56 protein-coding genes and 1 tRNA gene (2 of these 57 running past the window's edge) are annotated in these 56,630 nt (G+C 75.3%); 38 read left to right on the forward strand and 19 right to left on the reverse strand.

Annotation, left to right across the window (positions count from 1 at the left end):
- A protein-coding gene (locus RDI86_RS06640) for a hypothetical protein (protein ID WP_308820992.1) crosses the window boundary here: on the forward strand, positions 1–288 show its 3' portion. Its footprint begins 183 nt before the window's first position; the window shows 288 of its 471 coding nt (coding positions 184–471); its start codon lies off the left edge, out of view; its stop codon occupies positions 286–288.
- 77 nt (positions 289–365) lie between these two features.
- Here RDI86_RS06640 and RDI86_RS06645 read toward each other — a convergent pair whose 3' ends face one another.
- From RDI86_RS06645 to RDI86_RS06660, 4 genes are all read right to left on the reverse strand, one after another.
- Entirely contained in the window at positions 366–1,517 is a 1,152-nt protein-coding gene (locus RDI86_RS06645) for a PLP-dependent aspartate aminotransferase family protein (protein WP_168944347.1), read from the reverse strand.
- 154 nt (positions 1,518–1,671) lie between these two features.
- On the reverse strand, positions 1,672–2,856 hold the full coding sequence (locus RDI86_RS06650; RefSeq protein ID WP_051028164.1) for an acyl-CoA dehydrogenase family protein: 1,185 nt from the start codon (positions 2,854–2,856) through the stop codon (positions 1,672–1,674).
- Between the two features lie 106 nt (positions 2,857–2,962).
- On the reverse strand, positions 2,963–3,994 hold the full coding sequence (locus RDI86_RS06655) for a hemolysin family protein (RefSeq protein ID WP_308820993.1): 1,032 nt from the start codon (positions 3,992–3,994) through the stop codon (positions 2,963–2,965).
- Positions 3,991–5,421, reverse strand: a complete 1,431-nt coding sequence (locus RDI86_RS06660) for a hemolysin family protein (protein ID WP_082774222.1) — start codon at positions 5,419–5,421, stop codon at positions 3,991–3,993. Before RDI86_RS06660 ends, RDI86_RS06655 begins: the two co-directional genes overlap by 4 nt.
- A 230-nt stretch (positions 5,422–5,651) precedes the next feature.
- On the opposite strand from RDI86_RS06660, the gene RDI86_RS06665 reads away from it, so the two are divergent.
- Positions 5,652–6,821: a D-alanine--D-alanine ligase family protein gene (locus tag RDI86_RS06665; RefSeq protein ID WP_061266811.1), complete on the forward strand. Its 1,170-nt coding sequence runs from the start codon at positions 5,652–5,654 to the stop codon at positions 6,819–6,821.
- A gap of 45 nt (positions 6,822–6,866) precedes the next feature.
- Here the strand turns inward: RDI86_RS06665 and RDI86_RS06670 are convergent, their stop codons facing one another.
- Positions 6,867–7,418: a DUF3515 family protein gene (locus RDI86_RS06670; protein ID WP_232322537.1), complete on the reverse strand. Its 552-nt coding sequence runs from the start codon at positions 7,416–7,418 to the stop codon at positions 6,867–6,869.
- Between the two features lie 64 nt (positions 7,419–7,482).
- Here RDI86_RS06670 and RDI86_RS06675 point away from each other — a divergent pair, with 64 nt between their 5' ends.
- Positions 7,483–8,475: a thiamine-phosphate kinase gene (locus tag RDI86_RS06675; RefSeq protein WP_308820994.1), complete on the forward strand. Its 993-nt coding sequence runs from the start codon at positions 7,483–7,485 to the stop codon at positions 8,473–8,475.
- A gap of 8 nt (positions 8,476–8,483) precedes the next feature.
- Here the strand turns inward: RDI86_RS06675 and RDI86_RS06680 are convergent, their stop codons facing one another.
- Both RDI86_RS06680 and rpmB read right to left on the reverse strand, forming a co-directional pair.
- Positions 8,484–8,999: a GNAT family N-acetyltransferase gene (locus RDI86_RS06680; protein WP_021483587.1), complete on the reverse strand. Its 516-nt coding sequence runs from the start codon at positions 8,997–8,999 to the stop codon at positions 8,484–8,486.
- Positions 9,000–9,146: 147 nt separating this feature from the next.
- Positions 9,147–9,338: a 50S ribosomal protein L28 gene (gene rpmB, locus RDI86_RS06685; protein WP_024840757.1), complete on the reverse strand. Its 192-nt coding sequence runs from the start codon at positions 9,336–9,338 to the stop codon at positions 9,147–9,149.
- Positions 9,339–9,657: 319 nt separating this feature from the next.
- Between rpmB and RDI86_RS06690 the strand changes: the two genes are divergently transcribed.
- Genes RDI86_RS06690 through rsmD form a run of 3 tightly spaced genes read left to right on the forward strand, consistent with a single transcriptional unit; the run spans position 9,658 to position 14,429 of the window.
- Positions 9,658–11,493: a DAK2 domain-containing protein gene (locus RDI86_RS06690; RefSeq protein ID WP_308820995.1), complete on the forward strand. Its 1,836-nt coding sequence runs from the start codon at positions 9,658–9,660 to the stop codon at positions 11,491–11,493.
- The gene (recG, locus tag RDI86_RS06695; protein WP_061266808.1) at positions 11,490–13,748 is read left to right on the forward strand and encodes an ATP-dependent DNA helicase RecG; all 2,259 of its coding nucleotides are present in this window, start codon (positions 11,490–11,492) and stop codon (positions 13,746–13,748) included. The genes RDI86_RS06690 and recG overlap by 4 nt, the downstream gene beginning before the upstream one ends.
- Positions 13,749–13,784: 36 nt before the next feature.
- A complete protein-coding gene (rsmD, locus tag RDI86_RS06700; RefSeq protein WP_168944351.1) occupies positions 13,785–14,429 on the forward strand; it encodes a 16S rRNA (guanine(966)-N(2))-methyltransferase RsmD in 645 nt (214 codons plus the stop codon).
- A gap of 140 nt (positions 14,430–14,569) precedes the next feature.
- On the opposite strand, the gene RDI86_RS06705 is transcribed toward rsmD, so the two are convergent.
- Positions 14,570–15,307 (reverse strand): GNAT family N-acetyltransferase, encoded by a 738-nt coding sequence (locus RDI86_RS06705; protein WP_308820996.1) that lies wholly within the window; start codon positions 15,305–15,307, stop codon positions 14,570–14,572.
- Between the two features lie 87 nt (positions 15,308–15,394).
- Between RDI86_RS06705 and coaD the strand changes: the two genes are divergently transcribed.
- From coaD to mutM, 6 genes are all read left to right on the forward strand, one after another.
- Positions 15,395–15,895, forward strand: a complete 501-nt coding sequence (coaD, locus tag RDI86_RS06710; RefSeq protein ID WP_031315746.1) for a pantetheine-phosphate adenylyltransferase — start codon at positions 15,395–15,397, stop codon at positions 15,893–15,895.
- 23 nt (positions 15,896–15,918) lie between these two features.
- Complete coding sequence (locus tag RDI86_RS06715; protein ID WP_241005736.1) at positions 15,919–16,503, forward strand: hypothetical protein; 585 nt, start codon at positions 15,919–15,921, stop codon at positions 16,501–16,503.
- 280 nt (positions 16,504–16,783) lie between these two features.
- The gene (locus RDI86_RS06720; RefSeq protein WP_163187270.1) at positions 16,784–17,302 is read left to right on the forward strand and encodes a DUF177 domain-containing protein; all 519 of its coding nucleotides are present in this window, start codon (positions 16,784–16,786) and stop codon (positions 17,300–17,302) included.
- Positions 17,303–17,304: 2 nt separating this feature from the next.
- Positions 17,305–17,499, forward strand: a complete 195-nt coding sequence (rpmF, locus tag RDI86_RS06725) for a 50S ribosomal protein L32 (RefSeq protein WP_021482203.1) — start codon at positions 17,305–17,307, stop codon at positions 17,497–17,499.
- A 5-nt stretch (positions 17,500–17,504) separates the two neighbouring features.
- Positions 17,505–18,254, forward strand: a complete 750-nt coding sequence (gene rnc / locus RDI86_RS06730; protein ID WP_051028283.1) for a ribonuclease III — start codon at positions 17,505–17,507, stop codon at positions 18,252–18,254.
- Positions 18,247–19,191: a bifunctional DNA-formamidopyrimidine glycosylase/DNA-(apurinic or apyrimidinic site) lyase gene (gene mutM, locus RDI86_RS06735; RefSeq protein WP_308820997.1), complete on the forward strand. Its 945-nt coding sequence runs from the start codon at positions 18,247–18,249 to the stop codon at positions 19,189–19,191. Before rnc ends, mutM begins: the two co-directional genes overlap by 8 nt.
- A 73-nt stretch (positions 19,192–19,264) precedes the next feature.
- Here mutM and RDI86_RS06740 read toward each other — a convergent pair whose 3' ends face one another.
- Positions 19,265–20,206, reverse strand: a complete 942-nt coding sequence (locus tag RDI86_RS06740) for an NAD(P)-dependent oxidoreductase (protein WP_163187125.1) — start codon at positions 20,204–20,206, stop codon at positions 19,265–19,267.
- A gap of 263 nt (positions 20,207–20,469) precedes the next feature.
- On the opposite strand from RDI86_RS06740, the gene RDI86_RS06745 reads away from it, so the two are divergent.
- Genes RDI86_RS06745 through RDI86_RS06755 form a run of 3 tightly spaced genes read left to right on the forward strand, consistent with a single transcriptional unit; the run spans position 20,470 to position 23,887 of the window.
- Positions 20,470–21,957, forward strand: a complete 1,488-nt coding sequence (locus RDI86_RS06745; protein WP_082774226.1) for an APC family permease — start codon at positions 20,470–20,472, stop codon at positions 21,955–21,957.
- Positions 21,954–22,487, forward strand: a complete 534-nt coding sequence (locus RDI86_RS06750; RefSeq protein WP_061266802.1) for a hypothetical protein — start codon at positions 21,954–21,956, stop codon at positions 22,485–22,487. The genes RDI86_RS06745 and RDI86_RS06750 overlap by 4 nt, the downstream gene beginning before the upstream one ends.
- Positions 22,484–23,887, forward strand: a complete 1,404-nt coding sequence (locus RDI86_RS06755; protein ID WP_086151155.1) for a dipeptidase — start codon at positions 22,484–22,486, stop codon at positions 23,885–23,887. The genes RDI86_RS06750 and RDI86_RS06755 overlap by 4 nt, the downstream gene beginning before the upstream one ends.
- A gap of 10 nt (positions 23,888–23,897) precedes the next feature.
- On the opposite strand, the gene cydC is transcribed toward RDI86_RS06755, so the two are convergent.
- From cydC to RDI86_RS06775, 4 genes are read right to left on the reverse strand one after another with little or no spacing between them, the layout of a single operon-like run.
- Positions 23,898–25,712, reverse strand: a complete 1,815-nt coding sequence (gene cydC, locus RDI86_RS06760) for a thiol reductant ABC exporter subunit CydC (RefSeq protein ID WP_168944355.1) — start codon at positions 25,710–25,712, stop codon at positions 23,898–23,900.
- Positions 25,709–27,493, reverse strand: a complete 1,785-nt coding sequence (gene cydD / locus RDI86_RS06765) for a thiol reductant ABC exporter subunit CydD (RefSeq protein ID WP_308820998.1) — start codon at positions 27,491–27,493, stop codon at positions 25,709–25,711. The genes cydC and cydD overlap by 4 nt, the downstream gene beginning before the upstream one ends.
- The gene (gene cydB, locus RDI86_RS06770) at positions 27,490–28,602 is read right to left on the reverse strand and encodes a cytochrome d ubiquinol oxidase subunit II (RefSeq protein ID WP_211933226.1); all 1,113 of its coding nucleotides are present in this window, start codon (positions 28,600–28,602) and stop codon (positions 27,490–27,492) included. The genes cydD and cydB overlap by 4 nt, the downstream gene beginning before the upstream one ends.
- Positions 28,603–28,643: 41 nt before the next feature.
- On the reverse strand, positions 28,644–30,158 hold the full coding sequence (locus RDI86_RS06775) for a cytochrome ubiquinol oxidase subunit I (RefSeq protein ID WP_061266797.1): 1,515 nt from the start codon (positions 30,156–30,158) through the stop codon (positions 28,644–28,646).
- 409 nt (positions 30,159–30,567) lie between these two features.
- Here RDI86_RS06775 and RDI86_RS06780 point away from each other — a divergent pair, with 409 nt between their 5' ends.
- Genes RDI86_RS06780 through RDI86_RS06800 form a run of 5 tightly spaced genes read left to right on the forward strand, consistent with a single transcriptional unit; the run spans position 30,568 to position 37,255 of the window.
- Positions 30,568–30,690 carry a hypothetical protein gene (locus tag RDI86_RS06780; RefSeq protein WP_255181389.1) on the forward strand — a complete coding sequence of 41 codons (123 nt, stop codon included), beginning with the start codon at positions 30,568–30,570 and terminating at the stop codon, positions 30,688–30,690.
- A complete protein-coding gene (locus tag RDI86_RS06785; protein WP_308820999.1) occupies positions 30,687–34,352 on the forward strand; it encodes an Rne/Rng family ribonuclease in 3,666 nt (1,221 codons plus the stop codon). The genes RDI86_RS06780 and RDI86_RS06785 overlap by 4 nt, the downstream gene beginning before the upstream one ends.
- A complete protein-coding gene (locus RDI86_RS06790; RefSeq protein WP_244550474.1) occupies positions 34,349–34,960 on the forward strand; it encodes a GNAT family N-acetyltransferase in 612 nt (203 codons plus the stop codon). Before RDI86_RS06785 ends, RDI86_RS06790 begins: the two co-directional genes overlap by 4 nt.
- A 52-nt stretch (positions 34,961–35,012) precedes the next feature.
- Positions 35,013–36,509: a 5'-nucleotidase gene (locus RDI86_RS06795; RefSeq protein ID WP_308821000.1), complete on the forward strand. Its 1,497-nt coding sequence runs from the start codon at positions 35,013–35,015 to the stop codon at positions 36,507–36,509.
- Positions 36,510–36,529: 20 nt separating this feature from the next.
- Positions 36,530–37,255: a thymidine kinase gene (locus RDI86_RS06800; RefSeq protein WP_308821001.1), complete on the forward strand. Its 726-nt coding sequence runs from the start codon at positions 36,530–36,532 to the stop codon at positions 37,253–37,255.
- On the opposite strand, the gene RDI86_RS06805 is transcribed toward RDI86_RS06800, so the two are convergent.
- Positions 37,198–37,830, reverse strand: a complete 633-nt coding sequence (locus RDI86_RS06805) for a protein-L-isoaspartate O-methyltransferase (protein WP_308821002.1) — start codon at positions 37,828–37,830, stop codon at positions 37,198–37,200. The two genes, RDI86_RS06800 and RDI86_RS06805, sit on opposite strands and share 58 nt — an antisense overlap.
- Before the next feature lie 165 nt (positions 37,831–37,995).
- Here RDI86_RS06805 and RDI86_RS06810 point away from each other — a divergent pair, with 165 nt between their 5' ends.
- From RDI86_RS06810 to RDI86_RS06875, 14 genes are all read left to right on the forward strand, one after another.
- Positions 37,996–38,202 (forward strand): dodecin family protein, encoded by a 207-nt coding sequence (locus RDI86_RS06810; protein WP_021482381.1) that lies wholly within the window; start codon positions 37,996–37,998, stop codon positions 38,200–38,202.
- Between the two features lie 276 nt (positions 38,203–38,478).
- Positions 38,479–38,787 (forward strand): 50S ribosomal protein L21, encoded by a 309-nt coding sequence (rplU, locus tag RDI86_RS06815; protein WP_198163222.1) that lies wholly within the window; start codon positions 38,479–38,481, stop codon positions 38,785–38,787.
- An 86-nt stretch (positions 38,788–38,873) separates the two neighbouring features.
- Positions 38,874–39,131, forward strand: a complete 258-nt coding sequence (rpmA, locus tag RDI86_RS06820; RefSeq protein ID WP_021482383.1) for a 50S ribosomal protein L27 — start codon at positions 38,874–38,876, stop codon at positions 39,129–39,131.
- 141 nt (positions 39,132–39,272) lie between these two features.
- On the forward strand, positions 39,273–40,793 hold the full coding sequence (gene obgE / locus RDI86_RS06825; protein WP_308821003.1) for a GTPase ObgE: 1,521 nt from the start codon (positions 39,273–39,275) through the stop codon (positions 40,791–40,793).
- A 194-nt stretch (positions 40,794–40,987) separates the two neighbouring features.
- Positions 40,988–42,115: a glutamate 5-kinase gene (gene proB / locus RDI86_RS06830; RefSeq protein ID WP_144722659.1), complete on the forward strand. Its 1,128-nt coding sequence runs from the start codon at positions 40,988–40,990 to the stop codon at positions 42,113–42,115.
- Positions 42,116–42,168: 53 nt separating this feature from the next.
- Positions 42,169–43,521: a glutamate-5-semialdehyde dehydrogenase gene (locus RDI86_RS06835; protein ID WP_163187104.1), complete on the forward strand. Its 1,353-nt coding sequence runs from the start codon at positions 42,169–42,171 to the stop codon at positions 43,519–43,521.
- A gap of 190 nt (positions 43,522–43,711) precedes the next feature.
- Positions 43,712–43,867: a hypothetical protein gene (locus tag RDI86_RS06840; RefSeq protein WP_021483496.1), complete on the forward strand. Its 156-nt coding sequence runs from the start codon at positions 43,712–43,714 to the stop codon at positions 43,865–43,867.
- 43 nt (positions 43,868–43,910) lie between these two features.
- Positions 43,911–44,516, forward strand: a complete 606-nt coding sequence (gene nadD, locus RDI86_RS06845; protein WP_031316993.1) for a nicotinate-nucleotide adenylyltransferase — start codon at positions 43,911–43,913, stop codon at positions 44,514–44,516.
- On the forward strand, positions 44,509–45,558 hold the full coding sequence (locus RDI86_RS06850; protein WP_308821005.1) for a hypothetical protein: 1,050 nt from the start codon (positions 44,509–44,511) through the stop codon (positions 45,556–45,558). The genes nadD and RDI86_RS06850 overlap by 8 nt, the downstream gene beginning before the upstream one ends.
- Before the next feature lie 25 nt (positions 45,559–45,583).
- Positions 45,584–46,030: a ribosome silencing factor gene (gene rsfS, locus RDI86_RS06855; protein ID WP_021482244.1), complete on the forward strand. Its 447-nt coding sequence runs from the start codon at positions 45,584–45,586 to the stop codon at positions 46,028–46,030.
- Entirely contained in the window at positions 46,027–46,707 is a 681-nt protein-coding gene (locus RDI86_RS06860) for a histidine phosphatase family protein (protein WP_061266781.1), read from the forward strand. The genes rsfS and RDI86_RS06860 overlap by 4 nt, the downstream gene beginning before the upstream one ends.
- 68 nt (positions 46,708–46,775) lie before the next feature.
- Positions 46,776–46,848: transfer RNA gene (locus RDI86_RS06865), tRNA-Ala, on the forward strand.
- 185 nt (positions 46,849–47,033) lie between these two features.
- Positions 47,034–47,489, forward strand: a complete 456-nt coding sequence (locus RDI86_RS06870; protein ID WP_308821007.1) for a GNAT family N-acetyltransferase — start codon at positions 47,034–47,036, stop codon at positions 47,487–47,489.
- A gap of 208 nt (positions 47,490–47,697) precedes the next feature.
- Complete coding sequence (locus RDI86_RS06875) at positions 47,698–48,267, forward strand: dihydrofolate reductase family protein (protein ID WP_308821008.1); 570 nt, start codon at positions 47,698–47,700, stop codon at positions 48,265–48,267.
- A gap of 63 nt (positions 48,268–48,330) precedes the next feature.
- Here RDI86_RS06875 and RDI86_RS06880 read toward each other — a convergent pair whose 3' ends face one another.
- Positions 48,331–49,299, reverse strand: coding sequence for an SH3 domain-containing protein (locus tag RDI86_RS06880; RefSeq protein ID WP_308821009.1), 969 nt, complete (start codon positions 49,297–49,299; stop codon positions 48,331–48,333).
- 171 nt (positions 49,300–49,470) lie between these two features.
- Between RDI86_RS06880 and RDI86_RS06885 the strand changes: the two genes are divergently transcribed.
- Positions 49,471–50,316, forward strand: coding sequence for an aldo/keto reductase (locus RDI86_RS06885; protein WP_308821010.1), 846 nt, complete (start codon positions 49,471–49,473; stop codon positions 50,314–50,316).
- A 96-nt stretch (positions 50,317–50,412) separates the two neighbouring features.
- On the opposite strand, the gene RDI86_RS06890 is transcribed toward RDI86_RS06885, so the two are convergent.
- On the reverse strand, positions 50,413–50,862 hold the full coding sequence (locus tag RDI86_RS06890; RefSeq protein WP_034651120.1) for a hypothetical protein: 450 nt from the start codon (positions 50,860–50,862) through the stop codon (positions 50,413–50,415).
- 91 nt (positions 50,863–50,953) lie between these two features.
- Complete coding sequence (locus RDI86_RS06895; protein ID WP_308821011.1) at positions 50,954–51,886, reverse strand: aldo/keto reductase; 933 nt, start codon at positions 51,884–51,886, stop codon at positions 50,954–50,956.
- 243 nt (positions 51,887–52,129) lie between these two features.
- Between RDI86_RS06895 and RDI86_RS06900 the strand changes: the two genes are divergently transcribed.
- A complete protein-coding gene (locus RDI86_RS06900) occupies positions 52,130–53,131 on the forward strand; it encodes a LysR family transcriptional regulator (RefSeq protein WP_083711899.1) in 1,002 nt (333 codons plus the stop codon).
- Positions 53,128–54,360: an MFS transporter gene (locus RDI86_RS06905; RefSeq protein WP_308821012.1), complete on the forward strand. Its 1,233-nt coding sequence runs from the start codon at positions 53,128–53,130 to the stop codon at positions 54,358–54,360. Before RDI86_RS06900 ends, RDI86_RS06905 begins: the two co-directional genes overlap by 4 nt.
- A 57-nt stretch (positions 54,361–54,417) precedes the next feature.
- Here the strand turns inward: RDI86_RS06905 and RDI86_RS06910 are convergent, their stop codons facing one another.
- Positions 54,418–54,636 carry an SCO4848 family membrane protein gene (locus RDI86_RS06910; protein ID WP_061266776.1) on the reverse strand — a complete coding sequence of 73 codons (219 nt, stop codon included), beginning with the start codon at positions 54,634–54,636 and terminating at the stop codon, positions 54,418–54,420.
- Between the two features lie 171 nt (positions 54,637–54,807).
- On the opposite strand from RDI86_RS06910, the gene RDI86_RS06915 reads away from it, so the two are divergent.
- Positions 54,808–55,635, forward strand: a complete 828-nt coding sequence (locus RDI86_RS06915; protein WP_061266775.1) for a siderophore-interacting protein — start codon at positions 54,808–54,810, stop codon at positions 55,633–55,635.
- Positions 55,636–55,705: 70 nt separating this feature from the next.
- Here the strand turns inward: RDI86_RS06915 and RDI86_RS06920 are convergent, their stop codons facing one another.
- On the reverse strand, positions 55,706–56,630 hold the 3' portion of the coding sequence (locus tag RDI86_RS06920) for an acyl-CoA desaturase (RefSeq protein WP_034651111.1). It continues 185 nt past the right edge of the window; the window shows 925 of its 1,110 coding nt (coding positions 186–1,110); its start codon lies beyond the right edge, outside the window; the stop codon is at positions 55,706–55,708.

Here is a 56,630-nt window from a genome sequence, read left to right on the forward strand (position 1 = left end):
CGCGCGGCGACCGAGGGGTTCCTGGAGGCGTTCGCGGAGTACCTGAGATCTGGGCAGCCTGCCCCCGGACCGACGACGATGACGGCCGAGCAGGCCGCGGAGCGTCTGCGTGCCTTCCGTGCGGGGGAGATCCGCCCGCCCTCCCGTCCGTCCGGGCGCAGGGCTCCCTCGCACCGGGCACGACTGCGGACGCTCCGCACGAGGCTGCGGGCCATCGACCGCGCCGCGACCGGGCCGGACTCCTGGTGGAGCGGTCCCCTCGAGGAGGCGGAGAACGACCTGCTCTGAGGGGTCGCAGCGTACGGTGCGGAGCCGGACCGACGCACCCGCCGCCGCGGCACCGCGCGGCCGGGCGGTGGCGCGCGTCAGCCGACCGCGCTGCGCAGCGCCCGGTCCAGGTCGCGCCAGAGGTCCTCGACGTCCTCGACGCCCACCGAGAGCCGCAGCAGGTCCTCCGGGACCGTGCGCGACTCGGTCGCGAACCGGCGTCGGCGCTCGAGGCTCGACTCGACGCCGCCGAGGCTCGTCGCGGGTACCCACAGCCGGACCGCCGCGACGACGGCGTCCGCGCCCGCGGCACCACCCCGCGGGCGCATCCCGAGGATCGAGCCGTACCCGGTCATGAGGCGCGTCGCGCGCTCGTGCCCCGGGTCGTCGGGCAGGCTCGGGTGCCGCACCTCGACGACGTCGGGGTGCTCGGCGAGCCGGCGCGCGAGCTCCGCCGCGTTCTGCTGGGACCGCTCGACGCGCAGGGCGAGCGTGCGCAGGCCGCGCAGCGCGAGCCACACCTCGAACGGCCCGGGGATCGAGCCGTGGAGCGTGCGGTAGGCACGCAGCGCGGCTGTGAGCTCCGGCGTGCGCGCGACGGCCGCCCCCAGCACGACGTCGGAGTGCCCGGCGAGGTACTTCGTCACCGAGTGCACGACGACGTCCGCGCCGTGCGCGAGGGGCTGCTGGCCGAGCGGGGTCGCGAACGTGTTGTCGACCGCGGACAGGACCCCGCGCTCGCGCGCCGCCGCGAGCAGGGCGGGCAGGTCGGCGACCTCGAGCATGGGGTTCGTCGGGGACTCGACGAGGAGGAGCGACGCGCCGTCGAGGGCCGCGACGACCTGGTCGGTGTCGGCGACGTCGACGCGCACGACCTCGACGCCGGCCCGTGCCGCGAGGTCGTCCGCGAAGCCGAGCGACACCTGATAGGCGTGGCGGGGCAGCACGACCTTCCCGCCCGCGGGCACGGCCGAGAACACCGCGGCGATCGCCGCCATCCCGGAGCCGAACACCACGCCGGGGTGCTCCGCGCCCTCGAGCGCGGCGAGCGCCTCCTCGAACGGGTGCCACGTCTCGGTGTCCATCCGCGTGTACAGGAGCTCGCCCGGCTGCTGGACGCCCTGCGACACGTACGTCGAGGACAGCACGATCGGGGGGTTCACGGGCGCGCCCTGCGACCGCTCGGGGCGTCCCGCGGCGACGGCGACGGTCGCGGGGGACAGGGCGTCGGAGGCGTGCGGGTCGGTCATGGCGGCAGCGTACGCCCGGCCGCCCGACGAGTGCCCCGGGCGACCACCCCCTGACCGAGCGACCAGGCGATCACGGTCGGCCGAGCAGGTCGTGCTGGTGCGTCGTGCGGCCGGGACGAGCCAGGACCACCTGCTCGGCGGCCGGTGGTCCGCGTCAGGGGAGGGGGCCCAGGAGCGACTGCGCGACGGTCGAGTGGGCGGACTCGTCGTCGGACGGGTGGAAGATCCCGGCGAGGACGTCGCGGTAGAGACGGCCGAGCTCGTTGCCGGCGAAGTAGCTCGAGCCGCCCGCGACCCGCACCATCTGGTCGACGACGGTCTTGGCCGTCTCCGTCGCGCGCACCTTGAGCCCTGCGGTCGCGCGGAACCAGCCCGCGCCGCGGTCGACGAGGGCGTCGAGCTCGGCCGCGACGGTGTCGATCTGCGGCCAGACGGCGTCGAGCGCGAGCGCGGCGTCGGCGAGGCGCCAGCGGACGTCCGGGTCCTCGGAGAGCGGCGCGCCGTCGTTCTTCATCGACGTCCGACGGCGGGCCGCGGCGACGCCGAGCTCGAGCGCACGGTCCGCGATGCCCGTGTACACCGACGCGAGCAGCGTCTCGAACGTCGTGAAGATCCCCACGACGAGGGGGTCCAGGGTCGGGCCTGGCGGCAGCCGCCGGACGACGTGCTCGACGGGGGCGAACGCGCCGTCGAGCACCGTGGAGCGCGACTGCGACGCGCGCATGCCCATCGTGTCCCAGTCGTCGAGCACCTGGACCCCGGCGTCGCGCGACACGAACGCGTGCACGAGGCGCGGGGCGTCGCGCGACTGGGTGTCGAGCCCCAGCACGCCGAGCCGCGTCCACGCGGGCGAGTTCGACGTGAAGATCTTGCGGCCGTGGAACGTGTACCCGCCCCGCTCGTCCGGGCGGGCCTCGGTGCGCGAGCCGAGCAGCACGAGGTCGTTGCCGCCCTCGGAGTACCCGAACCCGAAGACGCCCCCGCGGACGGCGTCCTCGAGCAGCCAGTCGAGCGACGCGTCGCCGCGCAGGTGGAGGTAGCGCGCGACGCCCGTCCACACGTGGTGCATGTTCACGGCGAGCGCCGTCGCGGGGGCGGCACCCGCGAGCCGCGCCTGCTCGTGCGCGACCTCGCGCAGGGTGAGGCCCGCGCCGCCGAACGACTCCGGCACGAGCGCGCGCAGGTACCCGGCCTCGGTGAGCGCCGCGAGGTCCTCGGTGAAGAACGCGTTGTCGCGGTCGTAGCCCGCGGCCCGGCCGCGGATCTGCTCCAGCAGCTCGTCGGAGAGCAGCGTGCGCGGCGTGGGGAACGGGGCGGGGGACGGGACGGGCGTGGGCATGGCCTGCCTTCGGTCTCGGGACGGACGGTGGAGGGGCGGACGGGGAAGGGCCCCGGCGACGTGCGTCGCCGGGGCCCCTCCACCGTACGGCGGCCGGCGGCCGCCGTCAGCCCACGAGGACGGGCACCGGATCCTCCGGGTGGGGGAGGATGCGGCGCAGGACGTCCGCGAGCGTCACGACGCCGACGAACCGCTCGCCGTCCATGACGACCGCGAGCTGCTCGCTCGACTCGCGCATGCGCGCGAGCGCGGCGTGCACCGTGGTGCCGGACTCCAGGACGAACCCGGGGCGCGCGAGCTCCTTGGCGAGCCGCTCGTCCGGCTCGAGGAGCGTGTCGCGCACGTGCACGACCTTCGGGACCACGCTCCCGTTCTGGACGAGGATGCGCAGGTGGCCCGAGCGGGCCGACGCGCGTCGCACGTCGGCCGCGGTCGCGTCGGCGGGGACCGACGTGGGCCGGCTCCCGGCCGGCACGAGCGCGTCGACCGTGAGGGTCTCGAGCTCGATCACGCCCGAGATCTGCGCCCGGTACGACGCCTCGAGCGCGCCGACGTTCGCCGAGTGCTCGACCAGGTGCCGCAGGGTCGCGGCGTCCTGCCCGCCACCCTCGACGTTCTCCACCGGCTGGACGCCCACGGCCCGCACGCAGCGGTTCGCGAGCTCGTTGAGCCAGCGCAGGAGCGGGCGGAACGCCCACATGAACCCGCGCATCGGCAGCGCGAGGAGCGTGGCAGACCGCTCGGGGTGGGCGATGGCCCACGACTTCGGTGCCATCTCGCCGACGACGAGGTGCAGGAACGTCACGACGATCAGCGCGAGCACGAAGCCCGCGACGTCGGCGGCCCACAGGGGCGCGCCCCACGTCTCGAAGACGGGCGTGAGCCAGTGGTGGACGGCGGGCTTGGTGATGGCACCGAGCGCGAGCGTGCACGCGGTGATGCCGAGCTGGGCGCCGGCCATGAGGAGCGTGAGCTCGTTCGAGCTGCGCAGCGCGGCGCGCGCGGCGCGGCTCGTGGGCGCGGCGTCCTCGAGGCGGTGCCTCTTGGCACCGAGGAGCGCGAACTCCACGGCGACGAAGAACGCGCTGAGCGCGATGATCGCGACGGTCGCCGTGACGACGACCCAGGGGTTGCTCATCGGGTCTCCTCCGCGGCGTCGGTCGGGTGCGCTGCCTCGCGCGCGGTCGGGTGCCCGACGACGTCGACGGGTACGTCGCCACGCCGCTCGACGAGCCGGACGCGCACGAGACGCGGCACGTGCCGCTCGACCGACAGGACGTCGACGAGGAGGGCGCGGTGCACCGGCTCGTCGTGCACGAGGTCGGCCGGGTCGTCCGGGAGCGGGACCTCGATCTGGTCGCCCGCGCGCGGCAGGGCACCGTGCTGGGCGATGAGGAGCCCCGAGACCGTCTCGTGGTCGCCGCGGGGCAGGTCGTGCCCGAGGGCGCGCTCCGCCTCGTCGACGTGGACGTCGCCGCCCATGACCCACACGCCGTCCTCCTCGGCCGTGACCGTGGCGGGCTGCTCGGGGTCGTGCTCGTCGGTGATCTCGCCGACGAGCTCCTCGGCGAGGTCCTCGACGGTCAGCACGCCGGTGAAGCCGCCGTACTCGTCGATGACGCACGCGAGCTGGTTGCGCGTGGAGTTGAGCTGCGCGAGGGCGTCCGGGAGCGTCATGGCCGTCGGCAGCACCACGGCCTGGCGCATGAGCGCCGTGACGGGGGCGTCCGCGGGCAGGTCGGTCGCGAGGACGTCGGCGAGCTGGACGACGCCGAGCGGCTGGTCCGTGTCGTCGACCACCGGGTAGCGCGTGTGGGCGCGGGCCATGAGCTCGCGCACCTCGGCGACGGTCGCCTCGGGCCGGACGGTCCCCACGCGCGAGCGCGGGATCATCGCGTGCTCGACGTCGCGCTGCGGGAAGTCCAGCACGCGGTCGAGGAGCACGGACAGCTCGTCGGTCAGGTTCCCGCTCTCGCGCGAGTCGGCCACGATGTGCTCGAGGTCGCGCGCGGTCGCGGTGTTGTCGACGTCGTGGACGGGCTCGATCCTGAGCATCCGCAGCAGCGCGTTGGACGCCTTGTCGAACACCGCGATGAGCCAGCCGAACACCGTGAGGTACGCCGACGTCGAGCGCGCCAGACCCTTCGCGAGCGGCTCGGGCCGCGCGATGGCGAGGTTCTTGGGGAACAGCTCGCCGAAGAGCATCTGGATGATCGTCGACAGCACGAGCGCCAGGACGGTGCCCACCGCGACCCCGACACCCGTCGGGACGCCGACGCCGCCGAGCATGGTGCCGAGCGACTGCCCGATGAGGGGCTCGGCCACGTAGCCGACGAGCAGGCCCGTCACCGTGATGCCGAGCTGCGCGCCGGACAGGACGAAGGAGGTGCGCCGGGTCACGGCGAGCGCGCGCCGGGCCGACTCGTCGCCGGCCTCCGCTTTGGCCCCCAGCCGGGAGCGGTCGACGGTCATGTAGGCGAACTCCTGCGCGACGAAGTAGGCCGTCGCCGCCGTGATCGCGAGGACCACGAGGAGCCCGAGGAGGAGGGAGAGGAAGGTCGTCATCGTGCCCGCACCGCCCTGCGGTCGACGGGGACGCGTGGGTGCGTCCGCTCGCTGCCGGGGCCGGTGCGGCCGGGACTATGGTCGGGGTCGTCGGCCGCGGGGGCCTCGAGAGTCGTGTCTTCCACGGCACTCCCAACGCCGGAGACTCCCGGATCGTTCCCGGGATCTCGCCGAGATCTCGCACCGGCGCGCGTCCGCGCGCGAGCAGGCGTCCGGTAGGGTCGTCGGCGATGTCCAGCCAGAGCCCCGACCGGTCCGTGCCGTCCACCGACGAGCACCCCACCGGCGCCCCCCGCAAGCCCCGCGTCCTCGTGCTGTTCGGCGGGCGCTCGGGCGAGCACGCCATCTCCGCCGCGACCGCCGCGGGCGTCCTGCGCGCCATCGACCGGTCGCGCTACGACGTCGTCCCCGTCGGGATCACGCCGTCGGGCGAGTGGGTCCTCGCGGCCGACGAGCCGTCGCGCTGGGAGATCACGGCAGGCCGGCTGCCGCAGGTCGAGCCGACGGGCGAGGAGGTCATCCTCCCGCTGTCGACCGGGCGCCGGGACCTGCGCGTGCTCACGCCCGGCGAGGTGCCGCGCGTGCTCGGCGAGGTGGACGTCGTCTTCCCGCTCCTGCACGGCCCCTACGGCGAGGACGGCACCCTCCAGGGCATGCTCGAGCTCTCCGACGTGCGCTACGTGGGCGCGGGCGTCCTCGCCTCGGCGGTCGGCATGGACAAGCACTTCATGAAGCTCGTGCTCGCGGGCGAGGGCCTGCCGATCGCGCCGTACACCGTCGTCAAGCCGGGAGCGTTCGAGCGCGACCCGGAGACGGTGACGCAGGCGGTGGCCGCGCTCGGCCTGCCCGTCTTCGTCAAGCCCGCGCGCGCCGGGTCGAGCCTTGGCATCTCCAAGGTCGACGACCTCGCGGACCTGCCCGCGGCGATCGCGGCAGCGCAGGAGCACGACCCGAAGGTCGTCGTCGAGGCGGGCGTCGTCGGTCGCGAGATCGAGTGCGCCGTCCTCGGCGGGCGCGGGGGAGCGCGGCCGCGCGCGTCCCTGCCGGGGGAGATCGTCGTCACGGGCGAGCAGCACGACTTCTACGACTTCGAGGCCAAGTACCTCGACGAGGCCGGGGTCGAGCTGTCGTGCCCGGCGGACCTCCCGGAGCACCTCGTCGAGCGCGTGCGCGAGATCGCCGTGCGCACGTTCGAGGCGGTCGGCGCGGAGGGCCTCTCGCGCGTCGACGTGTTCGTCACGCCCGACGAGCGGGTCGTCGTCAACGAGATCAACACCATGCCGGGCTTCACGCCGTTCTCGATGTACCCGCGCATGTGGGAGAAGTCGGGGCTCAGCTACCCCGACCTCATCGACGAGCTCGTCGCGCTCGCGCTCGAGCGGCCCACCGGCCTGCGCTGACCGCGCGGGCGGCGGGCCGGAGGCAGGCCCGGGACGGGCAGCGGCTCAGCCGACGTCGCCCACCCCGACGCACGCGCGCGTCTGCGGGACCTCCATGACGGCGCGGCCCAGGTCCGCGATGAACGACGTCGAGTGCCCCTCCGTCACGGCGGGCGGGACGACGACCTGCACCGCGGGGTCGCGCCCGTAGGTGGTGAACGTCCACGTGCCCTCGTCCTCGACGACGAGCCAGTCGACGCTGCCCCCCTCGGACACGACGCTCTGGCACGCCGTCGTCGTGGGCCCGGGCACCTCGACGCCGCACCGCAGCGTCACCGCGGCGCCCGGCTCGCCCCAGGCGGCCGTGGCCTGGCTCGTCGTGCCGACCTTCGGCAGGTCCTCGCCCAGCGAGTCGGGCAGCGCGAGCACGACGTCCGCGCACAGCGGGTTCTGGGCGTCGTCCGCCACGGGGACGCCGATGCGCGGCGCGCACGCGGCGGTCGCGGCCACGACGCCCAGGAGCGCGGGGACGGCCAGGGCGCGGACGAGCCGGCGCCGGGACGGCCGGGACGATCCCGGACGGGCGGAGGGGGAGCGGGGAGGGACGACGTCGAGCACGCGACCACCGTAGCGGCCCGCGACGGGTGCCCGTGACCGCCCGGGCGGCGACTAGGGTGGCCGCGTGAGCGAGACGCCCCTGCTGGTCCGCGACGTGCCCGAGGAGGCGCTCCTCGCCCGGATCTTCCCCCTGCTGCCCACGGCCCCCTCGACGCTCGTCGGGCCGGGGGACGACTGCGCGGTCGTCGCCGCGCCCGACGGCCGCTACGTCGTGTCCACCGACGTCCTCGTCGAGGACCGGCACTTCCGCCGGCGCTGGTCGACGGGCTACGACGTCGGCCGGCGCGCCGCCGTGCAGAACCTCGCCGACGTCGTGTCCATGGGCGCGCGCCCCGCGGCGCTCGTCGTGTCGCTCGTCATGCCGGGCGACCTGCCGGTCGACTGGGTCACCGGGTTCGCGCGCGGGCTGGCCGACGCGTGCGCCCCGCTCGGTGCCGCGGTCGTGGGCGGCGACCTGTCCGGAGGGGACCAGGTCGTGGTCGCCGTGACCGTCCACGGGGATCTGGAGGGACGCGAGCCGGTGCTGCGGGGCGGGGCCCGGGCGGGCGACGTCGTCGCGCTCGCGGGGACGCTCGGTCGGTCCGCCGCGGGCCTGGCGCTGCTCGACGCCGGTCGCGCGGACGTCGACGACGCGCTCGTCGCCGCCTACCTGCGTCCCGACCCGCCGCTCGCCGCGGGCCCGGTCGCGGCCGACGCCGGGGCCACGGCGATGATGGACGTCTCGGACGGTCTGCTGCGGGACGCGGGTCGGGTCGCGCGGGCGAGCGGCGTCGTCGTCGACCTGGAGCCGGGCGCGCTCGACGCCGACCGCGCCCGGCTGCGGGACGCGGGCACCGCGCTCGCGGGCGAGGACGACGGGGTGGAGCTCGTCGACGGGTGGGTCCTGTCCGGGGGAGAGGACCACGGTCTGCTCGCCACGTTCCCCGCGGCGGCGCCGCTCCCGGCCGGGTTCCGGCGGCTCGGCACGGTGCGTCCCGCGGGCGACGACGGCCCGGGCGTGCGCCTGGACGGCGCGGTGCCGCGCCGGTCGTCGGGGTGGGACCACTTCCGCGCCTGAGCGGGGGGTCAGCTCCGGCGGTAGCGGACGGCGGTGAGGTCCTTGCCGCCGATGTCGTCGCGGCGCTCGACCCCGTCCGGGCTGAACCCGTGCCGACGGTAGAACCGGCGCGCACGCTCGGCGTCCTCGAGGACCCAGAGCGTGACGGTGGTGCCGGGGCCCACCTCGCCGAGCATGGTGCGCATGAGGTCGCGCGCGACACCGCGGCCCCAGGACTCGGGGTCGAGGTAGATGGCGTAGATCTCGAGGTCCCCGGGCTCGGCGTCCTCGTCGCGACCCGGGCCGAGGGTGGCGAAGCCGATGGTGCGGCCGTCGGCGTCGGCGAGCCACGTGCGCGCCCCGGCGGTGCCGAGGCTCTGGACCCAGTGCTTCTCACGCTGGTCGTGGTCGAGGGAGGCGAGGTACTCGTCCGGCACGATGCCGGCGTACGCGCCGCGCCACGACGCGATGTGCACGGCCGCGATGGCGCGCGCGTCCGCGGGGCCGGCCGGGCGGATCGTTACCTCGCTCAGTTCCGTCACCATGAACAAAGACTGCCACCCGGGCGGGGATACACCAAGCCCGTTTGTCCGGATCCTCAGGAGGTCTTCGGAGCTCGGGCGTCCGGGGCCGCAGACGACGAGAGCGCCCGCCGGGGACCGGCGGGCGCTCTCGTGGAGGAGTCGCGCGACTCAGGCGGGGCGGGTGACCTTGCCGGCCTTGAGGCACGAGGTGCACACGTTGAGGCGCTTGGGCGTCCCCGCGACCACGGCGCGCACGCGCTGGATGTTCGGGTTCCAGCGGCGCTTCGTGCGGATGTGGGAGTGCGAGATGCTGTGCCCGAAGCCCGGGCCCTTGCCGCAGACGTCGCAGTTGGCAGCCACGGTTTCTCCTGATCGTCGTGCACGTCGCGCACGCAGCGGCGACGTCCTGAATGGTCTGTAGGGTGTCCGGCCCGGTGTCCCTCGGCGGCTCCTCGACGACGTCGAGGGCGCGCGAAGCACCCGGGCAACCTCGTCAGGGTAGCCGATCCGAGGCCCTCAGCTCAAACCGGGTCCGCGTCGCACGGATCACGTCGGACCCGGGGCGGCTCGCCACACGACCGGGGGCCGGGTTGACTACCGTGGTCCCGACGACCGCCGGGTCGTCCGACCCGCCGCGCGCGGCCGGGCCGTCCCCCAGCGTACGAGGAGCCGTCCCGACGTGAGCCCCGGAGCCGACGTGGTCGACGCCGCCGTCGTCGTCGCGTGGGGTCGTGGTGGTGTCCACGCCCTCGCCCAGGCGCGCGCGTCGCTCGACCGCGTGAACGTCTTCCCCGTGGCCGACGCGGACACCGGCACGAACATGTACCTCACGCTGCTCGACGCCGTGCGGGCGCTGCCCGCGGGCACGGCGGACACCGCGGGCTCAGCGGGCGGGGCGGGCGACGTCCTCGTGCGTCTCGCGCGCGGGGCGCTCGTCGGCGCGCGCGGCAACTCCGGCGTCATCCTCAGCGAGTACCTGCGCGGGCTCGCGCTCGAGCTCGCCGAGCACCGGACGGTCTCGGGGGCGGCGCTCGCCGTCGGCCTGGACCGCGCCGCGCGCACGGCCCGGGGCGCCGTCGCACGCCCGGCGCCGGGCACGATCCTCACCGCGGCGGACGCGGCGGCCCGCGCGGCCGCGGACGTGGTCACGGACGGCGACCCCTCGCCCGGTGCCGTCGCCGCGGCGGCGCGGGACGGCGCCCGCGCGGCGGCGCTGCGCAGCACCGACGAGCTCGACGCGCTGGCACGGGCACAGGTGCTCGACGCCGGGGCCCTCGGCCTCGTGCTCGTGCTCGGCGCGCTCGTCGCGGCGCTCGACGAGCGGACCGGCGGATCGGGCCGCACGCAGATCGACGAGCCGGGCCGCGGGCTCGTCGACGCGCGCCTCGACGAGCCCGGCGCGGTACCGGGGACCCCCGCGCCGGTCGTGTCGGAGGTGCTGGGCATGATGTCCGGCATGACGCCGGTCACCGGGTCGTCCCCGGGGGCGGCGTCGGGGACCGAGGCCGCGCACGAGGGGGGCGAGTTCGAGGTGATGTACGTGGTCGACCTGCCGGGCGGTGCCCTCCGCGACGCCGCGGGCGCGTCGACGGGACCGGGGGAGCGGCTGCGGTCCGACCTGTCCCGGATCGGGGACTCCGTCGTGGTCGTCGGCGGCGCGGGCGAGGACGGGTCGGGGCTCTGGCAGGCGCACGTCCACACCGACGACCCGATGGCCGCGGTCGTCGCCGGGCGGGCGGTGCTCGCCGACGCCCAGGGCCGCGCCTCGCGGGAGGGAGCAGGAGCGCTCGTCGCGCTGCGGCAGGTCCGCGTGCGCCACCTGCCGGGCGCGCACGGGCACGGTCACCGAGCGCAAGCGGGCGGCACCACGGCGGACCGTGCCCCGTCCGACGAGCCGGGGCTCGTCGCGGTGACCAGCGCACCAGGGCTCGTCGCGGACCTCGCGCGCGCGGGCGCCGTCGTGCTCCTGCGCGACGAGCCCGGTGCGCCCGACCTCGCGGCGCTGCACCGCGTCGCCGTCGACGCGCGCGCGGCGCACGTCGTGGTGCTGCCCGGCGGCGACCTCCCCGAGCAGGACGTCGCGACGCTCCGCGCAGCCCTGCGCGAGGACGGCGTCGAGTCGCTCGAGGTGCTCCCGGCCCCGACGGACCTGCACGTGACGGTCGCGCTCGCCGCCGCCCAGCTGGTCGACGGCCCCGGACGCGTGGACGCCGTGCGGTCCGCGCTCGCCACGGTGCGCACCTCCCGGGCGTCGGCGGCCGGGACGGACGGCCCCGAGGCCGCGCGCCGGCTCGTCGGGCTGCTGGAGAGCCTGCTCGAGCGTCCCGCCGAGGTCGTCACGGTCCTCGCGGACGACGACGTCCCCCTCCCGGCGCTCGACGCGCTCGCCCCCGCGGCCGCCCGGTCCGGGGCCGAGCTCGTGCTCCTGCGCTCGGGCCGGGACGGCGGCACCGTCGCGCTCGCCGTGGAGGGCGCCGTCGTCCACCACGGCACGGACGAGGCGGTGGGCGCATGACGGACCGGCTGGCCGAGCCGCTGACCCGCGCCGTCGGGACGCGCAGCGCGGGGCCGCTCGCGAAGCTCGGCCTCGAGACCGTGGGCGACCTGCTGCGCCACTACCCGCGCCGCTACGGTGATCCCGGCCGGCTCACGGACCTCGGCGGGCTCGCCCTCGGCGAGCACGTGACGATCGTCGCCCAGGTCCGCAGCGCGACCGTCCGGCGCATGCGCAACCGCGCGGGCGCCATCCTCGAGGCGATCGTGACGGACGGCCCGCAGCAGCTCTCCCTCACGTTCTTCGCCAAGAGCCCCAACGTGCTGCGCTACCACGAGCAGCGGCTCGCGCCGGGGCGGCACGGCCTGTTCACGGGCGTCGTCGGCCTCTACCGGGGCACGCGCCAGCTCACGCACCCCGACTACAAGATCATCGGCATGGACGACGACGCCGAGGACGCCGAGAGCGCCGTCCTCGAGGCGAGCAGGCCCATCCCCATCTACCCCGCGAGCGGGAGCATCCCGAGCTGGAAGATCCAGCCCGCCGTGCGGACCGTCCTCGACCCGCTGCGCGAGGAGGACGTCCCCGACCCGCTGCCCGACGCCGTCCGCGAGAGGCGCGGGCTCGGTACCCGGCTCGAGGCGCTGCGCGACGTCCACGAGCCGTACGACGAGAAGCAGTGGCGGCGCGGTCGCGACCGGCTGCGGTACGAGGAGGCGTTCGTCCTCCAGGCCGCGCTCGCGCAGCGGCGCGCGCGGGCCGCCGCCGAGCCCGCGACCGCCCGCCCGCCCCGGCCGGAGGGCGAGCCGGGCATCCTCGCGGACTTCGACGCGGCGCTGCCGTTCACGCTCACGCAGGGACAGCGCGAGGTGGGCCGGGAGATCGCCGCCGACCTCGCGCTCGCGCGCCCCATGCAGCGGCTCCTCCAGGGCGAGGTCGGCTCCGGCAAGACCGTCGTCGCGCTGCGCGCGATGCTCCAGGTGATCGACGCCGGCGGCCAGGCGGCGCTCCTCGCGCCCACCGAGGTGCTCGCCGCGCAGCACGCGCGGACCCTGCGGGCGCTCCTCGGGCCGCTCGCCGAGGGCGGGTTCCTCGGGGGCGGCGAGCACGGGACGCGCGTCGCGCTCCTCACCGGGTCGCTCGGTGCCGCCGCGCGCAAGGAGGCCCTGCTCGACGCCGCGAGCGGCGCGGCGGGGATCGTCGTGGGCACGCACGCGCTGCTCTCCGAGAACGTGCAGTTCGCCGACCTCGGGCTGGTGGTCGTCGACGAGCAGCACCGGTTCGGCGTCGAGCAGCGCGACGCGCTGCGAGCGAAGGCGCGCACCTCCCCGCACCTGCTGGTCATGACGGCGACGCCGATCCCGCGCACTGTCGCGATGACCGTGTTCGGTGACCTCGAGACGTCGTCGCTCACGGAGATCCCCGCCGGGCGGTCGGGCATCACGACGCACGTCGTGCCCGCCGGGAACCCCACCTGGATGGAGCGGACGTGGGCACGCGTGCGCGAGGAGGTCGACGCCGGGCACCGCGCGTACGTGGTGTGCGCCCGCATCCACCCGGACGAGCCGGACGCCGACGCGGGCGGGACGGGGGACGACGACTTCGACGACGTCCCGGACTTCCTGCTCGACCCCGAGGCGCCCGACGCCGTCGAGCGGCCGCCGCTGCGCGCCGTGCTGGAGGTCGCGGAGGAGCTGCGCGCCCACCCGCGGCTCGCCGGGCTGACGGTCGGCGTGCTGCACGGCCAGATGCCGCCTGCCGAGAAGGACGCCGTGATGGCCGACTTCGCGTCGGGAGCCGTCCAGGTGCTCGTCTCCACGACGGTCGTCGAGGTCGGCGTCGACGTCCCGGAGGCCACGGCGATGGTCGTGCTCGACGCGGACCGGTTCGGCATCTCCCAGCTCCACCAGCTCCGCGGACGCGTCGGCCGCGGGTCGGCCGCCGGGCTGTGCCTGCTCGTGTCGACCGCGCAGCCGGGCACGCCCGCCGCGACGCGCGTCGAGACGCTCGCGCGCACGACGGACGGGTTCGAGCTCGCCACCGTCGACCTCGAGCTGCGCAGCGAGGGCGACGTCCTGGGTGCCGCCCAGTCGGGGCGTGCGAGCTCCCTGCGGCTCCTGCGCGTCGTCAAGGACGCGGACGTCATCGAGACCGCGCGGGCGGACGCGGCAGAGGTCGTCGCGCAGGACCCGGACCTCGCGGACCACCCGGCGCTCGCCGCCGCGATCCGCGAGCAGCTCGACCCCGAGCGCGAGGAGTTCCTCGAGCGTGCGTGACGGCGGGGCGCCGCGGCGTCTGCGTAGGGTGGGCACGTGACGAGGATCGTGGCGGGAACAGTCGGTGGGCGCACGCTGCAGGTCCCGCCCCGCGGCACGCGACCGACGAGCGAGCGCGTGCGGGAGGCGATCTTCTCGCGGCTCGAGCACCTCGGCGTGGTCGACGACGCGCGCGTCCTCGACCTCTACGCGGGCTCCGGCGCGCTCGGCCTCGAGGCGGCGAGCCGCGGCGCGGCCGACGTCACGCTCGTCGACTCCGCGCGGGTCGCGGCCGACGTCGCACGACGCAACGTCGCCGCCCTCGGCCTGTCGAACGTGCACGTCGTCGCGCAGCCGGCCGAGGCGTTCGTCGCGGGCGTGGCGGCGGCCGCGGCGCAGCGGTCGGCGGCCGGGGACGCGGCCGGAGCGGCCGGTGCGTCGTCCCGGGGGCGTGCGGGCCACGGCCCCTTCCACCTCGTGCTCGTGGACCCGCCCTACGACGTGACGGCCGAGGCGCTCGAGCGCGTCCTCGCGCACCTCGCCGTGCCCGGCGTGCTGGACCCGGCCGCCGTCGTCGTCGTCGAGCGCTCGACGCGCACGCCCGAGCCGACGTGGCCCGCCGGCTGGGAGCTCGTCGCGCACAAGGACTACGGCGAGACCGCGGTGTTCTTCGTCGGCCCGGAGCTCCCCGACGACGCATAGCCCGCCGCCCACCCGTATCCGGCCCCACGTCCCCGTCGACCAGGTGGTTCTGGCTCGTCCGGGTCGGTTGACGCACCCGGACCGCCTGCTCGGCCTGCCGGGACCGCCTGGTCGGTGGGGGCGTCCGCGGGACCGGGGGCTCAGGCAGTCGGGGCTCGGGTCTCGGCCGGGGCGAGGGTGCCGACGGGCACGGTCGCGAGGGCGGCGGGGTCGTCCGGGTCGACGAGGCGGACGCTGTCCCCGCCCGCGGCGTCGAGCAGGCGGCGGGTCGCGGCGTCGTCGGCGACCGTGCCCTCGCTCTCGCGGAGGTTCTCCGCGAGGAACGCGCGCAGCGGCGCGGCCGGGACGTCGTCGCCGGCGGCGTGCGGACCGAGGGGGAACGACACGAGGAGGAGCGCGGGCACGCGCTCGCCGCCCGGGCCGTCGCCGGGCTGGAAGTAGGGGAGCGCCAGGACGCGCGCCCCGAGGCGCGCGTAGAACCGGAGCCGCGCGACCGGGTCGCCGTGGGCCTCGCTGCCCGTGTGGTGCGCGGGGTGCTCGACCTCGCCCACGACGACGAGCGGGTCGAGCGCGCGCCAGTCGTCGAGCGCCGTGGTGACGAGACGACGGCCCACGCCGCCGCCGCGGCGTCCGGGGGCGATCGCGAGGTAGAGCACGAGGAGGACGCGCGCGTCGGCGAACCACTCGCCGACCACGCCGGCGACGACGCGGCCCTCCTCGACGACGCCGAGGCTGCGCAGCCGCCCGCTCGCGTGGGCGTCGAGCAGCTCCTGCTCGTCGACGAGCTCGGCCGGCGGGAACGACGGCACGAGGACGTCGCGGTGCAGCGAGCGCAGCAGTGCGGGGTCGGTGAGCGGGACGACGGCGGGGGTGGTCACGTCGACCATCGTCGCGCCCGACGCCGGTCGGCGCGCGCCCGGCCGCGCCGCCCGGGTCCAGCGGCCCCCGTGTACTACCGTGACGAGGTGACCACAGCCGTCTGTCCCGGGTCGTTCGACCCGATCACCCTGGGCCACCTCGACATCGTCCGCCGTGCGCGCGCCCTCTTCGACGAGGTCGTCGTCGGCGTCGCGCGGAACGCGTCGAAGTCGGCGCTCCTGAGCGTCGACGAGCGCGTGGACCTCGCGCGGTCCGCGGTGCGGGACGCGGGGCTGGACGGCGTCCGGGTCGAGGTCGTGCCGGGGCTGCTCGTCGACTTCTGCCGCGACGTCGGTGCGACGGCGGTGGTCAAGGGCTTGCGCGGCGGCGCCGACTTCGACGCGGAGCTGCCGATGGCGCTCATGAACCGGCACCTCGCGGGGGTCGAGACGGTGTTCGTCGCGGGCGACGCGGCGCTCCTGCACGTCGCGTCGTCGCTCGTGAAGGACATCGCGCGGTACGGGGGACCGGTGGACGACCTCGTCCCGCCGGGGGTGGGCGACGCCGTCCGGGCGGCGCTGGCACGGACGCAGGGGACCAGCAGGTGAGCACGACGGGAAGGACCGGGTACGTGAGCGAGCAGCAGGACCGACGGCCGACGCACGACGACCGCGCGGGCGAGGAGGCGCAGGTCGGGTTGAACGCGATCCTCGACGACCTCACGCACCTCGTCGAGTCGGCGCGCACGATGCCGATGTCCGCGTCGGTGCTGGTGCACAAGGGCGACGCCCTCGCGCTCCTGGACGAGCTGCGGGGCGCGCTGCCCGAGCAGCTCGCGCACGCGGACGAGGTGCTCGCGCAGGCGGACGCCGTGCTCGAGGACGCGCACCGGCAGGCGGAGGAGATCCTCACGACGGCGCGCGCCCGGGCGATCGAGCTCGTGCAGACGGAGCAGGTGGTGGTCCAGGCGGAGGCGCGCGCCCGCGACATCGTCGACGAGGCGCAGGAGGCGGCTGCCGTGCTGCAGCGCGACGCCGACGACTACTGCGACCGGCGGCTCGCGGACTTCGAGGTGGACCTCGGCAAGCTCCTCGCGCAGGTCCAGGCCGGCCGGGCGAAGCTCGCGGACCGGCTCGGCGACCGCTTCGGCGACGCCGACGAGTCGCCGTTCCCGGCGACGATGCGCGAGCGCGGCGGGGAGCGCGCGGCCCGCTGACGGGCGTGCCGGTCGCCGGGCCCGACCACCGTCGTGGTCGGCGCCGCGAAGGTGGCGACCACGGCGTCCGGTGACGTAAGATCGATGTTTGGCTCGTCGCGTCACGCGTCGACCCGCGCCTGGCAGCCGCCGTCGAGCGGTCGCCGGCCCCCGACCATCGTTGACCACCGTCCGCGGGCGCCCACGCCTGCGGGCTCCGATCCTGGAGCGCACCATCACCGCCGAGAAGACGTCGCCGCTCGTGCTCGACACGCACGAGCTCGGTCGGCGACCCGGGAGCATGCTGACGGTCCGCCGGACCGTCCCCGCGCCGGCCGACCTCGGGACCGCCGTCATCGGCATCCCCGAGGGCAGCGAGCTCGAGCTCGACCTGCGTCTCGAGGCCGTCATGGAGGGCGTGCTCGTCTCCGGGACGGTGACGGGGCGCGCGGTCGGGGAGTGCGTGCGCTGCCTCGACACGGTGCACGAGGACGTCTCGGTCGAGCTCGGCGAGCTGTTCGCCTACCCGGAGCGCGCGAAGGCCGCCGAGGAGTCGGGCGACGACCTGGAGGACGCCGAGGACGTCTACGAGTTGGACGGCGACCTCGCGGACATCGAGCCCGCGCTACGGGATTCGGTCGTCACTGCACTACCATTCAGTCCGGTGTGCCGAGCGGACTGCCCGGGGCTGTGCTCCGAGTGCGGTGCGCGCCTGGCGGACGACCCGGGCCACACCCACGAACTTGTCGACCCTCGCTGGTCGGCGCTGGAGAGCATGTTCGACACCTCGAACGTGTCCGACGAGACGAAAGAGAGCTAGCCGTGGCTGTTCCGAAGCGCAAGATGTCGCGCAGCAACACCCGTGCGCGTCGTTCGCAGTGGAAGACGACCGCCGCGAACCTCACCACCTGCCCGCAGTGCAAGGGCGACAAGCTGTCGCACGCGGCGTGCCCGACGTGCGGTACCTACAAGGGCCGCCAGTACGCCGAGGCGCTGCGCACCGAGCACGCAGGCTGAGGCGCGTGGCACCGGCTGCACCGGCATCCGGTCTTCTCGAGAAGCTCGGGGTCCATCTGGACCCCGAGCTTCTCGTGCTTGCGCTCACGCACCGGTCGTTCGCGCACGAGAACGGCGGCATCCCCACGAACGAGCGTCTCGAGTTCCTCGGTGACACCGTCCTGGGCCTCGTCGTCACGGAGACCCTCTATCGCCGCCACCCCGACCTGTCCGAGGGCGAGCTCGCCAAGATGCGGGCCGCGACCGTCTCGCAGAAGTCGCTCGCCGCGATCGCGCGCCGGCTCGGCCTGGGGCAGTACGTGCTGCTCGGCAAGGGCGAGATCCGCACGCGCGGCAACGACAAGGACTCGATCCTCTCCGACACGGTCGAGGCGATCATCGGCGCGGTCTACCTGAGCCACGGCCTGGAGCCTGCCCGCGGGCTCGTGCTCGGGCTCGTCGAGCCGACGCTGTCGGCGGCGGCCGGTCTGGGCGCCGGGCTCGACTGGAAGACGTCGCTCCAGGAGGCCGCGGCCGCGGCCGGGCTGAGCGCGCCGTCGTACTCGAGCGACGCCGTCGGCCCGGACCACGCGCGGGTCTTCACGTCGTACGTGCACCTCGACGGCCGCCTCTACGGCACGGGCAGCGGGACGGCGAAGAAGTACGCCGAGCAGGAGGCCGCGGAGCGCGCGTACCGCGCGCTCGCGGCGGAGCAGGCCGAGCGCGAGGCGGCGTCCGCGGCCTCGCCGGTCGCCGCCGAGGACGCCGGTGCCTGAGCTGCCCGAGGTCGAGACCGTCCGTGACGGTCTCGCCCGCCACGTCGTGGGCGCCCGCGTCGTCGACGTGGAGGTGCTGCGCGACTACAGCGTGCGGCGCCACGAGGGCGGGCCGGCGGGCTTCCGCGACGAGCTGCTCGGCCAGCGGCTCGGCGCCGCGGTGCGCCGCGGCAAGTTCCTCTGGCTCCCGCTCGAGCCCGCCGCCGGGTCCGTCGACGGCCCCGCCGCCGCCCTGCTGGCCCACCTCGGGATGTCGGGCCAGCTCCTCGTCCGCTCCGGCGTCGCGCTCGCCGACCGCTCGCCGCACCTGCGGGTGCGCGTCGTGCTGGAGCACGACGACCGCACCGCCTACGGTGCGCAGGCGCTCGACTTCGTCGACCAGCGCACGTTCGGGCACCTGTCCGTCCAGGACCTCGTCCCGACGCCCGACGGAGCCCCCGGCGGCCTCGGCTCCGACCTCGCCGCGGTCCCGGCGCCGGTCGCGCACATCGGCCGGGACCTGCTCGACCCGTCGCTGCGGCGCGGCGACGTGGTGGACGCGATCCGGCGTCGTCGGACGGGCGTCAAGCGCGCGCTGCTCGACCAGACCGTCGTGTCCGGGGTCGGCAACATCTACGCGGACGAGGCGCTGTGGCGCGCCCGGCTGCACTACGCCCGCGCGACGGACACGCTGCGCCGTCCCGAGGCGCACCGCCTGCTCGACGCGGCGGCCGAGGTCATGACCGAGGCCCTCGCGCAGGGCGGCACGAGCTTCGACGCGCTGTACGTCAACGTGAACGGGCAGTCCGGCTACTTCTCGCGGTCGCTCGCCGTGTACGGGCAGGAGGGCGAGCCGTGCCCCCGGTGCGGCACGCCCGTCCGGCGCGACGAGTTCATGAACCGGTCGTCGTACACGTGCCCGCGGTGCCAGCCGCGGCCCCGCAACGGCCGCTGGTAGACCCCGGAAGCGTCCCCGCTGAGTGCAGGAAAAAGTCGCGTCCGGGCCCACCCGACGCGACGATGCCATGCACTCAGCGGGGGACGACGTTGCGGAGCTCGCGGCCCGCGCGGAGCGCGTCGAGGTTGGCGTTGACGAGCTCGGACGCGCGCTGGGGCCGGTTGCCCGCGACGTGCGGCGTGAGGACCAGGCGCGGCGCGTCCCACAGGGGCGACTCCGTGGGCAGGGGCTCGGACCCGGTGACGTCGAGCGCGGCGCCGCCGAGGCGCCCGTCGTGCAGCGCGGCGACGAGCGCGTCCTCGTCGACCGTGGCGCCGCGGCCGACGTTGACGAAGACCGCGTGGTCGGGGAGCTGGTCGATCCGCGCGGCGTCGAACGCGTGCCGCGTCGTGTCGAGGGCGGGCAGGAGCGAGACGAGCACGTCGGTCGAGGCGAGCACGTCGGGGAGGTCGTCGTCGGTCACGACGGGGAAGCCGTGCCGCTCGCCGCGGCGGCTCGCGACGCCCGTCACGTCGGCGCCGAGCGCCGCGAGCAGCGGCGCGAGCCGGGCGGCGATCGAGCCGAAGCCCCACACGGTCACGCGTGCGCCGTCGAGCGTGTAGCGCGCGGCCGTCGCCGGGTCCGCCTGCGCCTGGTTCACCGCGGTGTCCCACCGGTGCTCGCGCTGCGCCGCCCCGAGCACGTCGAGCCGGCGCACGACGGCGAGGACCAGCGCGAGCGCGTGCTCCGCGACGGGGCCGTCGTGCAGGGACCGGCCGGAGGTGATCGTCACGTCCGGCCCGAACCCGGCGGCCAGCACGGCGTCGGGGCCCGCGGCGAGCGTCTGGACCCAGCGCAGGCGCGGGAGCCGCGCCGCGGCGTCGGCGAGGTTCTCCGCGGAGCCGCCCCACACCACGAGCACCTCGGCGTCGGCGTCCTCGGGGCGGAACGGGGCCGCGGCGTCGTACACGACGACCTCGTCGTCCGGGCCCGCGTGCACGTCGAGGGCGATGGTGCCGGGCACGAGGATCTTCACCGCTGCTCCTTGAGGTCGTCCGTGTCGTCGTCATGGCCCTCGCGCTGCGCGGGACGGGCCGCCTCGCGAACGTATCACCGCGCCCGCGCCGCCCCGAGACGGTTCGGCGCTGGTGCGGCGCCCGGTCCGCGACCCGGCCGTGCCCCGGACGACTCCCCAGGCGCGACCTGCGTCGCGGCGATATGTTCGCGGTGTTCCGACGACGCGCCGTCCGCGCGCCGTCCCGGTCGGCCCCGGCGGGGTCACGGCTTCGGGGGTGGGGGATGGGCTCGTCCACGGGCGCGCCGACGCACGCTGAGGTGCGCGCGGCGATCACGGCACGGACACCGAAGAACTACATCACGTGGCTCACGCTCGCGTTCATGATCACGTCGTCGGTCGCGAGCCTGCGCGCCGCGCCGACCATGGCGGTCTACGGCCTCGCGGCCGTGTTCCTCTACGTGGTCCCGGCGCTCGTGTTCCTGCTCCCGACGTCGCTCGTGTCGGCCGAGCTGGCGTCGGGGTGGTCGGGCGGCGTGTACCGCTGGGTCGCGGACGGCGTGTCGAAGCCGCTCGGGTTCCTCGCGATCTGGTGCCAGTTCGCGATGACGATCTTCTACTACCCGAGCCTGCTCGGGTATGTCGCGAGCACGTTCGCCTACGTCATCAACCCGAGCCTCGCGAGCAACGGGCTCTACGTGGCGATCGTCATCGTCGTGCTCTTCTGGACGGGCGTGTGGCTCTCCTCCCAGGGCACCAAGACGGTCGCGGGGCTGTCGAGCTGGGGCCTCGTCATCGGGACGCTCGTCCCGGCCGCGATCCTCGTCGTGCTCGGCGTCGTCTTCCTGGCCCAGGGCAACCCGTCGGCCGCGCCGATGGACGCGCAGCACCTGCTCCCGGCCTGGACCGGGCTCGCGTCGCTGGTGCTCATCGTCAACAACTTCCTGTCGTACGCGGGCATGGAGATGAACGCGGTGCACGTGACGAGCCTGCGCAGGCCGGCGACGGAGTTCCCGCGGTCGATGTTCCTGGCGATCGGGCTCGTCCTCGTGATCTTCATCCTCCCGGCCGTCGCGATCAGCTGGGTGATCCCCGCCGACCAGCTCAGCCTGACCGCCGGGGTGATGCAGGCGTTCGACGCGTTCTTCGCCAACTTCGGCGTGAGCTGGCTGACGCCGATCCTCGGCCTCATGCTCATCGCGGCGTCGCTCGGCGGCATGCTCACCTGGCTCGCCGGGCCGTCGAAGGGCCTGCTCACGGTCGCGCGCGAGGAGGGCTACCTGCCGCCGTTCCTGCAGCGGCTCAACAAGCACGGCGTGCAGCAGAACATCCTCGTCACGCAGGGTGTCATCACGACCGGCATCGCGCTCCTGTACGCCTTCATCCCCGACGTCTCGAGCGCCTACTGGATCCTGTCCGTCATCACGACGCAGGTGTATCTCGTCATGTACCTGCTGCTGTTCGTCGCGGCGGTGCGGCTGCGCCGTCGGGCACCCGACCACCCGCGCGGCTACCGCGCGCCCGCGCTGACGCTCCTGTGCGTCGTCGGGTTCTGCGCCTCGGTGGCCGCGATGATCATCGGGTTCGTGCCGCCCGCGCAGTTCTCCAGCGGGAACGTGGGCGTCTACGTGCTGATCGTCGGTGGCGGCCTCGGGATCATCGGCATCCTCGTCCCGGCGCTCTTCTACCTGCTGCGCAAGCCGTCCTGGAAGGACCCCGAGGCCGCGGCGCTCGCGGCGGCGGACGAGGCGGGGGAGGGGGACGCGGCATGACTACGACCCGCCCCTCCCACGTCCCCGAGCACGAGCCCGAGCCGGTCTCGTCGAAACGGTGGGTCACGTACACCGCCGCCGCGCTGCTCCTCGTCGCCCTCGGCGCCGTCATGCTGATCATGTTCGACAACGTGCGGTCGAACCGCGACGCGCGCGAGGCCGAGCAGAAGGCGGCCGAGCTGCACGAGCAGTTCGCCGCGATCGGGATCACCGCCTTCAGCGAGGAGACGATCGCCGACGTCCTCGGCGACGACGGCGGCGGCTTCTGCGCCGACCCGGCCGCCCTCGTCGAGGCGACCGCCAACCTCGGCGCGGCGAACGGGGCCGCCGGCCCCGGCCTGCGGCCCTCCGTGCTCGACGAGCGCCGGCTCGCCGGCGACCGGCTCGTCATCGAGGTCTACTGCCCCGACCAGCTCGCCGCGTTCGACGCGTACGTGGACTCGCTCGACCTCGACCCCGGCCGCACCACCGAGCAGGGCGGCGAGGGCACCGACGCCACCACCGGAACCACGACCGAGGAGGACGCGTGAGCCAGCCGAGCACCGGAGCACGACCCGACGCCACCGGGCACGTCGAGGAGGTGCGCGCCGCCGTGCAGGGCCTCCTGCCGCGCGCGCTCGACGACCTGCGCACGCTCGTCGCCATCCCGTCCGTCGCCGACGAGCGCCTCTACCCCCGCGCCGAGTGCGAGCGCGCCGCGCGCTGGGTGGCCGACGCGTTCCGCGCGGAGGGGATCGACACGCGCCTGGAGGTCACGCCCGACGGGTCGCAGGTCGTCCTGGGCCACCGTCCCGGGCCCGACGGCGCGCCGACCGTCCTGCTCTACGCGCACTACGACGTCCAGCCGCCCCTCGACGACGCGGCGTGGACCAGCCCGCCCTTCGAGCTCACCGAGCGCGACGGTCGCCTCTACGGGCGCGGCGCCGCGGACTGCAAGGGGAACGTCGTCACGCACCTCACCGCGCTGCGGGCCCTGCGCGCGCTCGGCGGCGACGACCTCCCCGTCGGGGTCCGGCTCGTCGTCGAGGGCTCCGAGGAGCAGGGCACGGGCGGCCTCGACCGGTGGGTCGAGGCGAACCCCGGGGCGCTCGCGGCCGACGCGATGCTCGTCCAGGACACCGGCAACGCCGAGCTCGGCCTCCCGACGCTCACCGTGACCCTGCGCGGTGCGGCGAACGTCGTCGTGCACGTCGAGGCGCTCGAGGGCGAGATCCACTCCGGCATGTTCGGAGGCGCCGCGCCCGACGCGCTCGCGGCTCTCGTCGCGATCCTCGCGAGCCTGCGCGACGAGCACGGCGACACGACCATCGACGGCGTGCCGCCCGCCGTCGCGCACGGCACGTGGGACGGCGTCGCGTACGACGAGGACCAGTTCCGCCGCGACGCGGGCGTGCTCGACGGCGTCGGGCTCGTCGGGACCGGCAGCGTCGCCGACCGGCTGTGGGCGCGGCCCGTCGTGACGATCCTCGGGATCGACGCGCCGAGCGTCGTCGGCTCCGCGGCCGCGATCCAGCCGCGCGCTTCGGCGCGGCTCAACCTGCGCGTACCGCCCGGCGCCGACGCCCAGGACCTGCAGGACAAGCTCGTCGCGCACCTCGAGGCCCACGCGCCCTGGGGGGTGCGCGTTCGGGTCGAGCGCGACGCCGTCGGGCAGCCGTTCGCGGCGCGCACGAGCGGGCACGTGTTCGACACGCTCACGGGGGCGCTCGCGGACGCGTACGGGCGCGAGACGGTCACCGCGGGCCAGGGCGGCTCGATCCCGCTGTGCAACGTGCTCGCCGGCCAGTACCCGGACGCGGAGATCGTGCTCCTCGGCGTCGAGGAGCCCGCGTGCCTCATCCACGCGCCGAACGAGTCGGTCGCGCCCAGCGAGATCGAGAACCTCGCGGTCGGCGAGGCGCTGTTCCTCGCGCGCCTCGGCGAGGGCTGACGTCGCGGGCTCACCGCACCGCGGGGGCCTCCTGGTCGAGCGCCCAGCGGTAGGCGGGGAGCCCGAGCAGCTCGGCATGCGTCCCGCGCGCGACGACGCGCGCGGGGGCGCCGTCCGGCGCGCCGTCGGGGACCCCGAGCAGCAGCACCTCGTCGACCGCCTCCAGCGCGCTCAGCCGGTGCGTCGCGAGGACGACGCCGCGCCGGTCCTGCGCGGCGCGCGTCGTCGCGACGAGGTGCCGCACGAGCGCGTCGGCACCCGCGGCGTCGAGGTGCTCCGCGGGCTCGTCGAGCAGCAGCAGCGGCGCGGGGGACAGGAGCGCGCGCGCCACGAGCAGACGGCGGCGCTCGCCGCCCGAGACCGTGGTGGCGTCGGGGCCGAGCAACGTCTCCAGTCCGTCGGGCAGCGCGGCGAGCCACGGGTCGAGGCCGACGGCCCGCAGGGCGGCCTCGGCCTCCTCGGTCGTGACGTCGCCGCGCGCGACGCGCAGGTTCTCCAGCACGGTCGTGTCGAACACGTGCCCGTCCTCCGCGACGAGCACGACGTGGTGCGCCACGTCCTCGCGCGCGAGGTCGGCCGTCGGGACGCCGTCGAGGAGCACGCGCCCCGCGACCCCCGGGACGAGCCCGGCGGCGGTCGCGAGCAGCGTCGTCTTGCCGACGCCCGACGGCCCGACGACGGCGACCGCACGGCCCGGCGTGAGCGCCAGGTCGACGCCCTCGACGACGGTGCGTCCGGTGCCCGGCCAGCCGGCCGCGACGTCGTCGAGCACGAGGGACGTGCGCGGGTCGGGGGCGCGGCCCGACTCGCCGGGGGCGGGGGTCGGCGCGCGGCCGGCCGCGGGCGTCGGCCCGTCGAGGAGCCCGACGACGCGCGCGGCGGCCTGCCGCGAGCGGTGGAGCTGGACGGCGGCTGCGGGCAGCGTGTTCGCCGCCTCGAACACCGCGAGGGGCGTGAGGACGATGACGGACAGCTCGACGGGCGCGAGCGTGCCGGCGGTGACGGCCGGGATGCCGAGCAGGAGCGACGCGAGCACCGCGAGGCCGACGGCGAGCGCGGCGATCCCGGCCGCGACCCCGGCGGGGCGGGCGCCGTCGTCGGTCACGCGGGCCAGCGCCCGGTCGGTCGCGCGCAGGTCGTCCAGGCGCGTGCCGAGGCGCCCGGACACGGCGAGCGGCCCGGACTCCTCGAGGATCTCCAGCGTCGTGGCGGTCATCGCCGCGCGCGTCGTGGCGCCGCGCGCCTCGACCTCGCGCGCCGACCGGGCGGAGAGCCACGGTGCGACGACGGCGGCGAGCAGGAGGCACAGCGCGAGCGCGACCCCGGCCGCGGGCAGGAAAGCGCCCACGAGCACGACGGACCCCACCGACACGGCGAGCGCGACCCCGGCGGGCACGAACGCGCGCACGACCACGTCGCCGACCGCGTCGACGTCCGCGCCGACGCGCGCGAGCAGGTCGCCCCGCCGCAGCCCCACGAGCGCGGCGGGCGAGCCCTGCGCCAGCGCGGTGTAGAGGTTGGCGCGCAGGGACGCCATGCCGCGCAGCGCGACGTCGTGCGACGCGAGCCGCTCCAGGTACCGGAAGACGCCGCGCGAGATGCCGAACGCGCGCACGCCGACGACCGCGACGGACAGCGTGAGGACCGGCGGCATCTGCGAGGCGCGCGCGATGAGCCACGCCGCGGCGGCCGCGAGGCCGACGGCGCTCCCGAGCGAGAGCGTGCCGAGCACGACCGCCCACACGACGCGGCGCCAGCGCACGTCGAGCAGCCCGACCGCCCGCCACAGCGGGTCGGCGGCGAGGCGGGCACGAGGTCCGGTCACGGGACGCTCCCCTCGGGGGTCGTGGAGGTGGCGGCGCCGACCGCCACGGCGGTGTCCCGGGGGTCGGCCGGGTCGACGCCCGGGCTCGCCGGGGACGGCTCGAGCCGTGCGGAGCGGACCTCGACGACGTCGTCCGCCGCGCGCACGAGCGAGGCACGGTGCGCGACCACGACGACGGTGCGCCCCTGGTCGCGGAACGCCCGCACGGCGTCGAGCACCACCTGCTCGCCGCGCGCGTCCAGGTGCGCCGTCGGCTCGTCGAGCACGACGAGCGGGACGCGCGCCGGGTCGCCGAGCAGCGCCGCGGCGAGCGCGACGCGCTGGCGCTGGCCGACGCTCAGCCCGACGCCGCCGCGCCCGACCTCGGTGTCCCAGCCCGCGGGCAGCGTGGCGAGCACCGTGTCGAGGCCGGCGGTGCGCGCCGCGCGGTCGAGGTCGGCGTCGGTGACGTCCAGGCCGCCGGCGACGACGTCGCGCAGCCGCCCCGGCGCGAGCACGGGGCGCTGGGGGAGCCACGCGACCTGGGGCCAGTACGTCTGGGGGTCGACGTCGGCCAGGTCGAGCCGGGCGCCGTCGGGCGCGGTGAGGGTCGCGGTGCCGCGGTCGGGCCGCACGAGGCCGAGCAGGACCATCGCCGCCGTCGTCTTTCCCGCGCCGCTCGGCCCGGTGAGGGCCACGACGCGGCCGCTCGAGGTCCCGAGCCGGAGCTCGAGGTCGAGGTCGGCGGGCGCGAGCACGTCGCGGTCCCCGGCCCGCACGCTCACGCCGCGCAGGGCGAGCGTCGTCCCGGCGAGCGCGGGCGCGGGCGCGGTGCCCGGCGCGGGCGCGTCCTCGTCGAGGACGGCGAACGCCTGCTCGGCCGCGGCGATGCCGTCGGTCGAGGCGTGGAAGTGCAGGCCGACCTGGCGCAGCGGGAGGTAGACCTCGGGCGCGAGCACGAGCACGGCGAGCGCCGGCTCGAGCTCCATGCCGCCGTGCACGAGGCGCAGGCCCACGCCCACGGCCACGACGGCCACGGACAGGGTCGTGAGGAGCTCGAGCACCATGCCGGAGAGGAACGCGACGCGCAGCGTGCCCATCGTGGCGCGGCGGTTGGCCTCGCCGAGCGCGCGCACGCGCTGCTCGGGGCCGCGCGCGCGACCGAACGCGAGGAGCGTCGGCAGGCCGGCGAGCAGGTCGAGCACCTGCGCGCCGAGCCGCTGCATGACGACGAGGCGCCGCTCCGACGTCCCCGCGGTGAGGCGCCCGACGAGCGTCATGAAGATCGGGACGAGGGGGATGGTCACGGCGATGATCACGGCCGAGACCCAGTCCAGGCCCAGCACGACGGCGAGCGTCGCGGGCGTGACGGTGGCGGCGAGCAGGAGCTGGGGCAGGTACCGCACCATGTAGGGCTCGAGCTGGTCGAGCCCGCGCGTCGCGAGCGTCGCGACCTCGGGACCGCGCCCCGAGGCCAGCCACCGCGGGCCGAGCGCCACGGCGTGCGTGACGACCTGCTCGCGCAGCTCGGCGACGGTCCGCGTCGCGGCACGCAGCGCGAAGCGCTCCTGCGCCCACGAGGTGCCGGCGCGCGCGGCGACGACGGCGGCGAGCAGCCCGACCCGCGGCCCGAGGTCGGCCAGGTCGGCCGTCCCCTGGACGGCCGGCGCGAGGACCGACGCGAGGACGAGGGCCTGGGCGACGACCAGGGCCGCCGTGGCGAACCCGAGCACCGCCGTCAGGACGACGTACCCTCGCGCGGCCCGCGCGTGGCGCAGGAGCCGCGGGTCGAGCGGCTTCACGAGCCGGTGCCCCCGCCGTCGGTCAGGCCGCGGCCGGTCGAGCCGCCCGAGGACGCCCCGCCGAACGCCGCCTCGCGGACCTTCTTGAGCGACAGGCCGGCGGGCGCGGGGATGTCCTTCGTCGACAGGCGGCGGCGGAACACCCAGTAGGTCCACGACTGGTAGGCGATGACGAGCGGCGTGAGGATCACGGCGACCCACGTCATCACGGTGAGCGTGTAGTCGGTCGACGACGCGTTGTGCACCGTCAGCGAGTTCGCCGGGTCGACGGCGGGCATCACGTCGGGGTACATCGAGCCGAAGATCAGCACGACGGCGGCGACGATCGTGAGGGCCGACGCCGTGAACGCGCGTCCCTCGGAGCCCTTGCGGTTCGCGAGGAGCGTCGTCACGAGCCCGGCCGCGGCGAGCACGACGGCGGCCCACGTCCAGGGCACCGAGTACGCGACCTGGGCCCAGACGGCCCAGCCGCCGGCGAGCACGAGCGCGGCCACGCCGAAGACCGAGGCGTGCTGACGGGCGCGGGCGCGGATCTCGCCGTCGGTCTTGAGCGCGACGAAGACCGAGCCGTGCAGCAGGAACAGGCTCAGCGTGACGAGACCGCCGAGGAGCGCGAACGGCGACAGGAGCGAGAAGAAGCCGCCGACGAACTGGTGGTCGGCGTCGAGCTGCACGCCACGCACGAGGTTGGCGAACGCGACGCCCCACAGCACGGCGGGGACCCACGACCCGACCTGGATCGCGACGTCGCAGCGGCGCGCCCAGCCGTCGTCGCGGATCTTGCCGCGGTACTCGAACGCGACGCCGCGCACGATGAGCGCGACGAGGATGAGCAGGAGCGGCAGGTAGAAGCCGGAGAAGAGGGTCGCGTACCACTCGGGGAAGGCGGCGAACGTCGCGCCACCCGCGGTGAGCAGCCAGACCTCGTTCCCGTCCCAGACGGGGCCGATGGTGTTGATGAGGACGCGGCGCTCCTTCTCGCGGTGCTCCTTGTCACCGCGCGGGAGGATCGACAGCAGCATGCCGACCCCGAAGTCGAAGCCCTCGAGCACGAGGTAGCCGGTCCACAGGACCGCGATGAGCACGAACCAGACGACGGCGAGATCCACGGTGTCTCCTGAGTTTTCTGGGCGGGTTCAGGCGCGTCGGGTCAGTACGCGAAGGACAGCGGACGGTCGGCGGACTCGGAGTCCTCGTCCGGCGGCTCCTGGGCCTCCGGGGACTCGTCGCGGACCGTGAGCGGGACGCCCTCGATCGCGTAGCGCCGCATGAGCGTGAACCAGACCGCGGCCAGCGCGCCGTAGACGAGCGTGAAGACGATCATCGACGTCAGCACCACGCCGGGGCTCACCACGGTGGACACGCCGCGCTCGGTGAGCAGGCGGATCTGGTCGATGCCCGTCGGGTTCGGCGCGACGACCCAGGGCTGGCGGCCCATCTCGGTGAAGATCCAGCCGAACGAGTTCGCGAGGAACGGCATGGGGATGGCGATGAGGCCGACGCGCGCGAACCACTTGTTGTCCGTGACCCGGCCCTTGCGGGTGAGCCACAGCGCCATGAGCGCGAGGAGCACGGAGCCGGCGGCCATGCCGATCATGAGCCGGAAGGACCAGTAGGTCATCGCGAGGTTCGGCGTGTACGTGACGGGGTCGCCGGAGGCGGTGACGTCGCCGTAGCGCTCGGTCATCTGCTCCTGGACGTCCTCGACACCGGGCAGGTAGCTCTCCGGCCCGGAGAAGTGGCCCGTGCCGAGGTAGGACGCGAGACCGGGGATCTCGATGAGGTGCCGGACGTTCTCGCACGAGTTCGACAGGTCGCCGATCGTGAGGATGGAGAACGCGGCGCCCTCCGAGCCCTGGCAGAGCGCCTCGGCCGACGACATCTTGCCGGGCTGCTGCTCGTACATGATCTTGCCCTGGATGTCGCCGGAGACCGCGACCCCGAGACCGCCGACGAGCATGGCGATGACGCCGAGCGTGACGGCCGGGCGGTAGACGTCGCGCGCGAGCTCGACGTTCTCCGCCTTGCGGGTGCGCACGAGGCGGACCATCCACCAAGCGGCGATGCCCGTGACGAACGTGCCCGCGGTGAGGAAGGTCGCCGTGATCTGGTGCGGGAACGCGGCCCAGAGGGTGTTGTTCGTGAGGACGGCGCCGATGTCGTTCATCTCGGCGCGCCCGGTCTCGGGGTTGAAGATCGCGCCGACGGGGTGCTGCATCCACGAGTTCGCGGCGAGGATGAAGAACGCGGAGAGGTTGGTCGCGATCGCAACCGCCCAGATGCACGCGAGGTGCACCTTCTTGTTGAGACGGTCCCACCCGAAGATCCACAGGCCGAGGAACGTCGACTCGATGAAGAACGCGGCGAGCGCCTCCATGGCGAGCGGCGCACCGAACACGTCGCCGACGAAGCGCGAGTACTCGCTCCAGTTCATGCCGAACTGGAACTCCTGCACGATGCCGGTCACGACGCCGAGCGCGAAGTTGATGAGCAGCAGCTTGCCGAAGAACTTCGTCAGGCGCAGCCAGCGCTCGTTGCCGGTGCGGACCCACGCCGTCTGCATGATCGCGACGAGGGGCGACAGGCCGATCGTCAGCGGGACGAAGATGAAGTGGTAGACGGTCGTGATGGCGAACTGCCACCGCGCCAGGGCTAGGGCATCCACGTGCGCTCCTCGGGGGGCCCGACCGGGTCGGGGAAGGGACAACGGCGTAGGGGAGTGTTGCCGGAGCAGACGGCCGGGCGACCGGTCGCCTCCTCCGACGGTAGTTCCAATCTGCCGTATCGGCAGGGCCGGAAATGACGAGGAGTACTGAAAACACGCCGCTTGTGACTATGTTCACAAGGTCCCGGGACGTTGGTCCCGCTCGGGCGGGACGGGCGGCCCGGGGCGCGGTGCGTGTCGCCCGGGTTCGTCCGCACCCCTGTGCGATACTGGGCGGAGCCGGGCGGGCTCCGCATCGCTCACCCGGCGAGCACGAGATCGCGGCACCAGCGGACCGCGGCAGTCGGCGCGCCGACCGGGGCGAAGGGCCCGGTGGCAGGCGCCCGCGCCGCGCACGCGGACCGCGGCCGTGACCGACGACTTCCGTCGCCGGACGACGCGCTCCGGTGCGCTCGTCCCGAGCGACGACCGACCGCCCGACGGGCCGCACGGTGCGGGGCGGTCCCTGTGGCAGCAGGAGCACGACGCGTGACGCTCGACAGCACCTCCGACAGCACCCCCTCAGAGTCGACGGCGGACGCCGCCGCGGACCGGGCCGAGAGCCCGACGACCCCGGCGCGCAAGCCCGCCCGCCGCCGCGCGACGCGCAGCGCGGCACCGCCGCAGACTCCCCCCGCGGTGACGGCTGCTTCCGACGTCGCCGCGCCCGCGGCCACCGCGGACGCGACCCCGGCGCCCGAGGCGCCCGCGACCGCACCCGAGGCCACGACCCCGCCCGCGCGCCGCTCGCGTCGCGCGACCCGCACCACGCCGTCCGTCGCCGCTCCGGCGGCCGACGCGGCTCCCGCTGCGTCCGCCCCGGCCGACGTCCCGGCAGACGCGAGCCCCGCGGCCGCCGACGCCGCGGCGGAGCCGCCGGCGGCAGAGCCCGCCCCGCGCGCCCGCGCGCCGCGCCGCGCCCAGGGCGGCGGCAAGAAGGCGAAGGCCCCGGCAGGCGACGCGCCGCTCGACGTCCTCTCCGAGTTCGGCCTCAGCGCACCGCCCGCCGCCGAGCAGGCCCCCGCCCCCGCCGCGGCGGTGGCGCCCGACGCCGACGCCCTGCTGGGAGCCGCCGACGCCCCGCGTCGCGCGAAGCGCACCCGGGCGACGCGTACGACCGCGCAGGCTCCGGCCGTCGAGGCCGCGCCGGTCGCCGAGCCGGACGCCCCGTCCGCTGACACCGCGCCGTCCGGCGCGCCGACGACGGCCGAGCCCGTCGAGACGCCCGCCGCGAAGAAGCCCGCGCGCCGCTCGCGCCGCGCGACCTCCGCGGCAGCGGCCCCGGCCGCCGAGACCGCGGCCCCGACCGCCGAGACCGCGGCCCCGGCCGCCGAGGCTGCTGCCCCGGCGGTGGCCGACGCGCCGTCCGCCGCCGAGCCGACGCCCGCCGAGTCGGAGGCGCCGGCGTCCGCGGAGCCCGCGAAGAAGCCGGCGCGCCGTTCGCGCCGCGCCACCTCGAAGCCCGCCGCCGAGGCGGCACCGGAGGCGACCGCCGCGGCCGAGAGCCCGGCCGCGCCCGAGGCCCCGGCCGCTCCCGCGGCGTCGGCCCCGGCCGGCGGCCCGGCGTCGCCCGCCGCGACGGGAGCGGGGACCAGCACCCCGCGCCTCGCGACGACCGCCCTGCTGTTCCAGGCGCCCGACCCCGCCGCCGCGCCGCGCCGTCCGCGTCGCGCGCAGAGCCCGGCCGGGCCGCCGCGCCACGTCGAGCCCGCCGCCCCGGCACCCGCGGCGACGGAGCCGGTCGCGACGACGGAGCCGGTCGCCACGACGGAGCCGACGGCGACGCCCGAGCCCACCACCGGGACCCGCGGCCGTCGCGGCCGGAGGGCGTCGGGGCCCGCGTCCCGCACGGCCGAGCCGCGCACGGCCGAGTCGCGCACGTCCGAGTCGCAGACGGCTGAGCCGTCGACCCCCGTCGAGGAGCCCGCCGCCGCCGAGCTCGTCCTCACGGGCGAGGACGCGGCCGCGGTCGAGGAGATCGAGGCCATCGAGTCCGAGCTCGTCGCCGAGGGCGTCGAGGTGCCCGAGGACGCGTTCGGGCCGGAGGACTTCGTCGAGCTCGACGAGGCGGAGGAGCCCGACGAGCAGCCTGCGGCCGACGACTCCGACTCCGACTCCGACGCCGGCCCGCGCCGCCGCCGCCGTCGTGGTGGCCGCGGGCGTCGTGGTCGCCCGGACGGGGGACGTGACCAGGACCGCGAGCAGGACCGCGACGAGGACGAGGACGACGCCACGCCGTCGGCGCAGGACGACGAGCCGGCCGACGCGGCCGCGCCGGCCGACGCCGAGCAGACCGACCACGAGGCCGGGGACGAGCAGGGCGAGGACGAGGCGGGCGGCAGCCGCCGCCGTCGTCGCCGCCGCCGCGGGAGCCGGGGCGAGGGCGAGACGACCACGACGCGCTCCCGCCCGCGCGAGCGCAGCCTGGCCGACGAGGTCACCGCGCTCAAGGGCTCCACGCGGCTCGAGGCGAAGCGCCAGCGCCGCCGCGAGGGCCGCGACGCGGGTCGTCGTCGCCAGATCATCACCGAGGCAGAGTTCCTCGCGCGCCGCGAGTCGGTCGAGCGGTCGATGGTCGTGCGCGAGCGCGGCGGCCGCACGCAGATCGCCGTGCTCGAGGACGGCGTGCTCGTCGAGCACTACGTCTCGCAGCAGTCGCAGGCGTCGATGGCGGGCAACGTGTACCTGGGCCGTGTCCAGAACGTGCTGCCCAGCATGGAGGCCGCGTTCATCGACGTCGGCAAGGGCCGCAACGCCGTCCTGTACGCGGGCGAGGTGAACTGGGACGCGGCCGGGCTCGAGGGCCAGCCGCGCCGCATCGAGCAGGCGCTCAAGTCGGGCGACTCCGTGCTCGTGCAGGTCACCAAGGACCCGATCGGGCACAAGGGCGCACGCCTCACGTCGCAGATCACGCTCGCGGGCCGCTACCTCGTGTTCGTCCCCGGCGGTGGCATGACCGGCATCAGCCGCAAGCTCCCCGACACCGAGCGCAACCGCCTGAAGAAGATCCTCAAGGAGGTCGTGCCCGACGGCGCGGGCGTCATCGTGCGCACCGCCGCCGAGGGCGCGAGCGAGGAGGAGCTGCGCGCCGACGTCGAGCGCCTGCGCGGCCAGTGGGAGGCCATCGAGAAGAAGTCGAAGAGCGTGTCGGCACCCGCCCTGCTCCAGGGCGAGCCGGACCTCGCGATCCGCGTCGTCCGCGACATCTTCAACGACGACTTCAGCTCGCTCGTCGTCGAGGGCGACGGGGCGTGGTCGGAGATCTCGACGTACGTCGAGGAGCTCGCGCCCGACCTGCGCGAGCGCGTCTCGAAGTGGACGGGCACGCAGGACGTCTTCACGGTGCACCGCGTCGACGAGCAGCTCGCCAAGGGCATGGACCGCAAGGTCTGGCTGCCCTCGGGCGGGTCGCTCGTCATCGACCGCACCGAGGCGATGACCGTCGTCGACGTCAACACCGGCAAGTTCACCGGCTCGGGCGGCACGCTCGAGGAGACGGTGACGCGCAACAACCTCGAGGCGGCCGAGGAGATCGTCCGCCAGCTCCGGCTGCGCGACATCGGCGGCATCATCGTCATCGACTTCATCGACATGGTGCTCGAGTCGAACCGCGACCTCGTGCTGCGCCGCCTCGTCGAGTGCCTGGGCCGGGACCGGACCAAGCACCAGGTCGCGGAGGTCACGTCGCTGGGCCTCGTCCAGATGACGCGCAAGCGCGTGGGCCAGGGCCTCGTCGAGGCGTTCAGCGAGACGTGCGAGCACTGCCACGGGCGCGGGTTCATCGTGCACACCGACCCGATCGAGAAGTCGGGCGGTAACCGCGGCGGTCACGACCACGGCAACCACGGCAACGGCAACGGGAACGCCGGGGGCAACGGGGGCGGCGCCGCCGCCGACGAGCCCGCCGAGGGCGGCCGCTCGCGGTCGCGCCGCAAGCGCGGTTCCGGCTCGGGCGCCTCGGCGCCGAAGGACACCGGGATCACCCTCCCGCAGCCCGCCGTCCCGGTCCTGCCGGAGGTCACGTCGGAGGCGCGGGCCGCGGTCAAGGCCACGCTCGCGACGATCGCGGCCGCCGCGGCGCACGCCCACGAGCACGACGGCGCGGACGACGCGCCGGCTGCCGACGACACGTCGGCGGAGCCGGGCACGGAGTGATCGATCGCGCACCCGGCGGCGTGCCCCTGTACGCCGCCGGGTCGCGCGCCCGTCTGCGCGGGTGGCGCGCGGACGACCTCGCGGCGTACCGCGAGTGGCTGCGTCCGGAGCACGAGTGGCACCGCTGGGACGGCCCGTACTACCCCGTGCCCGACGACGCCGCGTCCGACGCGGCGGTCGCACGCCTCGCGCTCGCGGCGGCCGCGCAGGCCGCCCGCCCCGACGGTCTCGACGACGACGGCCTCCCGCCGCGCCGCGTCGTGGTCGCCGACGAGGAGGACCGGCTGGTCGGGACGTGCTCCTGGTACTGGGAGTCGGCCGAGACGCAGTGGGCGCGGGTCGGGATCGGCCTCTACGACCCCGAGGTGCGCGGGCGGGGCCTGGGCCGCGACGCGCTCGGAGCCTGGATCGGCTACCTGTTCTCCGTGACCGGGTGGGTCCGTCTGGACCTCGCGACGTGGTCCGGGAACGACGCGATGCTCCGCGCCGGCCGGGCGCTCGGCCTCGTGGAGGAGGCGCGGTTCCGCGACGCCCGCGCCGTCGACGGCGTGCGGTACGACGCCGTCGTCCTCGGCGTGCTGCGCCGGGAGTGGCTCGCCCGGTCCTGAGCCGTTCGCGGGCGTCTTCGTGCACGTCACTCGTACCTGGCATCATGCGCGCATGGGTTACGACCTCTCGGGCCGCCTCGTCGTCGGCGTCGCCTCGTCCGCACTGTTCGACCTCACCGAGTCCGACCGCGTGTTCCGCACGCAGGGGGAGGCCGCGTACCGCGACTTCCAGGAGCGCCACCGCGACGACGCGCTGGCGCCCGGCGTCGCCTTCGGGTTCGTGCGCCGCCTGCTCGCGCTCAACGACCTCGCGCCCTCCGCCGACGACCCGCTCGTCGAGGTCATCGTCATGTCCCGCAACTCCCCGGAGACCGGCCTGCGCGTCATGCGCTCGGTGCGGCACCACGACCTCGACATCACGCGCGCCGTCTTCCGCCAGGGCCGCAGCCCGCACGAGTTCATCCGTCCCCTGCACGTGGACCTCTTCCTCTCGGCCGACGAGCGCTCCGTGCGCGACGCCGTCGACCTGGGCCTGCCCGCGGGGTACGTGCTCGACCCGACGTTCGCCGACGAGGAGGGCGACGAGCTGCGCATCGCGTTCGACTTCGACGGCGTCCTCGCCGACGACTCCTCGGAGCGCCGCTACCAGGACGGTGGGCTCGCGTCGTTCCGCGAGCACGAGGTGCTCAACGCCGACGTGCCGCTCGGCCGGGGGCCGCTGCGCGAGCTCCTCGTCGGTATCCACCGCGTGCAGGTGGTCGAGCGTGAGCGGCACGCGACGGACCCGTCCTACCGGCCGCGCGTGCACGTCTCGCTCGTCACGGCGCGCTCGGCCCCGGCGCACGAGCGCGCGGTCGCGACGCTCTCCTCGTGGGGCGTGACGGTCGACGACGCGTTCTTCCTCGGGGGCGTGGACAAGGGTGGCGTGCTCGAGGTGCTGCGACCGCACATCTTCTTCGACGACCAGCGTGCCGTGGTCGAGGCGGCGCGCCGGGTCGCGCCGTCGGTCCACGTGCCGTACGGCGAGCTGAACCGCGGCGTCCTGCCGGCCGACCCGGCCCTCGACGCGCGGCCGACGCGCGCGGCCGACGTCGCGCCGCCCGCACCCGGTCGCCGGGAGGCAGCCACCCCGCCCGCGCCCGGTGCGTCGGCGGAGCGCGACGCGGACGACGAGCGGCCGGCCCACGATCCGGCGGGGGAGCGGCCGACGCCCGACCCGGCGGGCGAGCGCACCGCGGAGGGCGGCCGTGCGTCGGGCACCGGGACGCGCGAGCTCCCGCTCGTCCGGTCCGTCCCGGGGATCGGCGGGCCCGGGCTCGCCGGGATCGCGGCGGGGGTGCCGGCCGAGCCGACGCCCGCGCCCGAGGGGGAGAAGACGGCACCCGCTCCCGACGCCCCGGCCGACGCCGCCTCCCCGGCGGCGTCCGGCGACGAGCAGGCCGACGCACCGACCGGCACGGCGAGCCCTACCTCGTCCGGCACGACGCTCCTCAGCCGCCGGGACGCCCGGCCCGGCGCCCCGGACCGCGTCTCCGTCCTCGGCCCCGCCGGCGAGCCGAAGCCGCTGCCCGTCCGGCCGTCGTCGAACGGCGGCGCGCGCCACCACTGAGCCGGTGGTTCACTGCTCGCATGAGCGACGCGGCACGCCCGGGCGCCCCCGGGACCGTTCCCGGGGCCGGTGACGCAGGGCTCCCGACGCCCCGACCCGGCGGACGCGTCGAAGTCGTGTGCGGCCCCATGTTCGCCGGCAAGACGGAGGAGCTCCTGCGCCGGGTCCGGCGCGCGGAGGTCGCGGGGCGCCGCGTCGAGGTGGTCGGGCACGTCCTCGACACCCGGCGCGGCACCGGCACGGTGAGCTCGCACTCGGGTCTCACGATCCCCTCGCGCACCGCCCGCGACGCGCACGACCTCGAGCGGATCGTCCGCGGCGCCGGGCCGCTCGACCTCGTCGCCGTCGACGAGGCGCACTTCTTCGGGCCGGAGCTCGTCGACGTCGTCCAGCGGCTCGCCGACGACGGGCTCGTCGTGGTCGTCGCCGGGCTCGACGTCACGTTCGACGCGCGGCCCTTCGAGCCTCTGCCCACGCTCGCAGCGCTCGCCGAGCGCGTCGACAAGCTCACGGCGGTGTGCGCGGTGTGCGGCGAGGACGCCGCGTTCCACGTGCGCGCCGTCCGGGAGCCGGAGCCCGACGGTCGCGGGGCGGGCGACCCGCTCGCGCCGGTCGCCGCGCACGTGGGCGGCGCCGAGAGCTACGAGGCGCGCTGCCGGGTGCACCTGCCAGGAGCCCCGTGGCGCCGTCAGGACGGCGGCGCGGCCGGTCCCGCCGGGTCCTCGACGAGCGGGACGAACGAGTAGGACCCGTGCTCGCTCACCCGCACCCCGTCCGGGGCGTCGAGGTCGCGCACGACGACGAGCATCGTGTGCCGCACGGGGACGACCAGGCGCCCGCCGGGCACGAGCTGGTCGACGAGGGCGCGGGGGAGGGTCTCGGCGGCGGCGGAGACGAGCACCCGGTCGTACTGCTCGCCCGGCGTGCCGAGGACGCCGGGCGTCGCGAGGACGAGGCGCGCCCACGGCGCGCGCACCGCGGCGAGGTTCTCCGCGCCCCACGTGGCGAGGTCGGCGTGGCGCTCGACGCCCAGCACGTGCCCGGTCGGCCCGACGAGCCGTGCGAGCAGCGCCGTCGTCCAGCCCGACCCGGCGCCGACGTCGAGCACCCGGGCGCCCGGGGCGACGTCGAGCAGGCGCAGCATCGCCGCGACCGTCGACGGCTGCGAGCTGGTCTGGCCGTGGCCGATGGCGAGCGGCCGGTCCTGCGCGGCCCAGCGCCGCTGCGCGCGGGGGAGGAAACCGCGCCGGTCGACCGTGCGCATCGCCGCGGCGACGGCGTCGTCCCGGCGCTCGGCGTCGGGCGGGTCCGCGGGGCGCATGCGACCACCTCCACGGCCAGCGTAGGCACGGTGGTTGGCCCGCGCGCCCGGGTTGGCAGGGGGCCCCGAGCGGGAGGCGCCCCGGTGGCGCGGCCACGGGGACGGCGGGATGCTCGACGGGTGCGCGGGCGCATCGGGGCGCCCGCCCTGGACCGGGGAGCCGGCATGAGCGGAACGGTGGCACGGATCACGCACATCAGCGCGCGGTCGGACACGAGCTTCGAGGACGCCGTGCGGATCGGCGTCGAGCGCGCCGCGAGCACGCTGCGCAACGTCTCGGGCGCGTGGGTCAAGGAGCAGAAGGTCGACGTGGCCGACGGCCGCATCACGGCCTGGCAGGTCGTGCTGGAGGTCACGTTCGTCCTCGAGTAGGGTCGGCCGACGATCTCGTCGCGCGGAGGCGCCGCCGTCCGCGCTCCTCGGCGCGAGGCCTGGTCCGCGCCCCGGAGCGGTCGCCCGCGCCGGGGTCGGCGCGCGCCATTTGACCAGGACGCCCTGCGGTCCGTAATCTTGGACGTCGGCGCGCCCAGGCGCGCCGGTCCCGTGTGCCCACGGACGACTCGCACTCGCACGCCGCGGCGTGGTCGGAGTCTCCAAGACGAACTCGCCGTGACGAGCACGCCAAGACTAGGAGAGATGAGCAGCAACGTGGTGTACGCGATCGTCAAGGCCGGTGGCCGTCAGGAGAAGGTTTCCGTCGGCGACATCCTCGTGGTGGACCGGGTGTCCGCCAAGGCCGGTGAGTCCCTCGAGCTGCCCGCTCTCCTGCTGGTGGACGGGGAGAAGGTGACCACCGACGCGGCGAAGCTCGCGAAGGTCAAGGTCACCGCCGAGGTCGTGCGGGACGAGAAGGGTCCGAAGATCACGATCCTGCGGTACAAGAACAAGACCGGTTACCGCCGTCGCCAGGGTCACCGTCAGCAGCTGACCCGCCTCAAGGTCACCGGCATCAAGTGATCTCGCCCGGCGCGAGCTAGCGGCCCCGCGCCGCGCCGCGCCGCCGGCACCCTCCCTCAGCAGACCAGCACGAAAGCAGGTTCGTCATGGCACACAAGAAGGGCGCGAGCTCCTCGCGCAACGGTCGCGACTCCAACGCCCAGCGCCTCGGCGTGAAGCGCTTCGGCGGGCAGGTCGTCAAGTCGGGCGAGATCATCGTCCGCCAGCGCGGCACCCACTTCCACCCCGGTGAGAACGTCGGCCGCGGCAAGGACGACACGCTGTTCGCCCTGGCCGCCGGCGCGGTCCAGTTCGGCACCCGTCGCGGCCGCAAGGTCGTCGACATCGTCTCCGCCGAGGGCTGAGCGACAGCCACAGAGGCTTCGAGCAGGAGGGGCGCACCGACGCGGTGCGCCCCTCCTGCCGTTTCCGGCGCCCGTCCCCACGGGCCGCACCACCCGCCGCGACCGCGGCACCGCACGACCCACCTCTGAGAGGATCCCTCCATGGCCAGCTTCGTCGACCGTGTCGTCCTGCACGTCTCCGGCGGCGACGGGGGGAACGGGTGCGCCTCGGTCCGGCGCGAGAAGTTCAAGCCGCTCGCCGGCCCCGACGGCGGCAACGGCGGTGACGGCGGCACCGTCCGCCTCGTCGTCGACTCCCAGACCACGACGCTCCTCGAGTACCACCACTCGCCGCACCGCCACGCGACGTCGGGCACCCAGGGCATGGGCGACGACCGCGACGGCGCCAACGGCGAGGACCTCGTCCTGCGCGTCCCGGACGGCACGGTCGTCAAGTCGCCCGACGGCACGGTGCTCGCCGACCTCGTCGGCGAGGGCGCCGAGTACGTCGTGGCCGAGGGCGGCCGGGGCGGTCTCGGCAACGCGGCGCTCTCGTCCCCGCGCCGCAAGGCGCCGGGCTTCGCCCTGCTCGGCGAGCCGGGCGAGGAGCGGGACGTCGTCCTCGAGCTGAAGACCATCGCGGACGTCGCGCTCGTCGGGTACCCGAGCGCGGGCAAGTCGTCGCTCGTCGCCGCCATCTCCGCGGCGCGGCCCAAGATCGCCGACTACCCGTTCACGACGCTCGTGCCCAACCTGGGCGTCGTGCAGGCCGGGTCGGCGCGCTTCACCGTCGCGGACGTCCCTGGCCTCATCCCGGGCGCGAGCGAGGGCAAGGGCCTCGGCCTGGAGTTCCTGCGCCACATCGAGCGCACCGCGGTGATCGTGCACGTGCTCGACTGCGCGACGCTCGAGCCCGGCCGGGACCCGATCAGCGACCTCGACGTCATCGAGGCCGAGCTCGCGGCCTACGCGCAGGACCTCGAGATCGAGGGCGGGCGGGTGCCGCTCACCGAGCGTCCGCGCCTCGTCGTCCTCAACAAGATCGACGTCCCTGAGGCTCGCGACCTGGCCGAGCTCGTCAAGCCCGACCTCGAGGCTCGCGGCCTGCGGGTGTTCGAGATCTCGACCGCGAGCCACGAGGGCCTGCGCCCGCTGACGTACGCGCTCGCCGAGCTCGTGGAGAAGGCGCGCGCCGAGGCGCCCGCCCCCGAGCCGACGCGCGTCGTGCTGCGGCCGCGCGCGGTCGACGAGGTCGGGTTCACGGTCAAGCGCAAGGGCGGGGCGACCGACTACTGGTTCGAGGTGCGCGGCGCCAAGCCGGAGCGCTGGGTCCGCCAGACGGACTTCTCCAACGACGAGGCCGTGGGCTACCTCGCGGACCGCCTCGCGCGTCTGGGCGTCGAGGACAAGCTGTTCGAGGCGGGCGCCGTCGCGGGCGACGAGGTGCGCATCGGCACCGACGTCAACGCGGTCGTCTTCGACTGGGAGCCGACGCTCATGTCGGGCTCCGAGCTGCTCGGCGGCCCGCGCGGCTCCGACAACCGCCTCGACGAGAGCCTGCGCCCGACCCGCTCGGAGAAGCGGCGCGAGCACCACGAGCGCATGGACGCCAAGGCGGAGGCGCGGCGCGAGCTGTGGACCGAGCGCCAGGCCGGCACCTGGACGGACCCCGAGTCCGACTGACCTGGAGTCCGACCGACCCGGAGTCGTCCGCGCCGACGAGGGCCCGGTTCCCCGTGGGGGACCGGGCCCTCGGCCGTGCCCGGGTCGTCCTCGGCGCGGCCCGGGAGCGGGTCGGTCCCGGGCGCAGGCGTCCTGGTCCGTGAAATCGTGCGCGGCGGCGGCCCTCCGGCGGCGATGATGGGCGCGTGAACGCGCTGTCCTCCCGCTCCGAGATCGCCTCCGCCCGCCGCGTGGTCGTGAAGATCGGCTCGTCGTCGCTCACGGGCGCCGACGGCCACCTCGACCTCGCGGCCCTGCGGGCGCTCGTCGACGTCCTCGCGGCCCGACGCGCGGACGGCGGCCAGGTCGTGCTGGTCACGTCCGGCGCCATCGCCGCCGGGATCGGCCCCCTCGGCCTCGCGACCCGACCGCGCGACCTCGCGACGGCGCAGGCCGCGGCGTCGGTCGGGCAGGGCATGCTCGTCGCCCGGTACGCCGAGGCGTTCGCGGCGCACGGGCTGCGCGTCGGGCAGGTGCTCCTCACCGCGGAGGACACGGTGCGTCGCGGGCACTACCGCAACGCCCAGCGCTCGCTCGAGCGCCTGCTCGACCTCGGCGTCGTGCCCGTCGTCAACGAGAACGACGCCGTCGCGACCGACGAGATCCGCTTCGGCGACAACGACCGTCTCGCCGCGCTCGTCTCCCACCTCGTGCGGGCCGACGCCATGGTCCTGCTCACGGACGTCGACGGCCTGTACGACGGCCCGCCGTCGCGCCCGGGCACGCGGAGGATCGCCGAGGTGCGCTCGCCGGCCGACATCGAGGGCGTCGAGGTGACGGGACGGGGGAGCGCGGTCGGCACGGGCGGCATGCTCACCAAGCTCGAGTCGGTCTCCATCGCGACCGGCACGGGCATCCCCGTGGTGCTCACCAAGGCGCAGCACGCCGCCGCGGCGCTCGCCGGCGAGCCGGTCGGGACCTGGTTCGCCGCGACGGGCAGGCGGACGACGCGCCGTCGGCTCTGGCTCGCGCACGCCGCCCGCACGCGCGGCCGCCTCGTGCTCGACGACGGCGCGGTGCGGGCCGTGCAGGGCGGGCGCGCCTCGCTGCTGCCCGCCGGGGTCACCGCGGTCGAGGGCGAGTTCGACGCCGGCGACCCGGTCGAGCTCGTGGCGTCCGACGGGCGCGTGGTCGCCCGGGGTCTGGTCGCGTTCGAGTCACGCGACATCCCGGACCTCCTCGGCCGGTCGACCACGGAGCTGCGGGCCGAGCTCGGCGAGGGCTACGACCGCGAGGTCGTGCACCGCGACGACCTCGTCCTCGTGCGGCGGCGCGCGCGCTGACCGCGGGCCGGACGGCGCTCCCGGCGCGACGGCCGCCGACGTAGGCTCGGACCATGACCACCACCGAGGACGCGCCCGTCGTCGCGGGCGCCGCCGAGCCCGGGACCGCCGGTCCCGCCGCAGCCGCGACCGACGCTCCGACCGACGTCGCGGCGGCCGTCGAGAGCGTCGCGCGCCGCGCCAAGGTCGCGTCGCGCACCCTCGCGACCGCGACCCGCGCGACGAAGGACGCTGCGCTCCTCGCGCTCGCCGACGCGCTCGTCGCGGCGACCGACGAGATCGTGGCCGCGAACGCCGTCGACCTGGAGCGTGAGCGCGCGAACGGCATGAGCGAGGGGCTGCTCGACCGGCTCGCGCTCGACGCGCCGCGCGTCGCCGCGATCGCCGACGCGCTGCGCGCGCTCGCGGGCCTGCCCGACCCGGTGGGGGAGGTCGTGCGCGGCTCGACGCTGCCGAACGGCCTGCGCCTGCGCCAGCTGCGCGTGCCCATGGGCGTCGTCGGCATGATCTACGAGGCGCGCCCCAACGTGACGGTCGACGCCGCGGGCCTCGCGCTCAAGAGCGGCAACGCGGTGATCCTGCGCGGCGGGTCCGCGGCGGCGAGCTCCAACGAGGTGATCGTCGGCGTGCTGGCCCGTGCGCTCGAGGCGCAGGGGCTGCCCGGCGACCTCGTGCAGTCGATCGACCGGTACGGGCGCCCGGGCGCCGTCGCGCTCATGCACGCGCGGGGTCTCGTCGACGTGCTCGTCCCGCGCGGCGGGGCCGACCTCATCCGCACCGTCGTGCGCGAGTCGACCGTCCCCGTCATCGAGACCGGGGTCGGCAACGTCCACGTGTACGTCGACGCGAGCGCGGACCGGGCCATGGCGCTCGAGATCCTCCTCAACGCCAAGACGCAGCGCGTGGGCGTCTGCAACGCCGCGGAGACGCTCCTCGTCCACGCGGACGCCGCACCCGAGTTCCTCCCCGCCGCGCTCGCCGCGCTCACCGAGGCGGGCGTCGTCGTGCACGGCGACGACCGCACGGCCGGCCTCGCGCCCGCGGGCACCGACGTGCTCGCAGCGACGGACGAGGACTGGGCGACCGAGTACCTCGCGCCCGAGATCGCCGTGCGCGTCGTCGACGACCTCGACGCCGCCATCGAGCACGTGCGGACCTGGACGTCGGGCCACACCGAGGCCATCGTCACGCGCGACCTCGCGGCGTCCGAGCGCTTCGTCGCCGAGCTCGACTCGGCCGCCATCATGGTCAACGCCTCGACCCGCTTCACCGACGGCGGCCAGTTCGGCCTCGGGGCGGAGATCGGCATCTCGACCCAGAAGCTCCACGCGCGCGGCCCCATGGGCCTCGCGGAGCTCACGACGACGAAGTGGGTCGTGCACGGGGACGGCCACGTCCGCCCCTGACGCACGGCCCCCGGCGGGTACCTGATACCCGCCGGACGAGGTCCCCGGACGGTCGTGAGAGACTGGTCGGCGACCGGCGCCCGTCCGGTCCGCCGTCGGGCCGGTCCCGGCGGGCGTACCGTTCCATCGCACCACCCCGGCCCGCGGCACGTGCCCGTCCGGCCCGGGGACGACCTTCGAGGAGGACGTCGTGATCTCTGCCGTCGTGCTGGCCGCCGAGGAAGGCGCCGAGGCCGCGTCGCACCTGCCCATCCCGCCGCTCGCGTACGGGCTGCTCGGGTTCGGCGGGCTCGTGGCCCTGCTGCTCGTGACCTACGCGTTCCGCAGCGTCGGCACGCGGCACTGACCCGCCCCGGACGACGGAAGCGCCCGCGACCGATGACGCGTCGATGAGCCCGCGCCGGCCCCGCCTGGGGGTGATGGGTGGCACGTTCGACCCCATCCACCACGGCCACCTGGTCGCCGCGAGCGAGGCCGCGGCGCGGTTCGACCTCGACGAGGTCGTCTTCGTCCCCACGGGCAAGCCGTCGTTCAAGCAGCACCAGACCGTCAGCCCGGCCGAGCACCGCTACCTCATGACCGTCATCGCGACCGCGTCGAACCCGCGGTTCACGGTGAGCCGTGTGGACGTGGACCGGCCCGGGCTGACCTACACGGTCGACACGCTGCGCGACCTGCGGGCCGCGCGACCGGACGCCGAGCTGTTCTTCATCACGGGTGCGGACGCCGTCGAGCAGATCCTCACCTGGAAGGATGCCGACGAGCTCTGGAAGATGGCACACTTCGTGGCTGTCTCCCGCCCGGGTCACCAGCTGAGCGTCGAGGGCCTGCCTCCGGGCGTGGTCACGACGCTCGAGGTCCCCGCCCTCGCGATCTCGTCGACGGACTGCCGTCGGCGCGCGGAGGCCGGGCAGCCGGTGTGGTACCTGGTTCCGGACGGCGTGGTCCAGTACATCGCCAAGCACGGTTTGTATCGAGGTCAGCACGATGAGTGACAACGGCAGCAACATGCAGCCCGTCCGCCCGCTCACCCGGCGCGAGATGCGCGAGCGCGAGCAGGCGGCCGCCGCCGAGCGGTCCGCGCAGAGCGCTGCGCCCCCGCCTGCCCCGGCACCGGGTGCGGGCGGCTGGCAGCAGCCGGCGCGCCCGGCCGCGCCGTCCGGCCCGCCGCCGTCGCGCCGCACCCTGCGCGAGACGACCGGCCCGGCAGAGCACCCGGCACAGCCGTCGGTCGTGCGACCCCCGGCCGCCTCGGGCGGCATGCGCGGCCTGGACGAGACCGGGCGCCTCACGCCGGTCCAGGAGACGGCCGAGCGCGTCGCGATCCGCCCCCCGGCCCCGACGCCCGTCGTGCCCACGCGCACGTCCTCGCGTCCGCCCGCCGCGGCCCCGCGCCCCCCGGTGCCCGGCGCGTCCGGCCCCGTGCGCCCCGCGACGCCGTCGGCTCCGGTCGGCGGTCTCGCCGCCGGCTCGGGCCCCGCGCGTCCCGAGACGACGCAGCCGCCGCGCCTCTCGGCGTTCGCGGCCCCGCCCACCAGCACTGCCCCGCCCGGCACGCCCGCGCCGGCACCGGCGACCTCCCCCTGGGCGGGGACGCGCGCGCCCGCTCCCGAGCGCGCGCCCGCCCCGGCACCGCCCGCCGAGGCAGGCGGCGCGGCCCTGCCGTGGTCCGCGATCACGGCAGGCTCCGCGCCCGAGCCCGCGAGCGCGGACCGCGAGCAGTCCTCGCCCTTCGGCGGCGTGCGGGAGTCCGCACCTGCTCCAGCCGGCGGTTCGGACGAGCTCTTCCCCCGCGTGCGCGGTCGTGCCGCCGAGCCCGAGGAGTCGGACGACGACGACCTCGAGGACGAGCGGCGCGGCCCGTCGTACACGTGGCTGCACTACCTGATCCTCGTCGCCGTCGCGTTCGTCCTCGGCCTGCTCGTCTGGACGCTCGTGTCCCGCGACGACCCGGGCCTGGCCGTGGAGGACGCGAGCGCCTCGGCCGCCGCCGTGCGGACGTGGGACGACCCCGGCACCCTCGACACCGGCCGCTGAGCGGCCGCACCACGAACGGAGACACGTGACCGCCACCGACCGAGCCCTCGAGCTCGCCGTCATCGCCGCCCGGGCGGCGTCCGACCGCAAGGCCGAGGAGATCATCGCGCTCGACGTGAGCGAGCAGCTCGTCCTGACCGACGTGTTCCTCATCGCCTCGGGGTCGAGCGAGCGCCAGGTCTCGGCGATCGTCGACGCCGTCGAGGAGGCCATGCACAAGGCCGGGTCCAAGCCGATCCGCCGCGAGGGCAAGCAGGAGGCCCGCTGGGTCCTGCTCGACTTCGGGGACGTCGTCGTGCACGTGCAGCACGCCGAGGACCGCGTGTACTACGCGCTGGAGCGGCTGTGGAAGGACTGCCCGGTGGTCGAGCTGCCGGAGGACGCGCGCGGCGGCGACGGCACGGCCGACGACACCGACGACACCACGCGCGGCGACGGCGCCATCCGCCTCTCGGGGGAGCCCCTGGCGTGACCGCCGGCACGCTCGTCCTCCTGCGCCACGGTCGCACCGCGTACAACGCGTCGATGCGCCTGCAGGGGCAGGTCGACATCCCGCTCGACGCCGTCGGGCGGTGGCAGGCGGAGCAGGGCGCGAAGGCCCTCGCGAGCGCGCACCGCGCGACGCGCGTCGTCGCGTCCGACCTCGTGCGCGCCGCCGACACCGCGCGCGCGTACGCGGCGGCGATCGGCGCGGACGTCGCGTACGACCCCCGGCTGCGCGAGCGTGGCTTCGGGGAGTGGGAGGGCCTCACGGGCCCGGAGATCGCCGAGCGCTGGCCCGAGGAGTACGCGGCGTGGCGCCAGGGCGAGGAGCCCGTGCGCGCGGGCGCGGAGTCCAAGGCCGACGTCGCGGCGCGCCTCGTCGCGTCCGTGACCGAGCACGTGGAGTCCCTGGAGCGGGACGACACGCTCGTCGTCGTCTCGCACGGCGCCGCGATCACGCTCGCGGTCACCGCGCTGCTCGGCCTGGACCCGGAGGGCTGGCGCGGGATCTCCGGGCTGCACAACGTCCACTGGTCCCACCTGCACCGCTCGGCGCCCGCCGCGACGCCCGCGTGGCGCCTCGTGGCGCACAACGTCGGGGCCGGGTTCCCGCTCGACGAGTGGAACGCGGGACCGGATTGGAATCTGGAGCCAGTTTCTGCGTAGACTAGCGACGCTCCGCAGGACGGGAAACCGGCCGGAGGAGTGCATGACCTGGATCTTCACGGATCCACGGGGCTGTGGCGCAGCTGGTAGCGCACCTGCATGGCATGCAGGGGGTCAGGGGTTCGAGTCCCCTCAGCTCCACCGAAACACCAGGTCGTCGGCCATCTCGGAGTCCTTCTCGAAGGGCTTCCGAGGTGGCCTTTCGGCGTTCTGACGACGGCCAGAGCCGCGAGCGTTTCTCTGCACCTCCTTCACGCACGACCTCCGACGCCACGGCGCGGTGCCAGAGCGTTGCGGCACGCGTAAGACCTGGGAAGAATGCGGCGATGCGTGACACCCAGCGGTTGCTCGTCCGACCCGCCCAGCCGGGGGACGCCGATCAGGTCTGGCCGCTGGCTCGCGACTTCGCGACGTCGTTCGCCCCAGAACGCGCGGCGTTCGACCGGACGTGGCAGAGCCTCGCCGAGACGCCCGGCACGCTGGTCGTCGTCGCCGAGGCGGGTAGCAGGGTCGTGGGCTACCTCTTGGCCAACTGCCACCTGACCCTCCTGGCCAACGGTCCGGTCGCCTGGGTCGAGGAGGTGATGGTCCACGAGACTCACCGCCGGTCCGGTGTCGGCCGAGAGCTGATGGGCTGCGCCGAGGACTGGGCCCGGGAGCACGGTGCCGCCTACCTGGCACTCGCCAGTCGTCGTGCGGGGTCCTTCTACCGTGCGCTCGGCTACGAGGACTCGGCCGTCTTCTTCAGGAAGAACCTGGAGGAGGACCGCGGCGCCGGGTAGGGGCCGCTCGTCGGCCGATGGAGGGTAGCAGCGAGGCGTGGCCCGGACGCCGTCGGCCGACCGGTCGGGATCGTCCTGGCGCGGACTCCGTGATCGACGATGCTCGTGCGCCGGGGCGCAGGTCTTGGCGCGGCCTGCCGCGCCTGCCACGCTGGTGCGGTGCGACGGCGCTCCGCCCGTTGCGCGGGTACCCGGGGGAGGGCACGCGATGAGGCCACTGCGCTACGCGATCAACGTCACGCTCGACGGCTGCTGCCACCACGAGGCGGGACTGCCGCCCGACGAGGAGTCGATGCGGTTCTGGACCGAGGAGACGGAGCGCGCGGACGCGCTGCTGTTCGGGCGGGTCACCTACCAGATGATGGAGGCGGCGTGGCGCCGTCCGGCGTCGGGTGCGTGGCCGGACTGGATGGGGGAGCGGGACGTCCCGTTCGCCGAGGCGATCGACGGGGCGAGGAAGCACGTGGTGTCGAGCACGCTGCGCGAGGTCGACTGGAACGCGGAGCTCGTCGAGGGCGACCTGGGGGACGCGGTGCGGCGGCTCAAGGAGCAGCCGGGCGGGCCGCTGTTCGTCGGCGGCGTGACGCTGCCGCTCGCGCTCGCGGACCTCGGGCTGATCGACGAGTACGCGTTCCTCGTGCAGCCGGTCCTGGCTGGGCACGGGCCGACGCTGCTGTCGGGGTTGCGCGAGCGCATCACGCTCGAGCTGGTGGACCGGCAGGAACTGCGCTCGGGCGCCGTCGCGGTGCGGTGCCGGCCCGTGACGGCCGTGCCGTGAGCCGGGACGACGACGCCCGGCGCAGCAGGTGCCGGCCGGGCGTGCGTGCGTGGGGGAGCGGGACTACGACGTGCTGACGTGCACGTGGTCGTAGTGGTTCGCGGTCGCGCCGCCGCGGTCCTCCATGCCGGACCACGCGCTCGCCGGGTCGCCGGCCATCCAGATCTTCTGCTGGTAGATGAGGTACGTGATGCCGAGCGAGCCCGCGTTGGCCTGCAGGTAGCGCGCGATGTCCCAGCCGGTCTCGCCGCTGATCATGATGTCGACGGCGCGGCCCGTGCCGTGGTCGCCGTCGTCGCCGGGGCGGATGCCGCCGAAGGTGGTGACCTGGGGGAAGTTGGCGCACACGGAGCGGTAGACGGCGCGCGCGTTGGTGCGCAGCGACGACTCGATCCCGGTGCTGACCGAGCACGCGGCGTCCGAGACGCCGCCGACGCTCGACCCCCCGGCCGCGGCGGCGGCGACCTGGGGCGCCTCGGGCTGCGACTGCGCGAGGAAGCTCGACTTGATCCACGCGGCCGCGCCGTCCCAGACGATCTGGCTCCAGTCGCCCTCGGTGACGCCCGTGACGTCGACGGCGGCGCCGAACTCGGTGGTCGCGACGCGCTCGGCGTCCGGGGACGGCGCGGAGCGCACGTTGACGGCCTCGGTGGTCCAGAGCTGGCCGGTGACGGGCGGCAGGGGCGGGGGCGTCGGAGCGGCCTGGGCGGCCGGCACGACGGCGATCTCCGCCGCGGTCTCGACGACCGGGGGCTCCTGCGGCGCCGTGGGCGGCGCGACGCGCTCGGACGAGCGGCTGGCGGCTCCCGTGCCGCGCTCCACGCTCGCGCCGGCGGTGGGCTCGACGCTCAGCGGAGCGAGGTCGGGGTTGCCCTCCGCAGGCTGGGGGCCCGCGCCCACGGCACCCGCGCCGAGCAGCGTGACGAGCGCCAGCGCGGGGAGCTTGAGCGACCGGACCGGCAGCGTCGGCAGGGCCGGGAGCCGGAAGGAGCGCGCGGTGGCGGGGGCTGCGCTGTGGCGGCCTCGGGACATGGTGCGCTCCGGTTCTTCGTGGGTAGGACGCGCCAATGTAACCAAACCGTGATCTGAGAAGTCCAGTCGGACATTCCGCGCAGCGCTCCCGTTCGACTCATGAGCGGCAGCGCTGAGTCGTATGCGCCGCAGTCGTTGGACGGGTGGAAGGCGGGTTCCTACGCTGGAAGCATGACCGTTCCCTCTGTACCGACCGTGACGCTCAACTCCGGTCACACCATCCCGCAGCTCGGCTTCGGCGTCTTCCTCGTGCCGCCGGACGAGGCCGAGAAGGCCGTGAGCGAGGCCCTCGAGGTCGGCTACCGCCACATCGACACCGCGGCGATCTATCGCAACGAGGAGGGCGTCGGCGCCGCCATCGCGAAGAGCGGCATCCCCCGCGACGAGCTCTTCGTCACCACGAAGCTCTGGAACGACCGCCAGTCGGGCGAGCAGCCGCACGACGCGATCCGCGAGAGCCTCGACAAGCTCGGCCTCGACCACGTCGACCTGTACCTCACGCACTGGCCCGCGCCCGAGCAGGACCAGTACACGAACGCGTGGGCGAAGCTCGTCGAGATCCGCGACGCGGGCCTCGCGCGCTCGATCGGCGTCTCCAACCACCTGCCCGAGCACCTCGACCGGATCGTCGCGGACACGGGCGTCGTGCCCGCCGTCGACCAGATCGAGCTGCACCCGGCCTACCAGCAGCGCGACGTGCTCGCCTGGGCCGACGCGAACGGCACGAAGATCGAGGCCTGGGGTCCGCTCGGCCAGGGCAAGTACCCGCTCTTCGAGAAGCAGGCCGTCGTCGACGCCGCGGCCGCCCACGGCGTGACGCCCGCCCAGGCGGTGCTGCGCTGGCACCTGCAGCGCGGCTTCATCGTCTTCCCGAAGTCGTCGCGCAAGGAGCGCATGGTGGAGAACTTCGACCTCTTCGGGTTCGAGCTCACCGCCGACGAGGTCGCCGCGATCGACGTCCTCGACACGGGTGACGGCTCGGGCCGCGTGAGCGCCCACCCGTCCGAGGTCAACTGACCCGGTCGCCCGCGGCCTCGCGCGAGGCAGCACGCACGACGAGGGGCGCCGTCCGACCGGACGGCGCCCCTCGTCGTGCGCTGGTGGAGACGCGGCTCAGCCGCACTCGTCGCAGATGCCCGTCGCGGGCAGGACCGTGAAGCACGTGGGGCACACGGCCGGGGGCTTCTCGGGCTCCGCGGAGCGGGCCGTCGTGCGGCGCGGTGTGCGCGTCGCGGGCGCGGCCTTCGCCGTGGCCCGACGCGCGGGTGCGGGCGCCGCCGCGGGGGCGGCACCGGGCACGTCGAACCCGCGCTTGCGGAGCAGGTCCGCGACGCCGACGGGGCTGCTGCGGAACTCCTCGGCGGTCGCGACGCGGCCGGTCGCGTACCGGTGCGCGACGCCGAGGATCGCCTGCGCGTCGTAGACGCGGTCCTCGTGGACGAGCGGGGTGCCGGGGGACGCGGTGAACCCGTAGACCCCGAGGAACGCGTCCCGGCCCCGGTCGTCCCAGTCCGCGAGGGCCTGGAGGATGTGCTGCCGGGTCACTGCCGAGAAGGTTGCCACGGCACGAGCCTAGACCGCCCCGCGGGACCCCTCGGACGGCGAGCGCGTGACCTTCCGCACGCGCTCGCGCCGGGCCCTCGGCGCCCGGGGATCAGGGCACGGTGTACCCCGCGGCGCGGAGCATCTCGTACCACTCCGCACGGGTGAGCGGGACCTCTGAACCGAGCGCGGCGCCGGCGACCCGGTCGGGGCTCGTCGTGCCGAGCACGACCTGCATGCGCGCCGGGTGGCGCGTGATCCACGCGGTCGCGATCGCGATGGGCGGCACGTCGTACCGGGCGGCGAGGCGGTCGATCACCGCGTTGAGCTCGGGGTACTTCTCGGATCCCAGGAACACGCCCGTGAAGAACCCCGCCTGGAACGGGGACCAGGCTTGGATCGTGATGTCGTGGAGACGGCAGTAGTCGAGGATGCCGTCGTCGCGACTGATCGACTGGTCGAGGGCCTGCATGTTCGCGGCGACGCCCTGCGCGACGAGCGGGGCGTGCGTGACGGAGAGCTGGAGCTGGTTCGCGACGATCGGCTGCTCGACGTAACGGCGCAGCAGCTCGATCTGGCCCGGTGTGTGGTTCGAGACCCCGAACGCCCGCACCTTGCCCGCGGCGTGCAGGTCGGAGAACGCGCGCGCGACCTCCTCGGGCTCGACGAGGGCGTCGGGGCGGTGCAGCAGCAGGATGTCGAGGTAGTCGGTGCGCAGGGCCTCGAGCGAGCCCTCGACGGACGCGACGAGGTGCTCGTACGAGAAGTCGAAGTACGGGCCCTCGGGCACGATGCCGGCCTTGGACTGGATGACCCACTCCGCACGCTCGGCGGGGGAGAGGTCGAGCGCCTCGGCGAAGCGACGCTCGCAGCCGTGGAGCTCGGAGCCGTACACGTCGGCGTGGTCGAGGAACGTGATGCCGGCGTCCCGTGCGGTGCGCACGAGGGTGCGGACCTCGTCGTCGGTCTTGTCCTGGATGCGCATGAGGCCGAGCACGACGTTCGGGACGACGATGTCGGTGCCGGTCAGGGTGAAGGTCTTCATCGGTGGAGCTCCTTCGTGGGGTGGGCGGGTCGGGTGCACGACCTCGGTGTCCGGGATCCGAGAGTGCGCCGCTGCAGGGGGGTCGTTCCCACGGGTCGGGGGTAGGAAGGGCGTCGTCCGCCCGCGGGCGGGGTGCCGGACGACCCGAGCGAGGCCGGTCGGCCGCGACGGCTCGAGCCTAGGAAGCGATAACCTAGAAGTCCAACAACTAGTGTTTGTCAAATAGAGAACTGTGAGTGGTCAATGGATCTTCGTCAGATGGAGTACCTCGTCGCGCTCGCGGACGAACGCCAGTTCACCCGCGCCGCCCAGCTCGTCGGAGTCTCGCAGTCGGGGCTCTCCGCCGCGGTCCGCAGCCTGGAGGAGGAGCTCGGCGCGAGCCTGTTCACGCGCACGACGCGGCGCGTCGAGCCCACCGAAGCCGGTCTCGCGCTGCTCCCGTACGCACGCTCCATGCTCGCGCAGGCTGCCGCTGCCCGCGACGCGGTCGTCCGGGCCACGCGCGCGCTGTCCGGCTCGCTGCGCGTCGGCTCGGAGCAGTGCCTCGGCGTCCTCGACGTGACCGCCCTGCTCGAGCGGTTCCACCGCCGCTACCCGCAGGTGGAGATCCACTTCGCGCAGGCGGGCTCGCACGACCTCCTCGCGCGCGTCCGCGAGGGCGACCTCGACGTCGCGTTCGTCGCGACCACCGAGCACCTGGGGCCGCTGTCCCAGACGGTCCTGGGCAGCGAGCCGCTCGTGCTCGTGTGCGCGCCCGAGCACCCGCTCGCCGGGAGGGGCCGGGTCGAGTGGTCCGACCTCTCGGGCCAGGAGTTCGTCGACTTCGACCCCTCGTGGGGCGCGCGGCCGGTCAACGACGCGACGTGCGCCGCGCACGGCGTCCACCGGCGCGTGCGGTGCTCGGTCAACGACGTGCACACGCTCCTCGAGCTCGTCGACCGGGGGCTCGGCATCGCGCTCGTGCCGCGCCACGTCGCGGGCAAGCCGGAGGCCGAGCGCCTCGTCACGCTCGCGCTGCCGGAGGGCGGTGCGCCGAGCTGGGTCGTCTCCGTCGTCACGGGGCGCTGGGACCGCGGCGCCTCGGCCGCGCCGCAGCTCCTGGAGCTCCTCGCGGACGCCCCCGCGTGCCGCGGCGTCGACGTCTCCCGGCCCGACGCGGCCGCGCTGCGCGCGGGCGTCGAAGCGCCGAGCCCTGCCGTCGAGGTGCCGAGCCCTGCCGTCGAGGCCGTGGCGGAGGCCCGGTGACCGCCCCCGCGGGCACCGACGCACCGCTCTTCCCGCTGCGCAGCGTCGTCCTCGGCGCGTTCCTCCCCACGCTCGTCCTCGAGATCGGCGTCGGGGCCATGCTGCCGGTCGTCGCCGTCACGGCCACGGGCCGGGGTGCGAGCCTCACGGTCGCCGGGCTCGTGGCCGCGCTCGTGCCGATCGGCAAGATCCTCTTCGACCTTCCCGCCGGGGCGCTCGCCCAGCGCCTCGGCGACCGTGCGGCCATGCGGCTCGCCGGGGGCGTCGCGGCGGTCGCCTTCGCGACGATCGCGCTCACCCCCAGTCTGTGGGGCCTCGCGGCGGGGGTCCTCGCGCTGGGTGCGTCGACCGCCGTCTTCAACCTCGCCCGCCAGGCGTACCTCACCGAGATCACGCCCCCGCTGCGCCGGGCCCGCGTCCTGTCGACGCTCGCGGGCGTGCACCGGATCGGGCTGTTCCTCGGCCCGTTCGCGGGCGCGGCGGTCATCGCCGCGACGGACGTGCGCGGCGCCTACTGGCTCGGGACGGGCGCCGCCCTCACCGCGGTGGTGGTGCTCGCCGTCGTGCGGCCGGACCCCGCGGAGGCCGGGCGTGCTCGACTGCGCGGCGCGCGGGCCGTGCCGCGGGTCGGCATCGCCCGCGTGGCGCGCGACCACCGCCACCTGTTCGCGACGCTCGGCGTGGCGATCCTCCTGGTCAGCGCGGTCCGTGGGGCCCGGCAGACCGTCATCCCCCTGTGGGGCGAGCACCTGGGGCTCGACGCCGAGGTGACGTCGCTGATCTTCGGCGTCTCCGGTGCGCTCGACATGCTGCTCTTCTACCCGGCGGGCAAGGTCATGGACCGGTTCGGGCGCCTGTGGGTCGCCGTGCCGTCCATGCTCACGATGGCCGTCGGTCTCGCGGTGCTGCCGCTCGCGCACACCGCCCCCGCGCTCGCGGTCGTCGCGGCCGTGCTCGGGGTCGGGAACGGCATGGGCTCGGGCATCGTCATGACGCTCGGCGCCGACGTCGCGCCCGCGGACGTGCGCCCGACCTTCCTCAGCGTGTGGCGCCTGTTCCAGGACACCGGTGACGCCCTCGGCCCGCTCGTGCTGTCGGCCGGTGCGGCGCTGGGGTCGCTCGCCGCGGGCGTCTGGGCGACGGCGGCGCTCGGCGCCTGCTCCGCGGCCGCGCTCGCGCGGTGGGTGCCTCGGCACTCGCCGCTCGCGAACCTCGTCCGACGCCGCTAGTCCGCGCCGCGCTCGGGCGCGGGTGGGGCGTCGGGCCGGGCCGCGCGACGGCCCGGCTCAGACGAGCGTGAGGACGCCCAGCACCCCGACGGCGAGGGCGAGCGCGAGCGAGACGGCGATGAGCACGACGTGCACGGTGAGGAAGCGCGTCGCGCGGCCGTCGGCGTCGCGCGAGCGGGGGTCCTTGGCGATGCGCTGGAGGAAGCGCGGCCAGATGAGCAGGTTCCAGGCGGCCGTGACGAGCAGGACCACGGACCAGACGACGGGGATCTCCACGTCCCGAGCATGCCAGGAGGCGTCGGGTGCCTCGGGCGGGGCGGCCGCGGGCAGCGTGTGGGATCCAGCACATCGACGCAGGCGTGAGGTGAGGCTAACCTCTCTCGTGGTCGACGCGCTCGCGGGGCCGCCGTTCCGCCCGGGGAGCCGGGCGTCGCAGAGGAGCCGCCGGTGTCCGTCAAGACCGTCAAGCCCCAGGACGCGCACGTCGTCACGCTGAGCGTCGTCGGGCGCGAGCGGGTCAGTCCGAACGTCGTGCGGGTCACGCTCGGGGGAGACGAGCTGGACCTCTTCACCCCGCTGGGGTTCGACCAGTGGTTCCGGCTCTTCCTCCCGCGCGAGGACCAGGACGCGCTGCGGCTGCCGACCCGCGCGTCGGGCCTCTGGTACGTCCAGTACCTCGCCACGCCGAAGGCGCGCCGCCCGTGGGTGCGGAACTACACCGTGCGCGCCGTGCGCCCGGGCCTGCGCGAGCTGGACGTGGACTTCGTCGTGCACGGCGACGCGGGGCCCGCGTCCTCGTTCGCGCTGTCCGCCGAGCCGGGGGACCGCGTGGGCCTGCTCGACCAGGGGATCGGCTACCACCCGCGCGTCCCGCACGACTGGACGCTCCTCGTCGCCGACGAGACCGGGCTGCCCGCGGTCGCGGGGATCTGCGAGTCCCTGCCCGACGACGCGCGCGGCCTCGCGGTGGTCGAGGTCCCCGAGGCGGCGGACGCCCAGGAGTTCCGTGTGCCCGCGGGCGTCGAGCTGCGCTGGCTGGCGCGCGACGGCGCACGGCCCGCGGGCGGCGGCGACCACGACCTGCTGCCGGGTCGTCTCGCGCTCGACGCCGTACGGTCGGCCGACCTGCCCGCCGGTCCCGGCTACGCGTACGCGGTCGGGGAGTCGGCGCTCGCCACGGGCGTGCGTCGCCACCTGGTCAACGACCGGGGCGTGCCGAAGGCGCACGTCGACTTCGTCGGGTACTGGCGCCACGGGCACGCGGCGTCCGCCTGACGCGCCCCGCGCGCGTCGTCGGGCGCGGGGCGTCGTGCAGCGGGTCGTCGTGCCGCAGGGGGAGGGTCGGTCAGACCCGGCGGAGCTGGCGGAACATCGGGCAGTCGAACGGGTCGCGCGCCGAGAGCCCCACGCGGTTGAGGTACCGGACGACGATCGCGTAGGACTGCACGAGGCTCGTCTCCGTGTACGGCAGGCCGAGGTGCGCGCAGTGCTCGCGCACGATCTCGCGGGCCCGCGCGAGGTGCGGGCGCGGCATGCTCGGGAACAGGTGGTGCTCGATCTGGAAGTTGAGCCCGCCCATGAGGATGTTCATCCACCACCCGCCGCGGATGTTCCGCGAGGTGAGGACCTGCTTGGACAGGAAGTCGATCTTGCTGTCGGCGGGGATGATCGCCATGCCCTTGTGGTTGGGGGCGAACGACGCCCCCATGTAGACGCCGAAGACGGCGAGCTGGACGCCCAGGAAGGCGGCTGCGAGGCCGAGCGGCAGGAACCAGACGACCGCCCCGACGTAGAGCGACAGGCGCAGCGTGATGGTGACGATCTCGATGACGCGCGTGCGGACGTCGCCGCGCGCGCGGCCGCCGGCGAGGAGCGAGCGGAACGCCTGCACGTGCAGGTTCACGCCCTCGAGCGTGAGGAGCGGGAAGAACAGCCAGCCCTGGTAGCGGTTGATGACCGCCCGGAAGCCCTTCGCGACCTCCGCGTCCTCCTCGAGGAACACGACGACGTCGGGCGCGATGTCCGGGTCCTTGCCGCGGCGGTTCGGGTTCGCGTGGTGGCGCGTGTGCTTGTTCATCCACCACGAGTGGCTGATGCCGACGACGCCGTTGGCCAGCACCTTCCCGAGGCGGTCGTTCGCCGGGCCGGACGCGAAGACCTGGCGGTGCGACGCCTCGTGCGCGACGAACGCGAACTGGGTGAGGATCAGGCCGAGCGCCCCGGCGACGAGGAGCTGGAACCACGAGTCGCCCAGGAGGACGAACCCGGCG

This window comes from Cellulosimicrobium sp. XJ-DQ-B-000, assembly GCF_031119065.1.
Classification (GTDB): Bacteria; Actinomycetota; Actinomycetes; order Actinomycetales; family Cellulomonadaceae; genus Cellulosimicrobium; species Cellulosimicrobium funkei.

Bases quoted from the DNA above. Each gene is read 5' to 3' on its own strand.
- RDI86_RS06645 (WP_168944347.1), bottom strand. From the start codon at position 1,517: ATGACCGACCCGCACGCCTCCGACGCCCTGTCCCCCGCGACCGTCGCC.
- RDI86_RS06650 (WP_051028164.1), bottom strand. From the start codon at position 2,856: ATGCCCACGCCCGTCCCGTCCCCCGCCCCGTTCCCCACGCCGCGCACG.
- RDI86_RS06655 (WP_308820993.1), bottom strand. From the start codon at position 3,994: ATGAGCAACCCCTGGGTCGTCGTCACGGCGACCGTCGCGATCATCGCG.
- RDI86_RS06660 (WP_082774222.1), bottom strand. From the start codon at position 5,421: ATGACGACCTTCCTCTCCCTCCTCCTCGGGCTCCTCGTGGTCCTCGCG.
- RDI86_RS06665 (WP_061266811.1), top strand. From the start codon at position 5,652: ATGTCCAGCCAGAGCCCCGACCGGTCCGTGCCGTCCACCGACGAGCAC.
- RDI86_RS06680 (WP_021483587.1), bottom strand. From the start codon at position 8,999: ATGGTGACGGAACTGAGCGAGGTAACGATCCGCCCGGCCGGCCCCGCG.
- recG (WP_061266808.1), top strand. From the start codon at position 11,490: ATGACGGACCGGCTGGCCGAGCCGCTGACCCGCGCCGTCGGGACGCGC.
- RDI86_RS06720 (WP_163187270.1), top strand. From the start codon at position 16,784: ATGCTGACGGTCCGCCGGACCGTCCCCGCGCCGGCCGACCTCGGGACC.
- RDI86_RS06745 (WP_082774226.1), top strand. From the start codon at position 20,470: ATGGGCTCGTCCACGGGCGCGCCGACGCACGCTGAGGTGCGCGCGGCG.
- RDI86_RS06750 (WP_061266802.1), top strand. From the start codon at position 21,954: ATGACTACGACCCGCCCCTCCCACGTCCCCGAGCACGAGCCCGAGCCG.
- RDI86_RS06795 (WP_308821000.1), top strand. From the start codon at position 35,013: ATGGGTTACGACCTCTCGGGCCGCCTCGTCGTCGGCGTCGCCTCGTCC.
- RDI86_RS06800 (WP_308821001.1), top strand. From the start codon at position 36,530: ATGAGCGACGCGGCACGCCCGGGCGCCCCCGGGACCGTTCCCGGGGCC.
- RDI86_RS06805 (WP_308821002.1), bottom strand. From the start codon at position 37,830: ATGCGCCCCGCGGACCCGCCCGACGCCGAGCGCCGGGACGACGCCGTC.
- RDI86_RS06810 (WP_021482381.1), top strand. From the start codon at position 37,996: ATGAGCGGAACGGTGGCACGGATCACGCACATCAGCGCGCGGTCGGAC.
- rpmA (WP_021482383.1), top strand. From the start codon at position 38,874: ATGGCACACAAGAAGGGCGCGAGCTCCTCGCGCAACGGTCGCGACTCC.
- obgE (WP_308821003.1), top strand. From the start codon at position 39,273: ATGGCCAGCTTCGTCGACCGTGTCGTCCTGCACGTCTCCGGCGGCGAC.
- RDI86_RS06835 (WP_163187104.1), top strand. From the start codon at position 42,169: ATGACCACCACCGAGGACGCGCCCGTCGTCGCGGGCGCCGCCGAGCCC.
- nadD (WP_031316993.1), top strand. From the start codon at position 43,911: ATGAGCCCGCGCCGGCCCCGCCTGGGGGTGATGGGTGGCACGTTCGAC.
- RDI86_RS06850 (WP_308821005.1), top strand. From the start codon at position 44,509: ATGAGTGACAACGGCAGCAACATGCAGCCCGTCCGCCCGCTCACCCGG.
- RDI86_RS06870 (WP_308821007.1), top strand. From the start codon at position 47,034: ATGCGTGACACCCAGCGGTTGCTCGTCCGACCCGCCCAGCCGGGGGAC.
- RDI86_RS06875 (WP_308821008.1), top strand. From the start codon at position 47,698: ATGAGGCCACTGCGCTACGCGATCAACGTCACGCTCGACGGCTGCTGC.
- RDI86_RS06880 (WP_308821009.1), bottom strand. From the start codon at position 49,299: ATGTCCCGAGGCCGCCACAGCGCAGCCCCCGCCACCGCGCGCTCCTTC.
- RDI86_RS06885 (WP_308821010.1), top strand. From the start codon at position 49,471: ATGACCGTTCCCTCTGTACCGACCGTGACGCTCAACTCCGGTCACACC.
- RDI86_RS06895 (WP_308821011.1), bottom strand. From the start codon at position 51,886: ATGAAGACCTTCACCCTGACCGGCACCGACATCGTCGTCCCGAACGTC.
- RDI86_RS06900 (WP_083711899.1), top strand. From the start codon at position 52,130: ATGGATCTTCGTCAGATGGAGTACCTCGTCGCGCTCGCGGACGAACGC.